Genomic DNA, 53,405 nt, shown 5'->3' with positions numbered 1-53,405 from the left:
TGTGTCTGTAACATTTGAACCCAAGGTTCCTATTTATAAAAGATCGCTATCCCTCCGCCATATTAAAGACGAAAGGCTCATCAGCAATGATGAGCCTTTTTTCGTTATAGAATCAGCTTTTTTGATTACTGCGTAATTACACGAGAATTTTAATGTTTTCAGTTTGTGTTAATTCATTCTATACATAGTTTATGTATTCATTTAACGCTATATGCCGCATTCCTAAATGTAATTCAGTGTAATCGCTGAGGCATACATGCTGACTTTATTTATTGCGAAATAGTTACTCGAAGTATTGAGGTGCTTTTCTATATAAACCATTATTTACTGGCTAGATTGTGCTTAACCGAATGAGCTGATTTTATATACAGGTATAAATAGATTTTGCTTAAGTAAAATCAAACAACTCATTAGGTAAGCCTAAAGTCGTAATGTAGATTTATTTCGAAAAGTATAATTGATTGATAATATTACAAATAAATATTATCGCTTGTTTTTATGAACAGCATTAACGCGCAACCTCGGTTTATTTTGGAATGTTGAGAGTATTTTATCACTTTACATCAAAGACATAGGGAACGTAGGATGATATAAATCAATAACTTGAATAGCGGACTTTATCGGGCGAGCCGTTCAATAAGCTGTTAGGTGAATCTTATAATTCTGCTGATATTGGATAATTATGATTGAAGAATTTTTAGAGCGCATAGAAGAAGTTGGCTATAGCGTTACAAGGCGCAATAAAAATCAAGTTTTCATAGGTTTAGATTGTTGTCCTCAATGGAGAATATTCCTAGAGGATATTGATGATGAAAAATTGCTACCAGTTTTCTACTATCGACAGACAAGAATAGAAGAAGTTACTGATTTACATGCAATTGTGCCAACAGTATTTACCGCTATTTCAAAATCTAGAGGCTTGAGTTCATTTCGATTTCTAGGTGAGCAAAATGATTTCAGTGGAATCGAAGACGAATTATACGGGATGTACTGGTTTCCAGCCCAGCCTTTAAATGAACGTATTAGGAAAAATAGCGAACAAGACTTTGAGTGTTTCTTCAATATCTTAATGGATCTCTATATGTTCCATATGTATCAAGGAAATATCTTGGGGGCCGTGAGCTATTGCCCTGAAGATTTCTCTTTTGACTCTCCAGAACTCAGTGTTTGGGTCGACAAAATAAGAGACTTAATAGGTGAGGATGAATCTTACGTAGCCAATATTCGTATGAATCCTAAATGGCTATTTTTTCGTAGTTTCTCTAGAGATTTTTCAGTTTTTAAAAGTACACATATTGCAGGGTTTCTTAAAGATATTGTTACTAAAAATGATACTGGAGATAAGATTGCTGGAGTTGGCTCAAACGTTCAAATTATAAATGATATACGCACAACTATTTCATTTAAGGATGAGGTATTTGCTAAAGATCTTATAGTGAAGTTGGGTGATGCTTCAGACTTAAAGGTTATATCGCAAGAAAATCAGCTTCTTTTTATTAGTGACCATCATGTGTTAATTAAGTACACCAACTGTGGCTTAGAATCTGTCGCAGAAGAAAAAGAGCTGATACGGCTACGTCAACAAAAAGAAATTTCTCTACTTTTTGGTGATCAAAAGTTTGAGTGGAATATTATAGATCGTAAAGCCAGTGGAGAGTTTGAGGACCTAATTCTTGAACTCTTAGATCGTGAACCATGGGTGTTTAATGTTAAGAAAGTTGCCCCCACGAATCAAGGAGATAATGGTCGAGATTTGATTTGCGAATACGATATGCTCCACCATGAAAATCGAGTTTATAAAGGAGATAAATCTAACAAACTCGGAAAAATGATTATTCAGTGTAAAACAAACTTAAGACACTCTAAAAAATCTTCAATAGGTATATCTGATGTAGACATGCCAAGTACGATATTTAATTATCGACCTGAAGGTTACATGTTGGTTGTCAATACCCAAATTACACGTGATTTAACAGAAATGTTAGAGCGTCAAAGAGATAGAAAAGAGCAAAATACAATACTTTGGTGGAATGCTTTTGATGTTGAAGATCGGTTACGCAAATATCCGGATATTTTAGCTCGTTACCGTCATATAGTAGATTATGCGCAACTCACCTAAAAAGCACTTTTAACGTAATAAAACAGTTGGTTACGCTTCACTTCGCTCCACATTATAGCCAACATTTTTTGTCCACTTAAGTGGGCGTTAGAGTTTTGAGGAGCAGATTTGAAATTCATTTCATTAATTGGCATTGCATTATCGTTCTCAATAGCGGCACAACCTAACCTGATTAGCGTTAATGAGTTTCAACTTGAATACGAAGTTGCTGGGCAGGGTAAGCATACCGTTTTATTGGAAGCTGGTGGTGGTGCAAGCATGTCTGATTGGGATACTGTTTTCAACCGAATAGCAGAGCATGCAACGGTCATTCGCTATTCTAGAGTTGGTAATGGCAAATCAACAGTTATTAAGCGTCATTTTACGTCGAATGATTATGCAGACTACGCTAGTGAACTTTTAGTTAATTTGAATATTAAACAGCCTGTCATTTTGGTCGCTCATTCATATGGTGGCAACATCGCAAGAGACTTTGCAACTGCTTATCCAAAACAAATAAAAGCGCTCTTATTGTTAGATCCGTCCTCTGAACATGATGTTGATATATTGCGGGCCATTGATTTAGAAAAAGCGAACCGAGAAATTGCTCAAATCAAGCTAGATGATATGGCTAATGGTATGTCAAACCAATATCTCGATTTTTGGAGTAAAAGACCGCTTCCTGATTATCCACAGATCAAAGATATACCCGTAACAGTTATTGCCTCGGTCAGGAAAACAAAGAATCCTGCTAACTTGTTTTTTACCGATGAAGGCAGAAAAATGTGGGGGGAACTGTGGCAAACTTGGGCTGGTGCATTTCCACAGGGGAAAACTGTTCTGACAGAAAAAAGTGGCCATTTTGTTCAGGTGGATGAACCTGAGCTAGTTGTAAATGAGCTTTTAGCCTTGATGCAAAAGCTGGACAAACACTAACAAGTAAAGGCAACTGATGCGCACCGTGCAGCTGCTTTAAGCATTATGTTTTTTGTAGTTTCAATTAAAAAGGAGTTTTTATGGGAGGTATAAGTATTTGGCAAATTTTGATTATTCCTGTTTTTATAATATGGATGTTACCTTGGATACTAGCTTTAGTTTCTAAGAAAGCAAAAGGTGCACAGAAAGTAATTTGGTTTCTAATGTCGTTTTTTATATCCTAGATAGGGTATTTTGTTTATTACTTTGTAGTAATCAAAGAACTCCCAGAAAACAACACATAACAAGAGACTATGGCTCAATAACTATCACTATGATTCAGCTTTAGCATTTCTGACTGAACATCATTTTTATGGCGACATTAGATAGACAATTTACTCATTCAATACCCCTGCCGCCCACGTATACAGGCGTCTTGGAAATAGGAAACACCTCCCCCTATTCGCCGCATTAAAGACGAAGGGCTCATCAGCAATGATGAGCCTTTTTTCATTTGGCGAAAGATAGGACTTTTAACCCATGGGTTCCTTTTTATGTAAGTAAGCTATCCCTCCGCCACATTTATCGAGAGAGCTCAGTTGTGAACATTGTTTTTTGGATTGAGCCATTTGAGTCCAGAAGTTTCTATCTATTAAAATTGAATCAACAAAAACCTTAAGATTAACTGAAATTGAAAAGTTGATTTGTAACAAAATCTGTTTTTACCATTATCTACCATTGGTTTGCTTTGGTTATCGCCTTATACTTTTGAGCTCAAATATTAAAACAACAATGTTGGAAGCAAGCGATATGACTATTGGGACTGCTCCGGTAAGTAAAACACATTCATTTATGACTGTGTCCCTTATTGAATTATGGGAACGCTTTGGCTATTACGGCATGCAAGCGCTGATTGTGTACTTTATGGTGCAGCGACTTGGCTTTGATGACTCTCGCGCGAACTTAGTGTGGAGTGCCTGTGCGGCGCTCATTTATGTATCACCGGCGATTGGTGGCTGGGTTGGGGATAAGATCCTCGGCACTAAACGCACTATGCTGCTGGGCGCAGGAATTCTGTCTCTGGGTTATGCGCTGATGGCCGTACCCACTGAAAATACTTGGTTTATGTTTTCAGCACTCGGTGTGATTGTAGTCGGTAACGGCCTGTTCAAACCAAATGCCGGTAACTTAGTTCGTAAGATTTACGAAGGTGATGATTCTAAAATCGACAGTGCATTTACCATCTATTATATGGCGGTAAACGTCGGTTCGACCTTCTCTATGTTATTAACACCTTGGATTAAAGATTACGTTAATGCCGAGTATGGTAACGAATTTGGCTGGCATGCGGCCTTTGCCGTGTGTTGTGTCGGTATTTTGGTAGGTTTAGGCAATTATGCACTCATGCGTAAAAGTTTAGCCCACTTTGGTTCAGAGCCTGATACGCGCCCAGTAAACAAAAAAAGCCTTGCCATCGTATTGGCGCTAGCTGCATTGTCGGTTGTCGCTTCGGCCATTATTCTTGAATATGAAGCGGTTGCCCGTGTCTTCGTTTACGCCGCTGGTGTAGCGGTATTGGCAATCTTCTTTCACTTGATCCGCACCAGCGAAACCAGTGAACGAGCAGGACTGATTGCAGCGCTGATCCTCACAGTGCAAACCGTGTTCTTCTTTATTTTCTATCAGCAAATGTCGACTTCATTAGCGTTGTTTGCCCTGCGTAATGTGGACTGGGATTTCCAATTCTTTGGTACTCATTTATGGACTTGGTCGCCAGCCCAGTTCCAAGCATTAAACCCATTATGGATCATGGTTTTAAGCCCTGTACTTGCGTGGAGTTATTCGTGGGCGGGTCGCAATAATAAAGACTTCTCTATCGCGGCGAAATTTGCCCTCGGTTTTGCAGTAGTGGCTATCGGCTTCTTTATCTATGGCTTTGCCGATCAATTTGCCATCAATGGTAAAACCTCTTCATGGATCATGATCTGGGGCTATGCCTCATATTCTTTAGGTGAATTGCTGGTGAGTGGCCTTGGTCTTGCGATGATTGCCCGCTACGTGCCAGCACGTATGGGCGGCTTTATGATGGGAGCCTATTTCGTCGCCTCAGGTATTTCTCAGTATCTGGGCGGTGTGGTCGCTAACTTCGCCAGTGTGCCGAAAGATTTAGTTGATCCACTGCAAACCTTACCTGTGTATACCAGCCTATTTAATAAACTGGGTATCGCAGCCGTGGTTTGTACCTTTATCGCCCTTGCCGTATTACCGCTGATGCGTCGCCTGACGGAGACTCACAACTCACATAACACAGTTATTGATGATGTTGGTGACAAAGCAGCTGCATCGCTACGTGATGTAAAAGCCGAGCAGTAATGCCGAGCTGACAAAGCTTTATTGAATAAAAATCAACTGCCGATAATCCATGCTCATCGGCAGTTTTTTTATGACTTAACTCATCTTAAAAAACCTACCGTCATTAAATCAGCCTCTTTCCCCTGTAAATTGTCATAAAAGGCTATCGTTACTTAACCTAAAAGCCATTATGTTAATGACCTAAAGGTTGGCGGCGATGTTAGCCGGCCAATAATATTAAGCTCAATGTTATGCTGTCCGAACTCAACATTAGTACATATCCTGAGTTCAGGTGACTTACTCTCAAGGAGTCGATAGTAATGAAAAAAATCTACTTAGTTTTATTAACCTTGGTTTCGATGTCATCGGTTGCAGATGATGGCGGCTTAGCTGACCAAATGAAAGCGCTTGATACCGCGGTGTTTGACTCATTTAATCATTGTGAAAACCCTGAAGAACTGCAGAAACATGCGAGCTACTTTGCCACTGATGTCGAGTTTTATCATGATAATGGCGGAGTAACCTGGGATCGTGACACCATGATCGCCAATACGAAAAATAATGCCTGTGGCCATTACACTCGAAAGCTGGTTGAGGGCTCTTTTAACGTCCACCCGATTAAATATTTTGGGGCGATTACCGAAGGGGAACATATCTTTTGTCACAATAAAACCAACCAATGCGAAGGTAAAGCTGACTTTGTCATGGTTTGGCGTAAAGTAGACGACAAATGGCAAATAACTCGAGTATTAAGTTACGGTCACCGTGAAAATAAATAAAAGGATATTAATAATGTACAAACAGATTTCAATTATTACACTCAGCATGATGCTGTTAATGGGCTGCTCTGGCACTGTACCGACCTTAGGCATCAATAATAGCCAATTGACCCCCTGCCCTAATTCGCCAAACTGCGTTAATAGCCAACAAACCTCCGCAGATGAAGAGCATGCTATTGCACCGCTGTATTTCAGCGGAACCCAGCTGCAAGCACAAGTGCGCCTGTTACACATACTCAAGACTGCAGAGCGTGCCAATATCGTTGTGGTTGAGGACGATTATATTCGCGTAGAGTTTACCTCGCAGATAATGCGCTTTGTCGATGATGTGGAGTTTTACTTCCCATCAACCGCAGCGGATAAAATAACCATACATGTTAGATCAGCTTCGCGTATTGGCAGTTCTGATTTTGGGGTGAATCGTGAGCGAATAGAAAAAATCAGAGGTGAATTTAATGCCTTTAAACCACAATAGAAATCACCAAAATCATTTATAGAGGTATTGATACAGCCAGCAATGACTTAGCTTATAGCAGTATTATTTGAACGACAATAACTCGATACACGCGAGCATTTATCTGCTCATTAACGAAAACTATCTGTAAATGTACCTTTTAAATGTCCGTTTTTCGTTTGCAGCGTCAGTCTTATGGCTAATAATAGAGGCTATTAACATTGGTCTATTCAACTAGGTCCATCAAGGGTAACGTCATCAGAGTCTGGAGTAAGAATGAATAATAAAATTATCGGAATTGTGCTTGTCATTGCGGGTATTTTTTTAGCTTTGTGGGGCTACAATATTTATGATTCAGCGAGCTCTCAATTTACTAGGGCATTAAGTGGTGATACACCGATAGAAGCATGGGCAGGAATGGCAGGGGGTATCATTTGCGTGTTAATTGGTATCACAAAGTTAAAGTAAAGCCATTTTACCCGCGTTACTGATTTATGGTTTATCACGGTGTGATGCTCATCAGTCAGGTAAATAATAAAAAGCGTCTATTGACGCTTTTTATTATTAATAGGGCAAGATAACAACACTCTGTTATGTAAACCCTCAGGGTAATCAGCTTATTGGGCTGGATTAACCCCAGGGGTAACTTCATCGACACTAAAGTCTGTTTTGGCCGATTGAATGGCATTAATCGCTTCAGATGTCAGTGTATTATTGCCTGTCAGTAAGTCGTTTAAATTACCTGACTCTGCATTAACTAGCCCCAACTCGCGCAGCATGGCATCGACAACAGGCGCATTGGCACGATAATTTAATGCCGCGGTTGTCACTTGCTCAGCAATACCACCTTGCGATGGGTTACTCTCACCATTACCAAACTGATTACCCGTACCATAGCCTTGTAAAATCTTAATGCCTTCAATGTTTTCCAGTGGTTTAACCGCTTGTGCGACAATGTCAGGTAAGGCTTTTAATATCGCTAATGATCTTTGTAAGGCAATTTGTTCGTTGCTCAGTACGTTTTCAGCTTCGTACTGCGCCCGCTTACCAGCCGCTTCTACTGCATAGATTTTCTCATCGGCTGAGGCTTTGAGCATCTTAGCGTCTGCACTGGCACGCGCTTCAATTAAAATGGCACTCGCTCTATCTTCCGCGGCAATTTTTTCTGATTCCGCTCTAACAGTAACACCCACTGCGTCGCGCTCAGCTTCTTTGCGGGCGTCAATAACTTCGATGTCTTTACGACGATTAGCTTCAGCAGTTTGGCGCGCAGTTATCACTGCTTCTTCTTTTTCAACCTTAGTTTTTTCCGCTTCTGCGGCGCGAGCACGGGCAGCAGACTCTTCTTCTGACTTAGCGGCTACGGCAATGCGTTTGTCTTGTTCTGATACTTCGATATCGCGTTGCTGCTGAATGCGTGATTGTTCAATAGACTTATATTTTTCAATTTCACGGGTTTCGATGTCTTTGGTTTTTTCAATTTCAGCGGTTTCAATTGCGCGCTCTTTAGCAATTTCGGCTTCACGCTCTTCGCGGGCTTTGTTTTCTTTTTGTTTAATGATTTCAGCTTTTTGATCGGCACGTTTAAATTCAAGTGACTGTTGCTGCGCGAGGCGTGCTTCTTCTTCCGACTTTTCAATCTCTAACGATTCTTTTTCTGCTTCAAGATTACGCTGTTCAATTTTAATGCGGTTTTCTTGTTGAATATCGTTGGTTTCTTTACGTTTTTCTTCAATAATTTTAGCTAGACGTGCCCGACCTTCGGCATCAAAAGCATTATTTTCATTAAAGAATTGCAAGTCAGTTTGATCAAAGCCCGTCAGCGAAACAGATTCGAGTTCTAAACCGTTTTTCTCAAGATCGTTGGCGACATTATTCTGCACTCGCTGAACAAAGTCAGCGCGCTGCTCGTGCATTTCGGTCATGGTCATTTCGGCTGCCACGGTACGTAATACGTCGACAAACTTTGATTCCATTAATTTTTTCAGTTCTTCAACACGATTAGTACGAGTGCCTAGAGTTTGTGCCGCCATAGAAATCCCTTCGGCATTCGGCGCAACTCGTAAATAAAAGTCGGCTTTTACATCCACACGCATTCTGTCTTTGGTGATCAAGGCATCTTTCTGGTTTTTTTCGACTTCAATACGCAAGGTATTCATGTTGACCGAAATCGTTTCGTGCAGCACTGGCAGCACAATTGCGCCACCATCTTTAATGATTTTCTCACCGCCAAAGCCTGTTCGCACAAATGCCATTTCTTTGCTGGCGCGTTTATACAGTTTGGCAAAAATAAGCCCTATTACAATCAAACCTAATATAACTAGGCCTGCAATTAATAAGATAAAGCTGCTTCCAGAATCAAAGCTTGTTAAGGTTTCCATTTAATGTCCTTTTAAATACAACAGAGTAATTCGATCATGTCAGCACAATGCAATGGCATGACCGTTTGAGAATATAGAGTGATTATTATTAAGTTAACTAAATTTGTGTAGCCGTCCACACCTTGCCTTTGCGAGCTAACAGTACAACTTCCGTGCCTCGGACAAATTCAATGCCTAGGCGTTCTGGCTCAACTAATACATAGTGTTTTTGTTGAAATTCGTCACGTGCCACCGCCTCTGTAGGCATGCCTTTAACTGCACGCCCCTGAGTAATGGTTGCGACGCAACCGACAAGAGAGTCAACAGAAATAGCCGAGGTTTCATTTTTAGGAAGAATATTAGCAACAGCATTGCCAAGGAAGTGACTAGAAATAAGCGTAATAATAAACGCGATAGGCACAGTGATAAGTTGCGGCAGTAGTCCTGCTGAGATTTGTAAGCTAGTAAAGTTAATCACATAGCCTGCAATCGCAAAACTACTTAATATCAACACCAGCCAAATAAGCAGCGGTAAACGATCAAGGCACAACCAGCCCAATAAACCTGTCATGCCGGTGATAGACGTTTCAGCCTCCATATCGACATCAGTATCGATATCGACTGATAACGAGTTATCTAACGCGCTAAAAATGCTTAAACCAGCAATCATTGCGATAAGCTCAAATGTGCCCAACATGATCACTATTACCAGTGCAATTGAAAAAGGCACATTTCCATGAGCGCTCAAAAATGCCAGCATTGTTCCTCCATTAACGATGTGAATTCCATTTATTCGTAAATTATCACGTTATTTTGCAATAGGATATCAGGCAATAACGCTTTTCAACATAAAACTAAAATCAACCAACATTATTGTCTCACATCATAATAAATTAATTGCACCCACAAGGGTAAATAGATAATTATTGATCAGTACAATATCGCCCTAGGGTAACTATTCGCTCAATTAGATCATCGCGCATTTCTCCTAAGTTGAGATTAAATATGCTATTCACCAGCTGAGCATATACCATTAGGCAGTGATATTATCTTTCCCTAATAATCCAAATTGCCAATTCTAACTATCTACTATTAATTGCCAATAATCATGATTGGCACAGGAGTGTCGGTGTTAACAGATCCATTATTTTGGTTAGTGGCTATTCCAGCAGTATTAATCACAGGTATATCAAAATCAGGTTTTGCTGGTGGTGCTGGCGGGTTAACTGTGCCGTTATTAGCATTAGCAATTAGCCCCGCAACCGCTGCGGCAGTGATGCTACCCTTGCTCGTTTATATGGACTTTTTAAGTGTACGCTCGTGGTGGGGGAAACAAAATACAGCACAACTGTGGATTTTATTGCCTGCTGCTATCGTCGGTATTGTGGTGGCTTATCTATTATTTGATCAACTTAATGAACAATACTTACGCGGTATACTTGGCGTGATTTCATTAGGGTTTGGCATCTACGGCCTCACATTAGGTGAATGGTCACAACGAAAACCATCCGCGCTAATGGGTAGAATGTGCGGCACCATTGCAGGCTTTACCAGCTTTGTTGCCCATGCGGGAGGACCACCATTAAATGCCTATCTGATCCCACTGCGTTTAGCTAAAACAGAATACTTGGGAACTGCCGTAGTGTTTTTTGCGGTGATAAATTTAGTTAAGTTAATTCCCTATAGTATGTTGGGGCAAATTAACCTGAGCAATTTATTAATCTCGGCATCATTAGCGCCTATCGCTTGGATTGGCGTAAAATTGGGACTACGCATCCAGGATAAATTTGACGAAAAACAGTTTAAAAAAATTATTCTTAGCTTAATGATCATCGTTGGTTTGCGATTACTATGGACGGCATTTAACCCGTGATAGTAAAGGTCACCATTAGGCTAATAAAGTCATCATATGGATCTGATAGTATGAATTTAATGGGGCTGATTTACTGATATTATTGCCATTAACCTACTTGATACCATCAGACACGTTTAACAATAAAACAAGGTAAGATATGAGTACTGATAACCGCTACTTTTATGAACCAAGCAAAGGCCATGGTCTGCCACATAATCCACTCAATGCCATTATAGGCCCGCGACCAATAGGGTGGATTTCTTCTCGTAATGCTCAGGGCCAACGCAACCTTGCACCTTATAGCTTCTTTAACTGTTTTAACTATGATCCGCCAATTATCGGTTTTGCCAGTGTCGGTTGGAAAGACAGCGTGGCTAATATCGTTGAAACTGGCGAATTTGTGTGGAACCTCACTACCCGTAACCTAGCAGTGCAAATGAATCAAACATCTGCCGCACTTCCTCATGGTACTGATGAATTTGAATTTGCCGGATTAACGCCAATAGCAGGTAATATTGTTAAGGCCGATCTTATTGCACAAAGTCCTGTTAGCTTCGAATGTAAACTGTCGCAATGCATCCAACTAACGGCAGCAAATGGTGACAAAATTGATAGCTGGTTAGTGCTCGGAGAGGTTGTGGCAGTGCACATTGACAAGCACTTACTCAGCGCTGAAGGTATCTACCAAACCGCATTAGCAGATCCGGTATTTAGAGCCGGCGGCCCATCGGCTTATTATGGTATTGCTGAAGAATTACGCTTTGATTTGCACCGTCCAACGGTGTAATTGCCGCAGAGTCTCATCAACCAGGTTGTCATTGGCAGCCTAGCTGATGGCGACACAGCCAATAAAATCGTCAATGCCGTCAATAAAGCATCACTGCCTTAACCCAAGGCCAAAGCAGTGATTAAAGCCAAGTACGGTTCAAAAAGCTACAGTCTTTCTCGCTATATGTTTATTTTCAATATGATGGTTTACATCTTGAGCTAAATCCATAGTGGACGTTAGTTCAAGATATTTTAGTCTTCTATGCCGATGCGAATATTGTCGCTTAAGGTTTCAAGTTGAGAGACTAACAACGCGATGGTTACATTCTCAGGTAATCTTAACGTCATCTTGGCACTATATACCGTTTTGCCTAAACTGGTTACTTGCACACGGTAGCATTCTTGGTGATCAACACTGACATCAAGATCCGCTAAAATTTCATTAATATCATGAGTTAACCCTGAACGGTCACTGCAATCTAAAGTGAGCTTACACTCTTGAGAAAAATGTATCGATTCACTTTCAAATTCAGCATAGACAAAGGTTAGTTGGCTAAACTTCTGCTCTAATGTTTGTTTTAATAGCATTTCTTTATCTGCATCTATCATCACCCGCATCATTGCAACAAATTGCCCATCGAGTTTAATGACTTTACTGGTCTCCCAACTTGCGCCAATTTCACGGCTTACCTGAGCAAGTGATTGCAAAAGATTGGGCTGTAAAGTCCCTAAGACCGTCGTAATAAACTTATGCTGCATATAACCTCCGATGATAAATAAACCAAAATAATGTTGGCCTATTTGATGTAGTTTTAGTTAACACCTCACCACAGACTAACTAGCAGTAGAAATTTAGTCTGTGGTCTGGGGCACAAATCACACGTTTGATACAAAATAGGTCATAGATACTGACTTTAGCGCATTTATCCTATTCGTTAATTCGAGTAGAGGTTAACGATTAATTTGCAGTAAATATTGTTTTTGCAAGCCGCTACAAACTTAATCAGTTAGTGTTGCTTACGTCACAAATTAGCCTGCTGCAGTAACGACTTCATTAGGTGATTTGACAACAGTTTAGCCTTATATTTGAGGCCCATCACAGCAATAGCAACGACTTGAATAATATCACACCAGTTGAAGGTGTTTTCTGTATCTAATTGAATTTAAATAATTTATTACTCACATATTAATATACTTAACACACTTGTCGTACGAGGCAATACTAAGCTATTGTTTTTAAATAATAATATCTATCTTACTACTAACATGATGGCTCCCTTGTCACTTATTGCTACCCGCTGAAGCTTTCTCTAAAATGCGCGCCTTGCCCAATCGGGGTACAAATTAATCTTTAGCGACGTTATTTGGTCGTTATATTTTTCCATTAAGGAAACATCATGGTTACAAAATTAGCGAATCCTGCACCATTAGGATTAATGGGCTTTGGCATGACCACCATACTGCTCAACATTCATAATGCAGGCTATTTCCCCATTGACTCGATGATCCTCGCAATGGGGATCTTTTACGGAGGCATTGGCCAAGTGATTGTCGGCATAATGTGTTTTATGCGGGGCGATACCTTTGGTACTACGGCATTTACCTCGTATGGCTTATTTTGGTTAACCTTAGTGGGGATTATTTTAATGCCTAATATGGGGGCAGCGGCCAGTCCAGCACACTTTATGGGCTGGTATTTAACCCTGTGGGGCACATTTACAGCCTTTATGTTTGTGGGTTCGTTACGCTACCCTCGAGCAAAACAAGTAATATTTGGCTCATTAACCATATTGTTTTTCTTACTGGCTGCGCGCGATTTTACTGATAATGCATTGCTTGGCACTATTGCCGGATTTGAAGGTATTTTCTGTGGTGCAAGCGCTATTTACTTTGCGATGGCGCAAGTGTTGAATGCCGAATACGGGCGTACTATTTTGCCCGTTGGTGAGTTAACGCACACCCCAAAAGTAAGGTTAAATTCGATAAAAGTATAAAAAATACAACACCTAATCTAACAGGCCGATACTAAGTCTCGGCCTGTTAGATTAGCTTTAATTGACCAAACGACACCCACATACGGTATTACTAGGCTGAAACAATACCACTGCATAGTCTTTTGCCTCATCACGTTCTAGCACCTGAATAGTTAATGAATGCATACCGTTCTTATTTAAATTAATGCCACTAACATACGATAGATACTCATAATGCTCTGGTTTATAAACATTTTTACTGCCTAAATACTCTTGTTTAGTGGTCACTGAAATATCATATATTTGCCTTTGAGTATCAATTCGGTTCACTTTTCCTGTCATCGCTAACGTTCCAGCTGAATTACCGGACAAATCGAAATAACGATAGTTAATTTGCGCCAAGCCATCTTTAGAGACCAAATCAACTAATAAGTAATGATTATGGTCTGCCTCGCCAGCTTGATGATTAAACAGTTCGGAACTGCAACTCAGCATAAAGTTTGGCGCCTTAGATGTGAGCGAGTAAATAGTCCCAATACAAGCCAGTAAACACAGCAAAATAACACTGTTGATGAGCCATAACCCTTTTCTTGCCATTATGCTAACGCCTCCAAGATTGATGCGAAGAGGCGATCTGGACTGGTGACGAATCACAAATACTCACCTGTTTGAGCCACTCTGGATTGATAAAACTCTTGGGTTGGCGCAAATCGCTAATTTTGATATTACGAATAATCGACTGGCCAAAATAGTCGCCTCTGAAGGTAATGTTCAGCACCTGCTTATCGTGAGATAAAGATAGAAAGACTTTATTCCATACTGTCTCATGACAATGTAATAGACTCTGAGTGAGCAGCTGCCCTTGAGCAATCAACAACTCATTATTGGTGTTTGAGGGCGAATATAAAATCATTTCAACTTCCTGACCAGAATCCAAGGTTACCGTGTCGATACTCAGCGGCATAGTCGGACTGATTGAGGGCCCAAGCCGATTAAACCACCATAGACTAAGCAGCAATACACTAAAAAGGCTTATGACAACCAGCAATACTGGTAAAGATTTGATGGTAAAACGTCTTCGTTGGTAACGGGTTTCTTTGCGGGCACGGTGATGTCTGAGCAAATAACCTTGGCCTTTTACTGTCTCAATAAGTGTTTCATGTTGCGGCCCAAGAAATGAGCGCAATGTAAAAATAGCTCTGGCAACAGACGCTGAACTAAGATGTGAACCGTCTTTATGGCCAGACTCTAATATAGGTTTAGCAACGACTTTGCCTTGATACTCGACTAATAATCTCAGTACATGTAACTCTGCTCTGGGAAGAGACCACACCAGACCACTTTCCTGATTGATCAGCTCACCTTTATCGCTATCAAACCTGCAATGGCCCAATTGCATACCAACTGCCTCAATACTTCACATAATGGCTAAAGTGTATGCAGAAAATCTTATAAAATCTGTGATCCTGCTATCTTCACGCTTTAATTCCTTATTCTTTGTAATTAATAGTGGTCAAGATTGATGTAATTGCGATATTTGTCACATCATTTCATACAGTTAATTTCAATAAATACTCAGATAAATGTACGTAAATCCTATAAATGATCAGACTTCTGTCACAAAAGACGGCTTTTTTTTGTGGCTAGTTAGTCTTCAAAGTTCAAGTTTATTCACTCAATTGAACATTATTTTAAAAGCCGTTTTATCTGGCATAAATCACACCTTTAATCGCCCCATTGCTTATCGTTAGGTCATCAAGTTGCTGTCGATATTCCGACCAGCAAAAATATGACAACAAGCCTAAGCCATATGAAGTCATAGCGCTTAAACACAACAATAATGATGATATAAGGGTGATCAAAATGAGCATAAATCGACGTCAAGCATTAACAAAAATAATTGGATTAAGCACCGCCGCAGCCGGGGCAACCCTCTTAGGTACATCAGCATTTGCTGCTACAGATGCAGATGGAAACTACCGTTTAGCGTTAGGAGAAAAACTCAAATATGCACCGTTAGATGCCATGGCTACTGCCAAGCTAGCCTATGAAACTGGCGGCGGTTGTATGCACCAAGTCTTTCACGCCATTGTGACTATGCTCGCGGTATCTGCCAGTATTGATGCTGACAAGTTTGCGACTATCCCAACAGCATTAGCCGGCTACGGTTGGGCTGGCGTGGTAGGCCAAGGTACTCTTTGCGGTAACTTAAATGCAGCAGGCATGCTGATCAACATTCTTGATGATATTAATGGCCAAAACAACGCGATTATTGGGGCTTCATTCCGTTACTATGAAACCAACGATTTGCCTTTATCTTCAGCTGAGTTCATTGCAGGGATAGGCTCTACAGCCGAAAAATCATTAGAAGTGGGGGCAACATCTATTGCTAACAGCCCATTGTGCCATTCATCCATTAGTAATTGGTCTGCGGCATCAGGAAAGCCTTTCGCATTAAAAGGTGAACGCTGTAAACGCCTATCTGCCACTATGGCTTATTACATTGTCGATCTATTGAATCGAGCTCATGGCGGCGAGGATATTTCGGTATTAGCAGAAGCGAAACCATCGGCGACAACCCAAGCATGTCAATCATGCCATGGTGTCACCGAAACGATGGGCTCTGCTGCCAGTGTGAAAAGCGACATGGAATGCACGACCTGCCATACCGGACATTACAATTAAGGAGCGCATGATGAATGTCAAATATCTTAGCGCCATATTAGCCAGTTCATTGCTAATCTTTGGCTGTAATAGTGACAATGATGACGATGTAGCGGTTATTGATCCACCTGTGGTGGTTGTACCGCCAGTGGTGACACCGCCAGTAGTTGTTGTACCACCAGTTCTTGATGGCATTAGTATTGATGATGCAAGCAGCGTAGTTGTAACCCTGGATACATTTAATGCTACCACTGGCTCGCTATTATTCACGGTCGCCAATAATGAAGGCGAAGCCCTCATTGATGTAGCCAATTACGATATCGTCTATTTTGGCTTTCCTGATCCAGCATCGCTATCGATAAAACCTAAGGCTTGGAAACGTTGGCATGTCACTCAAAGCTATCAATGCGATGGTGCAGGGAGTGATAGTTGTAGCGGAACATTAGAAGCAACCGATACTGCTGGTAAATATACTTTTAATGTCAGTGACCTCGACTTACAAAGTAAAGCATCGGCCAATGCCGCAATGATTTATAAGGTTGCGATTCAAATTAAGGGCTCGCTGGCCAGTAATGCAATTGAATTGATAAGTGCAGATTAAGTCATCGTCATTTAGCCTCCCCCTAGCTAATGGCGAGAATTGCACCCTTGCAATTAGCTTCAGGCTATTTTGCCGCAGCACTTCACTGCGGCTCTTTTTATCATAAAAGAGTACGACTGAGACATGCGGAGTTTCGAGCCGAGTCATATTAATGTCAGACACAAAAAAAGGGGTTCAGCACTGCTGAAACCCTTTTTACTCATCACTGAGCGACTATATTTAACGAAGTTGCTGCATTAAGTAAGCGTAAACCATTGAGCTTAACTGAGCGGCTTGGGTATTGTCGGCCGCGCCAGCATGGCCGCCTTCAATATTTTCGTAGTACAACACATCTATGCCCATATCTTCCATTTTTGCGACCATTTTACGCGCATGTCCAGGATGAACCCGATCGTCGCGTGTTGAGGTGGTAAAAAACACTTTAGGGTATTTAACCCCTTGTTTTAAATTATGATATGGAGAATAGGTTTTAATGTATGCCCACTCTTCAGGAATATCAGGATTACCGTATTCGCCCATCCAACTAGCACCGGCCAGTAATTTGTTATAACGCTTCATGTCTAATAACGGCACTTGGCACACGACTGCGTTATATAGCTCAGGACGACGGGTAAAGGCAGCTCCCATTAACAAACCACCATTACTGCCACCTTGAATACCAAGATGTTTGCTTGAAGTAATCTTGCGAGCAATTAAGTCTTCGGCAATGGCTTCAAAATCTTCATACGCTTTATGACGATTTTGCTTCAATGCTGCTTGGTGCCAAGCAGGACCATATTCACCACCACCACGAATGTTAGCCAGTACATAAACACCGCCCTGCTCTAACCAGTTTTTACCAATAGTGGCCGAATAGGCTGGCAAACGCGACACTTCAAAACCGCCATAACCGTAAAGTAATGTAGGGTTACTGCTATCGAGTTTGATGTCTTTAGCCATCACCACAAAATAAGGTACATTAGTGCCGTCTTTTGACTTAACAAAGTACTGCTGGGTGACAAATTTATCAGCGTCAAATTGTTGCGGCATGGCTTTAATTTTATCGGCTTTTAAGCTCGCGCCATTTAAGCGATATAAACTAGCGGGTTCTAAAAAGCTGGTGTAATTAACAAAAAAGTCATCACTATCGCGTTCTACATCAAACACACTTAAGGTGCCATTGGCTTCAAATGGCACCGGCTTGCTTTGCCACTCACCTTTATCGTTTTGCATGTATCGGACGAGTTTACTTTTTACATCATCCAGCCAAGTCACAAAAATAGCATTCTGACTAAATGCTACTTGTGAAATTGAAGCGTGCGTAGTTGGCGATACCAGTTCACTAAACTCAGGTTTTTGCGCAATGAGCTTATCAACTGGCGTATAAACAATGGCACCTTGTTTGAACGTACCCTTTGAGGTGACTAAATCGCTTTTTAGCTCAATATATAGCTGACCTTTAAAGTAACCTTTCAAATCGGCATCTTCAGGAATAGGCAGCGACACTAACTGACTATCTTGATAGACATAATGTTTAGCGGTGTAGAAGGTTAAGCTTTCTGTGACGATATTGAGTGGGATTTTATCATCGAACATCACATAACCCGACACGGCTACTGACTTTTTATCCCCTCTAAAGACCAGTTTAGCGGCAGATAAAGGAGTGCCGCGCTTCCACAATTTAACCACACTTGGGTAGCCAGAGTCGGTCATGCTTTGCGCATCGCCAAAATCAGTACCAACAAACACAGTGTCTTTATCAATCCAGCTTAGCATCGACTTTGCTTCGGCCAACAAAAATGGCTTTTGAGCACTATCGACAAAGGCTTTCGTTGTTAAATCAAATTCGCGCACTTCAGCAGCGTCAGCACCACCACGAGATAATGAAACAAAACAGCGCTCGTTCTGTGGATATTGGCATTCAATACCTTTGAAAACCCAATTAACTTCCTCAGCTTTACCCAGGGCATCGATATCGAGCACGGTTTCCCACTTAGGTTCGGCTTTAGCATATTCTGCTAACGTAGTTCGCCGATAAATGCCACGCTCGTGGGTTTCATCTTTCCAAAAGTTATACAAATAATCGCCAATACGAGTTGCATAAGGAATGCGGGCTTTATCGTTTAAAATATCTAAGCTGTTGGCAACTAATTTATCAAAACCTGGATAAGCCTTAATATGGGTAGCAGATAAGCTATTTTGTTGCTTAACCCATTCCATTGGCTTAGCGCCTTCAACATCTTCTAACCAAATATATTTATCTTCTTCTGCATGAACAGGTATTGCCATAGTTATCGCACTCGCTATACATAAGGGTATGATTCGCTTAAGCATTAAAATTTCCTTTTTGTTATGTGCTCGTCGTTTTTTACCAACTGATCAATACTGTAATCCATGTAATACTCAATTAGCTAATTTCTGGCCACTCAGCGTCAGTTCAACGTGTTGTAGCGATATAACATAATGAAAGACATCATTATTAGCATCATTAATATCAGCAAATTACAGTAATAAAACCTCAAGATTTAGGCATTAACAAGTCCAAACCTTACAATATTTGCCTATATTGGAATTGAATAGATCCATTAGTGCAAGGATCTACTGCCAATTTAGCTAATGAAACAGGTATAATAATCTGCTAATCACAGAGAAACGAAGACCGATATCATGGCCAAAACTGCAGCAGCATTACATATATTAGTGAAACACCAAACCCAAGCTGAAGACATCATCAAGCAGCTCAATAAAGGCGCCAAGTTTGATGTGCTAGCAAAAAAACATTCTAGCTGCCCATCAGCCAAAAATGGTGGCAACTTAGGTGAGTTCAAAAAAGGTCAAATGGTGCCCCCGTTTGATAAAGTCTGTTTTAATGGCGAGCTAATAACACCGCACCTAGTCAAAACAAAGTTTGGTTGGCATGTGGTAAAAGTGCTATACAGAACATAATGTTAGCTGTGATAAGTATTCGCGTCACTCAACATGAGTGGGCTGAAAAACGGTCAATAAACAATGAGCTTGATATTCAGGCTCACTGCTAACACCATACTTATAACATTGCTTTCAAACCGATATGTAGCATTTACTTTCGCAGTTTGATCGACAGTTCGCCATCACGAATCTGAATATTATCCACACCATCGGCAAAGGTATTCCAAAAACCACGGTCGCCAAACTCACTCACTAAATTGACGTTTTTCATGTTACCCAACCATGCATTGGGAATAGGCACACCCATTAAGCTCACGCCAACTAAAGCAACTACTGGGCGACCATTGGTATCTAAATGAATGTCCAACCCAGTATTAACCCGTAAGATTTCTCCAGCCATCAGTGGAAAGTCCTTAGGAATTGAAATCAGCAAGGTTGCACTGGCCAAATTGTCTGAAAAATCTATCGCAACCCGCTGCGCAAAATCAGGATTACGGCCAATCATTGAATTTACTTCTTTTTCGCTAAAAGTCACCTGGCGGTCGGCATCAAATTCGCGATATGCCTGCGGGGTTAGCTCTGCGTTGTTATGACCACGATTACTTGGTTCGCGTGAATTAGGTGATTGGCTCACTTGGCGACTAGGTTCAACTTGCCAACCAAGCTGGGTCAGTTTTTGATCCAGCTTTTGCTCTTCTTGGGCATTTAACGTTACAGGCGTTAATGGCGACGGAAAAATATAAGTGCGAATAATAAAAAACGTTAATCCAATTGTGACCAGCATAGTCACTAAAATAATTAACAGTAGTTTGATGCCAGATGCGCCATATTGTCGCTGGCGGGGTACAGATAAATGCATAAGTGAAGTTAGCATTGACCCGCCTTTTTTACTTTATATTTGTCGAACATAGTAATGATATCTCTGGTTAGGGCCGTTGAACTTTCAAAATGAAGTTGGCAGCCGCTTGTGGCAATTTTATACAAATGGAGCTTTTGACATCTAGTATATCTACATGAGTAAGCAATAAAACAGTAGCAAGGAACCACAAACACAGTACTAAGGTTGAACTGAACATTACAACCAGTAGCCGCGTATAGAAATAGCATTACACTTCAAATAGCATGGTTTATCAATCTTAGTATTGCTCAAGAAACCGAGTTACAAATTAGGTCAATTGTAATAAAGTTGTCAATTGTAAGATTAAACATTAACCACGATATTTGAGTATATAAAGGATTATTATGCAGTTACTCTCAAGCAACACTCTCGCCCCATTCATTATCAGCGCCAGCCTGTTACTAACAGCCTGTGGCGGTGGCGGCTCATCAAGCGGCGATAACAATAGCAATACTGGCTCAACTTCACCTCAATGGGTTGCTGGTCAATTTGCTAACTACTCGACATTAGCCAATCAGTGCAGTGTCCCCTTGACACAAAAATTGTGGTTGCGGTCGTGGAGCGATGACACTTACCTTTGGTATGACGAAATTATTGATCGCGATCCGGCACCATATAGCGTTGCCGAATATTTTGAACTACTTAAAACCGACGAATTGTCAGACACGGGCAACCTCAAAGATAACTTCCACTTTTCTATGCCGACAGCAGAATGGGAATTACTCAATGGATCTGGGGCCTCTGTGGGTTATGGCATGACGCTTAATTTACGTAATGCATCTGCAGGTGTGTCACGACAAGTGACTGTGGCCTTCAACGAGCCAAACACGCCGGCAAGCAATGCAGGTATTAGCCGTGGGGCCATTATTGTATCGGTGGACGGTGTTAGCGTAGCAAATGCCAATGATAGCGACAGTATCGATACTTTAAATGCAGGTTTATTTCCCGATGCCACTGGTAAACAAACGGTGTTTACCGTGCGAGATTTAAATGCCCAAACCGACCGCACAGTGACATTATCGGCAGGCACAATCGTATCAACGCCAGTGCAAAATACTAAAACCATTCAAACGACTAATGGCAAAGTGGGTTATCTACAATTTAACTCTCACATCGCGACGGCCGAAAAAGGCTTATACGATGCCATGACGTTACTGAGCAACGCACAAGTAGACGACTTAGTATTGGATATTCGCTATAACGGCGGTGGATTATTAGCACTTGCCAGCCAACTGGGCTACATGATTGCGGGTGATAACGCCACAACTAACCGGATGTTTGAACAAACTAGCTTTAACAACAAGTACCCCAACATTAACCCAGTAACGCGTGAAGCACTCTCGCCGATGCCGTTTATTTCAGAATCAATCGGCTTTAACACTTCATTACTGCGCAGTGGATTATCGCTGCCCACGCTAAACCTTAAGCGAGTATTTGTATTAACAACCCCTGGCACCTGTTCTGCCAGCGAAGCCTTAATGAATGCCCTTCGCGGCATTAATATTGAGGTAATTCAATTGGGTGATACAACCTGCGGTAAGCCTTATGGCTTTTACCCAACCAGTAACTGTGCCACAACCTACTTTACCATTCAGTTTAAAGGGGTTAATGACAAAGGCTTTGGTGAATATTCTGACGGATTTATACCATCAGCCAATCCTACCCTAGACAGTGAAGTGCCAGGTTGTGTTCTAGAAGATGATCTTGGACATGCTTTGGGTGATACCAACGAGAGACTTCTCAGTGCAGCGTTGTTTTATCGCAATAATAACCGCTGCCCAGCGACGGCTTCAGCTTTAGCGCGCGCACCAGCACGAGAACCCTTTGTCGATCCAGGCTTTATGTTGCAAGACACGCGCAACCAAAATGTACTGAAAAACAACCGTATTCTCACGCCATTGGCTTTGGAGCAATAATGCAAAAGCAATTCATTGGTATTCTGGCAGTATTGGCAGTGAGCGGCTGTGGGGCGACAGCAAAAGAGGCGCCATTGCCGTTACAAGCGGCAATGCTGATAAACCCTAGCAGCCAAACCCACGCTGAATTACAACAAGCGATAGCAAGCTTACTGGACGCCAGCAATGTATTAATCGCCGATAAGGCTTTTACTCAATACAGCCAAGAAGTGATTGAGCGTGCTCAGCATAAAGACGCTAATGGCTTATTGATCATGGGGCGCAGCACTGAAATTCCGGACGCAGTGCAACTGTTAAAACAAGGCGATAATTGCCTATTACGTCATGTACAAACCGGCAAGACGGTGACATTATCGCAAGTACGTTGTCAGGTCGAGAAACCATAGCAGGTTGCTTATTGTACAAAGTTGATGGCTAATACCATTGATTAAAACTAACTAAAAAAGCCAGAACACATATGTAGATGTGTTCTGGCTTTTTTTTGGGGCTATCGACTCTAGCTAATAACATGCAGCCTATCGATCATGCCGCAGTTAACTCATCAAGCTGTAAAGCCAATACCCGCCTTTTATCATGATGGCTAAGCTAGCCCCCATCATAAATAGATAACTAAATATAAAAGTCACCGAACCACTTGAAGGACCGGTATCATCCAAGCGAATAATGGCGACACTCATATAAAATAAGATAAAAAAGTTTATCACTATGCTCAAGATAAAATAGTCACCCACCATAGGTAACACGCCACCAACAACACTGCTGATAAGCAACAACAAACTACTGAGATTATCCTTTGTGAAATATTTTTTCTCTATAATACGGACAAAAAACACGCCCAGCATAATCAAGAAGTAATACAGTGAACTGGTTAATGCTGAATAACCCCCTTGCGTGATATCAGTCAGCGCTATTGTATCGTCAACCTCGGTACTGCTTGAGTCGGGAAAAAAACCTGCAATCCAATGACCTATACCAAATATAATCAACCAAGCAAGCATAAATGAAACCAGCCCGCCGTAATCAATCGGATGACTGGCTTTACGATCCATTATCATTGCCAATAACAAACCGAGCAATGCCACGCCGACCAGTAAACTGAGTGCATACCAATATTGGTCTAAATAAAAGAAGGCAAAACTAGGAGAAATTACCAAAAAAGATTGATTAAACTCATTATCTTTGGTGGTTACGCCAGTATTTTTATAAAAGGCATAATATACAACAAGGGGTTGGAGCAGCACTAACACAGTGCAGAGAGTTTCAATATCCATATCAACGTCCGTAACAAATCCATATAAAAAGTAGTCTTAAATCAGCAAAGCAACACGCTAAAACGGGAACAGTATAAACACCGGAGTAGTAAACTCAATCATTTATCCAATGGTGTAACGTATAAACGACACTCAGTTCAATCTTGCTAAGAGACTAACCAAAGTCAAAACCTGCTGAATCATTTTGTCAGTACGATTGTGCAATCGCTATCTTGCCCTCTACAGACTAAATCATGATAAAATCACAACTTACTCAATTAACATTTACAAGGTAACGCAATGAATCCTATTATTGCCATCTTCAAAGAACACAATATCAGTGACGTACAAATTAATGAGCTGTTCCAGACGTTAACTGAAAACCCATTTGCAGCAATGGCAACTATTGGTCAATTAGGCATTCCTGCGGAAAAGCTACAACAGCTAATGGGCATGGTGATGCAAAACCCTGCTTTAATCAAAGAAGCAGTTGTAGAACTTGGCTTAGATTTTTCTAAAGTTGAAGCGGCAAAAGCACAGCTACAACCATAAGCGCTAAGCTATTACAAAACGCATAAACAACCACGGCCAGCACCTTAAGATGCTGGCCGTTTTTTGCTTTAGTGGTCAATGCAATACTGAGCGAACACAAGCCTATTGAGCCATAATATAAACCCACGCAGAAAACATCAGCATTAAACAACCTGACTTTTATCTCTTGATATCAAATAACTCACGCCTACGTTGAAACCACAATACCTCCGCTTGCACTAAATCATAATCAATTGATTTAAAATAAGAATATTATCAGAAGAATTTTTAAAAAAATTCTAACTATAGTCATAACTCATGCTTATAGTCGTTTGGGCATCAAAGGCTTAAAGGTCGAATTGACCTTAAGGTTATGTGAACTATTTATATAAAGGAATAGAATATGAAATGTTATCAAAGGAATATTAACACCCTCTTAAGTGCAGCGCTGTTGTGCGTATCAGGGATAAATAGTGCCCGAGCAGAGGCAAACGAAACAACTATTAATAAAACCGTAGCGAGTATCAATTCATTTAATTGTAGCGCCGACTCGAGCTGGTTTACCCACCCAAGTTTACCCACCGAGGTTAAACAAAGTAATGGCCCCGGCGACAGTTCATTTTGTGATTTTTATCAATTCTCTTGGCAATCTTTTGCATACTTAATGGCTAGCTCAAAAACCAATCCTCAGGTACTTAACTTTCAGGATTCGACTCAGTTCAACGAACTAGAAGTTAATGCCGATGGCAGCCCAGCCAACTCTTGCGATGATAAACATGATTCGCATGTGTTATTTATCCGCACAGCCAAGCCCCAAGAAAACGGCACTACATTTACCATTCCAGAGCGTATCGGCCAAGCTGGGGGCGGTGCCACTATTTACGACCAAAATAACAATGTGGTGTATTACGACGTTCAGTTCAGTAAAAATATGTGTGATGTGAAAAAAATTCAGCAACAACAAAACTTTCCTGGCGGAACCACTGAGCTAAAAACCGCATGGAAAGTATTAGGTGCCAACGATGATCCAAGTCAATTTATCACAATGGATGCCAACATTACCCCGGATCTAAAAAGTACTAGCACGACTAAGTTGGGGATGATCGGTTTTCACCTTGCCGTTGCTACCCCAAATCATCCTGAGTTTATTTGGGCTACGTTTGAGCATAAAATAAACGCACCAGACTGCACTTCGCCAGAAACTAATACCGCTTGGTCCTTTGCCAGTAAAGCCTGTACTGCTGACTTAAAAGACCAAAACGCTTTAGGTATAGTCCAGTGTCGTTTTAATAATCCGGCACCCAGTCAGTCCCTCACAGGCTCGGCTTCAGAGATCTGTCGCGAATATGCTTACGGCTCAGCCAAAGGGGATCTCAAATACGATGAAAATACTCAAAGCATTCAAACGCTAAATGCCAATGTTCAGCCCTATCTAACTGATAATTTTAAAGTATTATCGAACTACTTTAATGTGGGTGCATTATGGGTAAGTAACACAAGCAAGGGATCAGAGATTAGTAATCAGCGAGGTTCGTTACGCTTGGCCAATACGGTGGCAGAAACTGAATATCAATCTGTCGATCTTAATGCTGATTTTGTATCGAATTGTTTTGGTTGCCACAATTACACAGGTACCAGCAACAGTGGTAGCAATACAACATCGAATAGTTTAAGCCATATTTTTGATGATATTGCTATCGGTTCGAATCAGTGTTTGGATATACAGGCAGCAAATACGATTAATAGTCAGCCACAAGCTAAAACAGAATGCCCTAAGACTTGTACTAATTCATCCTCAAAGCTGAAATGGAACGGTCAATGGACAAACCAAAGTGCCAGTACAGGTGAACAATTACCTCAAACCGTTTGTGGTTGCTGCGGGGCATAATGCTATAAAACATAGCTGCAATTGATGATGCTGATAGGGTTAATAATCACTATGACTCAGCAATACAACAATTGCGGTAAAACTTACTTTGGCATTTTTACAAAACGCATAAACAAAAACGGCCAGTATCTTAAGATGCTGGCCGTGATTAAATTATCTGATCACAGCCGCTATTAATTGCCTTCAAAGCCAGCTAACCAAGTTTTGAGTAATTGGTTGAGCTCGGGCAGTTCAGAATCTGAAAGGTTTGCTACTAACTGATGTTGAATACGCACATGCTGTTCTATTGCCTCATCAATAACTGCAAGGCCTTTTTTAGTCAAAGCTACGGATACGCTACGCCTGTCTTCAGTGCTGTGTACACGTGCAATTAAATCTTTAGATTCTAGTTTATCTAAGCGATTTGTCATCGCGCCAGAGGTTAACATCATAGATGACAAAAGCACTGAAGGGGTTAAGGTATAAGGCAGGCCTGCACGTCGTAATGTAGCCAGTACATCAAATTCCCCCATGGTCAGGCCAAACAATTTATGACAAGTAGATATTTCAGCTTCAATGTGTTTTTGTAAACGCAAAAAACGCCCAAGTATTGCCATTGGTGCAGTATCTAAATGCGGCTTCTGTTCACCCCACTGCGCCACAACTCTATCGATATCCTCCATTTAACACCCTTAATCTTAACGATTGATCACTTATAAAATACTTAACATAAAGATACTTCATAAAAAGATACTTTACAAAGATAACTTAGCAGTCCAGAATCAACACTTATCTTTATATGAAGATATTTAATACTAAGGTAGTTTATGAATATTTTACTCGCCATGATCCCAGCCTTTTTTTGGGGTACCACTTATGCGATGACCCAGCTCACTTTACCTGACTGGCCAGCGTTATTACTCGGTGCTCTGCGTGCATTGCCTGCTGGACTCATTTTATTGGCAATCAAACCGACTAAGCCCCAACAAGCCGACTGGTCTATTTTGATAAAACTCGGTGCGATTAATATTGCGGTGTTTTTCAGTTTGATATTTATTATGGCACTAACACTTCCGTCGGCCATCTCTGGTATAGGGATGATTTCAGTGCCCGTTTTCGCGATGCTATTTCATTGGGTAAGCAGTAAAAAACGCCCTAATCTGCCGCAAGCCTTTTGTGGCGCGATCTTAATTGCTCTAGCGTGGATGCTATTTGACCCCAGCACTATTAGTTTAAATCCTATTGGGTTAATGGCGATGCTGGCGGCTATTAGCTGTATTATTATCGGCAGCACGATCACTAAAGCACTGGGATCACGCATTCATTGGTGGACCATACTCACCTGGCAGCTCATTATCGGCGGAGCATTATTATTGGTTGCCGCAGGCATTCAGGCACTATTTTCACCTGAACAATACCTCAATGTGATCAAGCAATTTAGTCTGACTAATGGCTTCGGCATTAGCTGGATAATATTACTCAACACTGTACTCGGTTACAGTATGTATGTGTGGTTATTGCAACGTATGTCGGTTGTCGACTTCACTTTTGGCGGCATAGCCAACCCAATAGCAGGTATTGCCTGTGGTTTTGTGTTAATGGGTGAATCATACACACCACATCAATATTTATTGATGTGTGGCATGATTTTAGCCTCTATTGCGCCAACCTTGATTCAGTTGCTACGCCAAAAAATTACCGCATCAAATGCAAATAAACAATTGATTATTGAGCAGAGTAATAGCGAATTAAATCATCTGAGTAAAACAAAAATGCCCAAAAGCTAGTGTAAAAAAGCAAGTCAATACATGGCTTAGACAGTGGCTTCTGGGCGCAGCTATTAAAGGATACAAACGCTACATTAGTGGATGTATCCTCAATAGCCGATAACGAGTACTTTACTAAATAACAGGGACTTTATAAGGCATATCACCTAAGTAGTCTTTCTTACCCACTTCAACACCGTTGTGGCGCAATATTGCGTAGGCCGTAGTCACATGAAAATAGAGATTAGGAATGGCATGTTCAATAGCAAATTCATAGCCTGTTAGATATTTACCTGCCCAGCGAGGTTGTGACACATGGATAGTGGCAGCGTGAGCGAAGTCAGCTTCGCTAAAACCATTAATATACTCAATGACTGAAGCAATGCGTTGACGCAACTCCTCAAGTGTCGTTTCAGTATCATCATGCTTAGGCATAGTCTCTAAATTACCGGTTAATCTGGCAACACCAACTTTAGCCGTGTCACAGGCTATCTGAATCTGGCGAGTAAGATTAAATTGATCTGCCGCTAAGCGAGAGTTCAGCAATACTGCCATATCGACCTTTTTAAAGGCGGCAAATACCTCGGCCTTATCAAGAATATTATTTAAGTTATTCAGCATTTTGCTGAATTGCACTACAGTCAAATCGTACAGCATGGCAAAGTCCTCAATTGAGAGCTGCAAACTTAGCAGCGCTTAGATAATTAGTGATAACCGATGAGATTACAACCCAGTCGAAGATATTTAGGCCTCATTAGCCTCATTTAACGCTAACCAGAGACTTTTATGAGCAAAACTCTAACGATACAAACTCAATAAAGCATTTAGCAAATCATCACGGCCATCATATTGTTGATATATATCAGGTCATATTTTATCAAGATGTCGCTTACTGGCCTCAAATATGACAGTAAAGAGGCTGATATAATTGATATCTCGATCGATTTACACACTACCTTTTGCGCGATTAAAGCAAGGCTCTTAACTGGTTGAGTGCATCAACAGAGAAGCCTTGGTCATAAAAGTAAATCACTTTACCTTGGCCATCTAATAGCACCACTCGCGCATTGTTTGGTTTTTCATTACCGGTAAATGCTTGTACTTTTTCACCATCTTTATAGACAGTAACAACGCCTTTCCAAAGTGGCTTAGGGATGCCTGCACGCATACCACTGTCTATAAAGGTGCTGAACATTCTAGGAAACAATCCCTGTATGGTTGGCACTTCAAATACCGATACTTGCGTTTCGGTCATGTCTAAGCCAATTAACCAGCGATCAATATCAAACTGTGAATCTTGTTTATAACCGATCAGTAATAGCGCAGTTTCACCTTTTAAATCATCAGGCAAGGCCATAGATTGCCCTTCAAGATTTTGGCCTGACACCGATGGAAAAGTTTGCCCAGTAATGGCCTGATTTGGATAACTCGTGCTGCAAGCGCTGAGCAGTAATAAGCTTGCAATAATCATTAAATAACGCATTTTAAGTCCTTTTGGATAAGTATTAGATCCTGTTATACGTAACAATCTAAAAAAAGATTAGTGCTTTTACACACAATCATTTGGGCTAAAAAGTTAATAGATAACTCAGTGCTAGCTATTTTCTATAGCCCATTCTTCTATCGCTTCTTTTGCAGCCCGAAAGGCTTCAATTCCCGCTGGCATGCCGCAATAGACTGTTGAATGCAGTAATACCTCCTGAATTTCAGCAATGGAACACCCATTACGTAATGCCCCTCTAACATGACCTTTTAATTCAGTTGGAGCTTTTAAAGCCGCCAGTGTGGCAATAGTGATAAGACTGCGAGTTTGCTTAGAAATAGCATCACGAACCCAGACTTCTCCCCAACAATTTGCGGTCACTAAGTCTTGCAGTGGCTTGGTAAAATCAGTGACATTGCTGAGCGCTTTATCGACATAAGCATCCCCCATCACCTTGCGACGTACCTCAAGTCCTTTTTGGTATTGCTCATCATTCATCAGTAGCCCCCTCTATTGTTGCGTTGGTCAATTCATTAAAAATAATCCCGTCTATATACACGTTAAACTTAATCTTAAATAACACCACGTTTTTGTTGTAGCAAGTTGATACATTGCCCAAGTCGATATCAATTCATTTTTCCCTGAGTAGGTAAACATATCGACTATGTTTTATCGACCGTTCAGAAAGCCCAATCAAATAACTGGCTAAAACACTGTGATTGTAGGTATTATGTTACTGATTTAAAAGCATGATTCTAAAGTATGAATTTTATTAACTGAATGACCATCAAGGAAAGAATCGCCATGGAAAGAGGCATTATACCAATCCTTATTGAAGTGTGATCTATTTTAGGCGGCGTCAAAGTGCCAAGTACAATTCAAATGACTGCTGGTGTAGCAAGCTACATTTAAGGCATTTGAGGTAGTAATTGGTGTTATGACACCGCCCCGAAGGGCGAATTTATTAGGGCACTCTTCTTTGTTAGTCATTTTTGACGTGGAGCAACCATGCCTTCAAATGACTGTCTCGAATAGCACACTAATAATTTTCGCTAAAAGAGCAAACTTCAATGCGGATTGGTATCGGTTCGTTGGAATACCGAAAAAGGCTTTGGTTTTATCAAGCCAGAAACCGGTGATAATCAAGATGTCTTTATTCACATTTCAACCTTAAAACACATGACCAGAAAGCCCATTGTTGGCGATGAGATCCTATTTCATCGTGAGAACCAGCCCGACGGTAAAGTCAAAACCGTAAAAGCCAGTATAGAAGGCGTCGCAGTGGCGTCCAACAGCATTCGTCCAGCGTCTCACACCAGTCAACATCATCGAAAAAGCCCATCTCATCATGACGACAACTACCGCTCAAGCCCAGTACTTGGCCGCGTAATCATGCTTATTATCCTGCTTGGGGTTGGTATTTTCGGTTATAAACAATATCAAAAAATGACCGCTACGCCAGTGCTGACCAATGAAGATGTTGAGCAGATGCTGTGGACACCAACCGTATCAAAACCAAGTTCAATCAATCTACAACCACAGTTCAGATGCGAAGCTGGTAAAACCCACTGCAGCCAAATGCGATCATGTGCTGAAGCAACCTTTTATATCCGTAACTGCCCAGGTACACAAATGGACGGAAATAACGATGGAGTTCCATGTGAAAGGCAGTTCTGTAATTAAACATGAGGTGATGCAGTCATAGAAAGCAGGTTCTGGCTAACAGCCACTTATTCTAAGTTCTAAGTTCTAGGTAAGAGTCTTTAGATTTGAGGTCTAAAGTCTAAGGTCTAAGGCTTGAGATTCTAGCTAGCCTTTAGCTATGAAGAACAGCTGGCTATCGCTGTTTTGTTGCCTGCTTGCGATACTGGCTTGGGGTAATGTTTTTGCAGCGCTTAAAGCTGTGGCTAAAATTAGCCCCATCACTAAAACCAAGTCGCTCAGCAATTTCATCAAGTTGCATCGGCTTTAGCAGCAGTTCCTCAGCGATGCCAAAACGCACATCATCACGTACTTGGCGCCAACTGGTTTGTTCTAGTTTGAGTTGACGATGTAAAGTGCGAGTCGTACGGGCTAAATGCTGGGCGATGTCTTCCATTGATGCTGTTAAGCCTAAGTGCACTAAGGTGTCTTTGACCAACTTGGCGACAGGTTTCCAGTTTTGTTTTTGTTGCAGTAACTGGCTGCATTGCGCTTCACATAATCTGGCGGTGGCTTCATTGGCTTTTACCAAGGGCAAATCCAATAGCGGGGCTAGTCCAGAAAAGCCATTATAATTGGCATTAAATTGGATCTCAGCTCCGAGTTTTTGCTTTATATCTTCTAGGCACAAGCCTACAGGCTGAGGCGACATAAACTGCAATTTTATCGGTAAGCCGTTACGTTCAAATACTTCTCGTTGGATCATCGCCGCGCCCAACATGTCTCTGACTAATACGAGCTCACCTAACTTACCTGCAATGTCGCACGAGAACCTTAAGGATAAATCGTCGCTAAGCTCAGTTAATGTTATCTGAGAAAAAACATAGGTTAAATCTAGATACCGCAAGCCAAATTCAATCGCCTTTCTCGCAGTACTGCTGGCCAACAGGGCATACCCCATAATGCCATAACTGGTCAGGTGATAACGGCAGCCTAATTCCATTCCTACTTTAACTGGGCATTCAGTAGTAAGCATTAGGTTATTTAACACCTGTAACTCTTGCTTCTCTTCAATCAGCCGCTCATGGTCAGCTAATTGAGCACTGGTTAAACCCGACCCTTGCAGTAAAACATTCTCATCAATACCCAGCTCAATGCCATGGGCAACGATAATCTGCACACTGGTAATACTGCGAAATGTCATAAGTGATGGCCGTAATGTCTTAAAATCACAAATATACGTCTATTTAGACGCTAGATCAATCAAGCCCAATTTCCTATGCTGGACAGATAACATCATTGGTTAACAATCTTTGAATGATCGTGTAGCGAAATGGCTATTCAAAGTCATAATTAAAAATAACAATCATTGAGGTCCGCATGACCCAAGTTAAACGAAACCCTGCGGTGGTGATCATTGGTGCAGGTATGACGGGCATTTTAATGGCCATCAAACTGCGTCAAGCTGGTATTACTGACATTGTAGTGCTAGAGAAAAAAGGCTCTGTGGGCGGAACGTGGCGCGAAAATACCTATCCAGGTGCGGCCTGTGATGTACCCGCTCACATGTATACCTATTCATTTGAACCCAATCCCAATTGGAGCCGATTTTTCGCCCATGGACCAGAGATTAAACAATATTTTGAGCATGTGGCAGATAAGTATGAGGTTAAACGAGACATACGCTTTAACGAAGCGGTTACCGATGCACACTATGACAATGGCAAATGGACAGTAAAAACCAGCCAACAGCAAACCTATATCGCCGATTTTATTGTGTGTGCCACAGGCATTTTGCACCATCCGCAATTTCCAGACATTCCTGGATTAGCTGATTTTAAAGGCACCACATTTCATACCGCCCAATGGAACCACGACGTCGATATATCTGCCTCAACTCGGGTTGGGGTAATCGGTACTGGGTCAACCGCGGCACAAGCCATTCCTGAATTGATTAATACTGGTGCTAAGGTCTCGGTTTTTCAGCGCACACCACAATGGTTAATGCACTTACCCGATTTTACCTTTTCAAAAACCAGCCGCAAACTGATGGCTCGCTTTCCCATCATTACCAAAATCCACCGCAATACTGGTAAGTTTTTTCTAGAACATTTTTTTACCAAAGCGGTAACTGGACACTTTATCCAAAAACATGTGTTAAATTTTTTGTGTAAAGCCAACTTAAGATTAAGCATTCAAGACAAAACTTTACGCGAAAAGCTGCGACCTCATTATCAAGTAGGCTGCAAACGGGTCATTATCAACACCACTTTTTATAAAGCCATTCAAAAACCCAATGCTGAGTTAATAACAGAGGCCATTGAGCGCATAACTGCAACAGGCATTATCACTAAAGACGGTACACACCATGACCTCGATGTATTGGTACTGTCGACAGGGTTTAATGCATTTAATTTTATGCGCCCAATGAATCTAATTGGCCGCAACAATTTGCACATTGATAAGGCGTGGGCTCATAAAATTAAAGCATATCGGTCAATGTTACTCAGCGATTACCCTAACTTCTTTTTAATGCTCGGCCCCAACACACCTATTGGTAACTTTTCGGTTATCGCCATGAGCGAGGTTCAAACTGACTACGTGATTAAATTGATCGATAAATGGCGTGAGCATCAATTTGATGAGTTTGAAGCCAAACAACAAGCCATTGACGATTTTAATGCCTACGTAAAAGAAGGGTTAAAGGGCACTAGCTGGGTTGGAGGATGCCAAAGCTGGTATTTAGATGCCGATGGCGACCCCATTTTATGGCCCTACACTTGGCAGCGCTGGGTTGATGAAATGAAACAGCCGCAGATGGAACACCTTAATACCCGTTCATTTTAGTTGGCTTAGCCACCTTTTCACTTGTACTGATTCACTCGCACTAAAAATAACCAGGTTTTATCATGAATAACAACACGATATTTATTACCGGCGCGGCTTCTGGGATTGGCTTAGCCGCTGCTCGGCACTTTCATAAAAAGGGCTATTGGGTCGGTATGGCCGACATCAATTTAGCGCAATTAACACAAGCCACCGAAATATGGGATAGAACTCGAATACGCTTGTTTCAGCTGGATGTCACTGATGTGTCACAAGTACAACACGCTATGGCTAAATTTTGTGCGGAACATAATCATTGCTTGGCTGTATTACTTAACAATGCCGGCATATTGGAAATTGGTCCATTTGAAGACATCTCTATAGAACATCATCAGCGTACATTAAGTGTCAATGTCATCGGGGTCATGAATCTGTGTCATGCTGCATGGCCATATCTAAAAAATACTGGCACGAGTACTATTATCAATATGTCATCAGCCAGTAGCGATTATGGCGTACCAGAATTAGCCAGCTATTCGGCGAGTAAGTTTGCCGTAAAAACGCTTACCGAGGCGCTGGAACTTGAGTGGCAAAAGTACGGCATAAGAGTATGTGATGTCATGCCGCCTTTTGTGGCAACCAATATGCTTAAGGCACAGAAACACACCGCCAAAGTCATGCAACGACTCGGTGTGAACATTACTGCTGAACACGTAGTCGCTGTGATTGATAAACAAGTGAAACACCCTAAAACCCATAGAACGGTCAGTGTTTTTTATGGCCTATTGCATCGATTAAGTAACGTATCACCTACGTTTATCAATCGCTTGGTGATGAAGTGGTTAAGTCGATAAACATGTGGTTCTAATCAGTTCACAATAATAAAAAGGCCATAGAAATGGATAACCTTAATCAACCAACATCATCACTAAACGAACCGCTACCAGGCAAACCACTGCAAGCATCCCAGCTTGAAGCTAAACAATTAATGGTCGCCAAGTGGTTATCATTAGCGCCGTTATACAAATTGCCAGTAACATTATTCAGGTATGTATTTCTAGCGATGGATCGAGTACTTGGGCTGACTAAAATTGAAATGGATAAGATTGTCGAGTTAGTCATTCCAGTGAGCACGAATCATCGCGGCGATGCCACAGACACAGCTGATAACCTGCACATCAATAACACCATCAAGCTACGCATTTACTATCCTAGTGCCAACAAGTCTCAAAAAACCTTAGTGTACTTTCATGGTGGCGGCGGCGTTATTGGCAGTATTAACACCCACGATCACTTTTGCCGCTATCTGGCTAAACACGGCAAGATGAACATCATATCTGTTGGCTATCGACTGGCCCCAGAACATAAATTTCCAATCCCGATTTGTGATGCCATCGAGGCGTGGAACTATATCAATGACAATCATCAACAACTGAATATCAATCCACAATATATCGGTGTGGGTGGTGATAGCGCAGGCGGATATCTGGCTTGTATTATCGGCTTAAATTCATTGCAAACGTCACTACCAGTACAGGCCAAAGTAACTCCTGCATTTCAGTTTTTGATCTACCCAATGGTCGACTTGCAAGGTTTGACCGAGTCTTATCGCCGTTTCAATAAGCAGTTAATACTCACCCGCGATTTAATGGATTATTTCAGGCTGCATTATTTGAATTCTCTCGACGAAGTCACCCTGCCATTAGTGAGCCCACTACAGGCAAAAGACATCAGCGAATCGCCAAAAAGCTACATATTAACCCTAGGTTACGATCCATTAAGAGACGACGGCATTGCATATGCCCAGCGCCTAAAAGCGGCAGGCATCAATACACAACACCAGCATTATGACGATTGCATGCATGGCTTTATTTCAATCACAAAACTCAGTGCGCGCGCTAAACAAGCGACTCATGATATCGCGATGGCCTTAAACAGCTTTAATGATTGAACGTTACAGGTAACAGATAGCTGAACCGCCTCTAGAAGCCACCAACAGATGATAAAGTTTACTCAGACGCCATGTATTACAGGCTAACAAGCCAACTTATGCTAAAATGCGCCGATCAGCTTTATGAATGTGCATCTCATTTATTTGACTGAGCGTAGTGAAGCCTACCGTGATTAACTAATGAGGATACACCAATGAGTAAGTTAAATGCCGAAGAGCGCAAAGCTCGAGATAACGATCGTTTTTCAAAACGAGTGGATGAACGCAGAGTAAAAGGCGAAGATGTCGTTGCGTATGCACTTGCCAATGAAAAAGCGTTTAAGTTTCTAACCAAAGATGAGAAACACAGCCTTAAACAAAGACAAGCGGCACTAGTAGAAGAAGTCAGCATTAAAAAACAGCAACAAACCGAGCTTAAAAACCAGCAAGAATTAGACAAGGTTCAAGCAGAATTTACTGATACCGCACAGTAATCCCTCATCAACAGCCATTGTTACTGATGATGGCTGGCCATATTCAAATACCTATTTTTATACACTTAAGCCAATATAAATAGGTACTTAAAACTGGTGAAAATTCACTGGCATGCGGCAAAATTAAATGAGAACACTCACATTTTAAAAGCCCATGTATAAAAGTTTTACTCTCAACCGCTTATTTATTGTCTAAAAATCTGCATTCCGGCTCACCAGCAATAGCGAATGACCGCTAAAAACCTTAGCTACTCAATCTCACGTTTCGTACACACAAACAAGGCGTTGCCTGAAGCTAAATCCCACGGGATGATTTTGTCGTAATCGTGTTCAAATATTTGCACATCGAAGTACGGGCTTAACAAGGCTTCGAGTTCAGTAAAACTGGTGGCGACCATCGCATGGGAATCTTGCCATTGCTGAGTCTTATCAGCATCAGTTTTGGCAATGCTGACATTAAGCGACTGCATTTCACCCTCCCCCTGATAATGCCAGCCAGATTCAAACACAAACTGGCTGCCCGCAAACTCGGCGCTGTGGCGCACTGACGCCTTGTTATTGATTTTATGTTTATCAACTGTGTTGAAACAAAACAGGCCACCAGTATTTAATGCTTTATACACACTCGCAATGCAGGCTTTAAGCGCCTCGGTACCTGGAGAGTAATGAATCGAGTACAAGAAACAGGTGATCAAATCGAGTTTTTGGTCAACATAAAACTCAGTCATATTTTGCAAACTAAACTGCGCTTCAGGACAACGACGCATAGCAATATCGAGCATAGGTTGATTGATATCCAGACCACTGCTTTGAAACCCTAAATCGATGAAATGCCTCACGTGCGGCCCAGTGCCACAGGCTAAATCTAAATGTTGTTTACCGCTGTTACCCAAAAACTGATGCAAGCGCACTATGCTATTGCTTTGCTGCTGATAGTTAATGTCACAGCACATTAAATCGTAATAACCGGACAAATCGGTATAAAGGGCATTGGTAGACATATAAAGGGATCGGCGACATAGGCAAATTTAGGGTGGCGCATCATATATCAAATCGCACGATTGAGAAATAAGGAATCGCTGAACCTAGAAGCAAGCTTATACACAGTCACTTTGTTCGACTGGATTAAATACATACTTTGTAAGGATGGTTTAACAACACCTAGGTTGTTAAAATGTTTAATTTTATACGGAAGTTTTGAATTATATGGAGATAGATGATCATAAATAAAAGTGTACACCTTAAACAGTTTGATAATGACGAGCTTCTTTTTGATGAAAATGAAACCGTCATTATTCTAAAGTTTATATTTATGAATCAACATGAATTGATCGATGAATTGATTATTACCGATGCTGTGCGTGGTTTTGCTCAAGGATTGTTACTGGAAGCTGTAGACTCCTCATATGCAATGGGGTTTCTTGATGCTTTATTTGGGTCATTGATGAATCCTACCGCTGGAGTCAAAAAAGTGATTATTAAGTTTGGAAGAAAGTCACTCAAACATTGGTTTAGCCATGCATCAACTAACGACTTAATGCGTATTCAAATTTACGACATAGTACGTAATCAGCTATCAATTAGTTTTTTGAGCGTATTAAAAATGCATGCTAACGGCGTCGCGAAGACGGATACTCCCCACTTTGGAATACTGGCTCTTCATAGTAATAATAAGATTGTATGGGGTTAAAAATGAAGGCTAAAACTTTATTCATTGGTATTGTGACACTTACTGTAGTTTATGCCATTGGTGCTAGTTACACATTATCGAACAGGAAGATTGAAGATGTCATTCTGTGTGGTGCCGGTGAAGATGGTCTGTATATTCCTCATGCAGTTTGTCATACTTTTTTAATGAATTTTAGACTAATGAATTCTGACATCAAAGAGTTGGAATCGAGAGGAGGCATCGCAACCCTATTTGGGATTAGGAATGAAGATAAAAAGTACCTCTACTTAGACAGTTTTATTGAAAATGGGGCTTCGGTGAACGCACCGAGTACGATTAGTCGTCTACCACCACTTCATGCAGCGTTATTGCTTAATGATAGTAAGCTAGTCAATTTTTTGATCCTTCGCGGCGCAGACCCTAAACAAAAAAATACCCAGTTCGACATGAATGCATATGACTTTGTTATTCATTTACAAGCGAAGAAGCCTTCGATAGATCGAAGTGACATTTTGAAAGCTCTCTCTCACTAAAGCAACAACTTATAACCAGTGCACATACGAGTGAGCTCGGAATCAAAATTAAAAAATGACTATAAATACGATGAACTTAGTACACTCTACCAATACCCAAAAGCCTCGATACCATTAAATATCAAAGCTTTTTCATATTTAAATTTTAGGTTATTAATCCTAAATCAGCTTAGTCGTTCAAGCTAGCCATATATGTAATCATGTTAGGACAAGATACTTTACTACGACGTTTAGCTTGATAAAAAGAGCGCTAAAACAATAGAGTTATCACCGATGCAGGCTAGATAAAAGTAGACTCAGCCCCACTTAATCTCTCAATTAATCACTGATAACTATTACGTTAAATGGCTAACGTACCCACAGCATGAGCTCATTCGCACCTATCACCGCAGCTTGTCTTTTAATTAGGACTCCTGCTGAGTCAAAGAGTAATAGCTCATTAGGTCTCGCTCGGTATTTAGCGATGAACGCCTCTCCCTCAGGAGTAGCTTCTCTGGCAAGCAGAAAAAACACGTTATCACCAAGATGAGAGCGAGCTTCATTCATCTGTTCAGTCTGGGTGGTACTCGACACAAGGTTAGGATTATAAACAAAGACTACCGCAGGCTTACCCGTACCGATTTGCTCGTGAGTACCTTTAAATCCCTTGGGCATCAGCATGAGCAAGAGTCCAAGCAGCAAAGCTATGGATGCAATGACACTTATCGCAACCCAAGGTATTTTACGAGCTGCGTGTAAATTATGTTTATCCATAACGATAAGTCCTTCTTTTAAAGTTAAAATACATCACTAAGTAACAAGTGTAATCAACCAACCTGAGGCCTAGATTAAAAATGGCTGCGATAATCAGCAGATTATTTAAATGGCTATAACGTTTACCCTGACGGATCTCTTCTTAATGGTAAAGGTATCTATTATTCGATGTGTCTATTAATCACTTCGCTCAATTTTATCGCTAGTCTTTATCTAACACTTTTTCGATGTACCTATCTAATTGCATTGAATTAATGCCACTTTATCTGTTGAGGTTTTGCTAAAGAGCACTCAAAATATCAATCGGTCCGAGTTCAGGTTAGTGACTTTTTTTGATACAAACGTACGTAATCAATTAGCATTTGTTTCGGCCAGATATCGTCAGCAACCCCTTTAATACCTCCCCATCCACCGCCTACGGCAATATTAAGAATGACATGAAACGGTTTATCAAACGGCCATGATTGCCAGCCTTGGTGATCATTGATATACGAAAAATATAGAGTGTCATCGATAAACACATCTATGCGCTCTGGGCTCCATTCCATCGCATACAGATGAAAGTTATGGGTAACATCCGGCTCATAAAGCGCGCCTTTGCGTTGCTTAAAGTTTTTCCAGAAGAAGGCTTTATTGTGCATAGTAGAATGTATGCGCCCCTCATCAAAACCAACGTGTTCCAAAATGTCTATCTCGCCAGAATTCGGCCAGCTATTACACAGTTTTTGCTCATCGGTAGAATCTTCACAGGGTTCGGCATAAGCATCAAAATCACTTGGCATCATCCAAATCGCTGGCCAAGTGCCTAAGCCGTCAGGCAGTTTAGCCCTCACTTCCACTCGCCCATAAAGTAAATCGCCTTTACCGGCTGAAGTAATGCGCGCCGACGAGTATTCATCACCTTGAAAGAAATCACGTCGCGCTTCAATGATCAAATTTCCGCCTTGTTGACGCACGTTTTCGCTGCGATCAGTATAGCGTTGCAGTTCTTCATTAACGCGTTTGGGTGCCCACAGCTCATAGTTCCACTTATTCTCATCGACTCGGCCATCCTGATTAAACTCATCTTGCCAAAGCAGTTGCCAGTCTTTATCTACCTGATAAGGTTTACGAACCACAATGGCACTAATGCTGGCGTTGCCGGTTGCGGCTTTGAAATCAATATTCAATTGACCATCTGCAAGCTCAACATTTGGCACACTGATGTCATAGGAGGTCATATTACGCCCGTCGCGATCGTTAACGACATCAATAACAGGAATACGCTGCTGGCCCTCAATCCACACCGAGAACTGTCTTTTGCCTTCCTGAGTCCATTGGTCTTCGGCAAAGCGTAACGTCACACTATAAGTACCATTCGCTAGTGGCTGCTGGTAAGCAATAGTTTCACCCTGGCGAGAAGACAAATACAAGTTTGGATCTTGAGTGCCAAGTATCGTCCCCTTGGCGATAACAACATGACTCGCATCGCCACTGGCCATTTTTATAGCGTCAGCCTGATATTGAATCCCGTCTGAAGAAAGATAGGCATCGCCGCCACTATTAATAGCCCAGACTATTTGGTCCGAAGGATTAGCTTGATGATGTTGAGTTTGAGCTTCAGGTATTTTGAACGTGTGGTGGCTGCAGGCAGCTAACAGAAGAGAGGTGCTGGCGACCAGCAGCATTTTGCGATATTCCATTATGTTATTCCATAAATACGTCGGCGAATACCGATGATAAACGCAACACCTTATGTAAACAATATGTAACCGGCTGCACTTGAACGGAGAGCATAAGCAAAATATCCGAGCCGAATTACAGGTCATTAATGAGAAAACATTAAATGGAGCAATTAAATATTTAGGAGCAAAACAGAATAAATGAGGATGGCGCAATACCGTTTACGCTTGCCGATTACACTCTGTCACATACGTCATGCTCTAACACCAGTAAATTATTTCTGCGCTTCCTTTTGTATTTTAAATAAGGAAATGAGCTGTGTATTAAGCATAGTAATTTGATGATCTAACACTTTTCGCTGCAATTCAGCTTCTTCTGAATTGTCACCAATCAACTCTCGACGTTGCGCTTGTAACTCTTTAATATCTTCTTTTAACTGATCAATTTTCTTTTCTATTTCAGTGCGCGTATCGACTTGCTTTGTCTGCGGAGATGTTGCACCACGTGCATTATTACGCATTGTAGAACTTAATTCAGAAGACAGCTTTTTTTGCGCCTCATTTGAAATAGACACCTTATCTGTCGCTTCAACTTGAGTGTTCAATGTCCCCTGTGGTGCAATAGTAGACCGTAATCTAACTGACACTTTTTGCAGGTTATCTGTCACCGAAGTCGTTGAGTTTACGCCTAAAATATTCAATGGTTGCTCCTTGCATAGCAGGCTAATATTTATATCGACTTTGATGCTAAAACCTTTAGAAAACAGGGACAAAGACGGATTTAGTTAACGGTAACCATACTGATTAATCAATTGATTTTATTCGCTTTAGCTAAATCAACAGGGGGTATAAATACACAAACAACCGTTATCGACATCGAATAACTCACATTACCCATATCAAGCTCTTATAAGGTTTGCGGCCAAAAAATGACTTTCCCCTAGGCTCACCCCCACAAAAACCTAACGTCTACAGACATTATGAAATACACTATGCATCGCGCAAAGCGTATAGATGACACCTCAACATGCTTGCCACAGTATGCAAGCACAGCTAAAGTTCATCATGTTATTGTTTTACCATGAGTGGTTCGATTGATTTCTAGCGTATTTTATCTGAAGGGTTAAATTTTTTATGGAAAAAGTGTTTGAAAGATTGATGTATGCATCGCGCTGGATCATGGCGCCTATTTATTTAGGATTAAGCTTAGTCTTACTCGCCTTAGGCATAAAGTTCTTTCAAGAGATCTTTCACATCATACCCATTATTTTCACCATCGCAGAAGTTGATTTGGTGCTGATCACCCTATCACTCATCGACATCACCTTAGTCGGGGGCCTGCTCATCATGGTGATGTTTTCAGGTTATGAAAACTTCGTATCACAGCTTGATGTGGGCGAAAACAGTGAAAAGCTCAGCTGGCTAGGCAAGATGGATTCAGGTTCACTTAAAAACAAAGTGGCCGCCTCTATTGTGGCGATTTCATCGATTCACCTACTCAAAGTATTTATGAATGCCGAAAACATCGAAAACGACAAAATCATGTGGTATTTGCTCATCCACATCACCTTTGTGTTATCGGCCTTCGCCATGGGATATCTGGATAAGATTACCCGCAAGTAATTACAGAATTTAAAATAAGCCCCTATAAAATGGGGGCTGGTTTTACTACCACTGCTTTAACAAGGTAAAAGGTGCTTCTGAAGATAGACGCGTAAGAATGAAGTAATCTACTGAATGGTAGCTCCCACCTTCGACGGTATTACTGGTGCTCAAAAGCATATCCTCAATACCGTCACCATTATAGTCACCTTTAGCTCTTATATTAAGCCTTTGCGATCCTCCAGAATTATCAACAAAAATTGCGCTAGTTTCATCGATGGCTTCCACCTTCACGATATGACTCATTTCATCCCAATTTGTGGCTACAACCAGACGACGCTCATCATCCTTCGAGATAATTAAAGCTAATTGCGGCGGAACACGTTTGGCAAAGTTTTTGTCCAAATTAACAACACCAAGGTAGCTTTGATGTGATGGTTTAAACAGGGATAATTCTTGCCATGACTTACATATTTTATAATCTATTATAACGGCCCCATAATCCGCAGACTGCGAAGCTTCATACCCTAAATCTATACTCGCAACTAAATCTGCGCAGGTATTAACCGTTAACTTCTTATGGTGATTATGTTTCAGCTCTGTTTCATAACCCCATATGTCTTTATGTAAAAGTTTGAAGTCATCAGCATTGTGTATTTCCCTTGTTTGTTCGAGGAAAAACTCACCTGCATTTAATGGTAATAATGGTGCGATATTTCCAGTTGCACTCACACACCCAATCCCAAATACAGCTACAGCTCCTACTACTAACATTACTTTTATTATCATTTTGCATTACTCAATAAATTACGCACATAAAAATTACGATCTGTACTAAGCTGATGTCGATTAGATTCCAATGCCGCTTTTTTGAAATCACCAGCCTTGATATGTGTATTAAAATTAACAAATTTACCACTCAACTTTGTCAATCCAAGATTAAAAATCATATCAAATAATGCTAGCTTAACATCGTCAGGGTAAGCCGAGAACGTAGAGTATCCATAGAGACCTTTTAACTCTTTTTCAAAATTTACAATATGAGAGTCCCTAATTACATCAATATCTGTATTAAGAAGTTCCAACTTAGTAAATTTTTTGTAATAAGCAGCATTAGGTAGTTTCTGTGCGCCCTGAACTCTAACCCATTGTGCTTTTATGAGGTTAAACTCATCTTCAATCTGCTGAGCGGTTGCGGGCACACGCGTACTACTAACAACAAAAGGTACCTTTTGAGCAGCCTGAACATCTGTCATCATATGCCCAACACCTACAGTGACTTTACCAACAGTATCTAAATACATATGCGGTACACGCCCCTCATATTTCTCTAGATTTTTCTTCAAAATCACTTTGAGTGAGCCTGAAATAGGTAGCACTGCAGTCGCCAAATGTGCACTTAATTTTTCGTTAAACTTACGATGAGAGCGGCCGTTTGCATCGATTTTTCCGTCAGGACGAACCATGCCAACAGATTTACTTTGAAATATCTTAATCGCTGCGACTGTTTTTGAATGCTCTGGACGAGAACCCAATCTACCGTCCTCAACCAGTTTTCTTGTGGGTGGTATAAGTCCTAATAAATTATTTAGTGCTCCCTGCACGGCTTTCACATCATTTGGTGTATTTACACCGCCCACCCCTACAGATTGAGTGATTATTAACTTAGCCATTGTTACTCCTTGTAAATGTCTAAACGTTTTAATTAGCACTGACTTATAAAATTTGTAACTTATTAGTGCATCTAAACAAAATCTAGAAAATCTGTAGAAAGAATATACTTGAAATAGTAAACAGGTTAAATCATCAGAAATGATAGCTTTAAAATTAAAAACAATTACTTATGATAGTTTTAGAATAGATTCATTATTCGTCAGGGAATCTTTGAGCGATTGTAGATATCCAAAGCTGAATAGAGCAATCATTTTATTGATCACCTCTCAAAGGCATAATATCAAATTAGCAGAGGTACCACTAAATCTGACTCAACTAAATTACATTCACTTTATTATTACAACTCAACAGCCTTTACTTCAGCCGTCATATCAAGATAGCGTTGGCACCTTGTCATGAGTTGCTGGCGATAATCTGCCACAAAAGCATGCTCATCTTCATCAAGCGTTGGCAGCATCGCAATCACATCATCTATCACTTGCTCTATTTTAGTTGCCATCTTTGTTAAATTACTGACTAATAAGGCTCGTGGTAAATTCAGTTCCTCGGCGAACGAGGCCAGTTGATAAGCATAAATCTTATTAGGGTCGAATTCATCATCGATAGCCATTGCCATTTCTTGCTCGAAATCTTTATACATTGCCACATTGACTAAGTCATACCACGGGGTCGGTACCATACCTGTGGGAGTCATGAAAAATGAGTAGTTTTTGCCATGGGCATCAGCATTACCGCTGAGTAAATTAAATAAAGCCCACTGCAGCATATTTTGTTTAGCCGCTGCAGGATTAGTGCACTGACTGGCGAGGCTAAACAAACGAGCAAAGCTTACGCCCTCTCGAATACCTTTCACATCACGACCTGCCCCAAAGTTACGTTCGTATTTTTTGTTAACACTGAAACCCAACGCTTGGCAGCTATCAATCATGTGCCGTCTCAAGACTTTTTGAGGCTCAGGCATATAACGACGATCAAAGCGTTCGACACAAAGGGATTTGTGTTGACCAAACTCGACAATATCGACATGAGCAACATCGTTACCAATAGCCTTAGCCAAGCGCATGGTAAGAAACTCGTTAATCACTAAATGACGGTATTGCGCAAACTTCAAAATATGTGTGGATGCAAGCGAACCGTCACCAAAGCCAAAAGTTTTGCCGTTATAAAACAGGTTTAGTTTGGACTGCACCCCTGCGACTGACAGCCTTGGTTTTCCATCCCACACTTCCATTGGCCATAGCTGAGGATCTTCAATTCGCTTAATCACTTCATCAGCACTTATCTCCCTTAAGGCTGTTGCCGGTAGCAATATTCCTTTTGGCGAAAAAGTGATGGCACCCGCGGTATCAAGGCCGATACCACGAATAAGGGCAAACGTATTACCACGAGATACCCCTAGCGATTCAATTAAGTATTCTAAGCCTTTATTTTCGGGTAATAGGTTTACTAAAAACATCGCAATTTGATGGCTGTTAGCGGTTCCATCTAAGGGGACCATCGGCGAAATGGGAAACCCCCTTTGTTGCCAATCATGGGTGTATTGAACAGTGAATGTCTCGGTCGCGGGGTCAAATGACAGCTCACCAATTATCTGATCGCCAAGATGCATATCCAAAGTCAGTTTTTCAGCTGTACTCATCATTAGTACCAGCCATTAGAGTCTGCATCACTGGGCTGCGCCGCCAAAATGCTAATCCCCAAGCCATTAAGAATTTTGAACACTGTCGAGATATAAACATCTTCGCCTTTCTCGACACGAATTAACGTCTTTTTGGTCACGCCACACAGCATCGCCGCCACATCTTGAGTCAGTGCCGCATTGTTTCTGGTTTCTTTAATGAGTAAACCCAAGGATTGTTGATTGAGTGCAGGTGTCATAACGTTAGTCCAAAGTGTACTTTGCTACACTTTAGCTCTGAATGCTTGATATTTCAACAGTAAAGTGTAACAACCTACACTTTACTGTAATCTCCCCTGTCAAGATCAACAAAAGTGTAGTTAAGTACACTTTTTAATTATCTAAGTCGCCAAACGAGTTATAAGTGTAAGTTGTTACACTATCGAATCGATTACGCCCTACGTTTAAAATTAACACTGGCTTTTTTATCAGCATCATAGATATTATGAGCTTGATTATTATCAAGTTATGAATGGATGCTGTTGGTAAATGATTCTTAAAACTAAAACACTACAAATGACCAAAACGCCGCAAACGATTGCGGGTCAAAAACAGGAACAGGATGTAGCTTTCTTCTTACGCCGTGCATTTAAAGATCATCCTGAAGTACTGGTTATTAACGACTTCAAATTTAGCTTTAATGATGAAACGGCTCAAATCGATCACTTGATCGTTTATACCTATGGCTTTGTGCTAATAGAATCAAAAAGCATTAAAGGTCACGTTAAAGTGAACAACCAAGGCGAATGGACACGCAGTTATAACAACCAATGGTCAGGTATGTCTTCGCCCATCAAGCAAGTTGAGCTGCAACAAGCCTTGTTGCAAGAAATGCTCAAGCATCACAAGAATGACATATTAGGTAAGTTACTGGGTATAAAGCAGCAAGGCTTCAATGGACGCTGCTGGCATTATTTATGTGCGGTATCCAGTAATGCTGTGATCGACCGAAAAACCATGCCCAAAGGGATTTCGGACAAACTGTATAAAACTGAATTTTTGGTCGATGAGCTCAAAAATATCATGAATCTTAAACACAAACTGATCCGCTTGGTCAGTGTCACCGACACTCGACCAGACTTTAGTCAACAAGAACTCAATTCAATCGGCCAATTTCTTATTCGCCAACATATCGATTCAAATACTCAGCAGGCTAATAATGCTCCGGTGGGATTAAAGCAAACCCAAGCGATACCGAACACACCAGAGCTTGAGCAAGGGCCTAAACCAGCATCAGCACCCACTCATCATTTAGTTCAATCTACTGTCGCAATACTTGCACCTGTAGCAGCATTCGCGCCTGAGCAACACCCCATAATAAGCTGCAAACATTGCGGTGAATCAACACAATACACCCCGATGTATGGCAAATTCGGTTACTACATCAACTGTAACCAATGCAGCAAAAATACATCGATGAAATTACCATGCCCACAATGCACGAGTAAAAATACCAAAGTCACTAAGCGCAAAGAAACCTACACATTGAATTGTGTGGATTGTGGGTTTGAAAAGCAGATTATTTAGATGGTAAAAAATTTACTTTGATTTCACTTGTATATAGTTAAATCATCTCAATAAATACAGAATTAATTAAGGAAGATAAAAAATGTTTGGAAGTGAGAAAAGTAATGCTACTGAAATAGGACAATTATGGCAACGTTTAGTACCTCTAGAAAAATCTAATGAGGTTCTAAGTTCAATAATTAGTGCACAAAAAGAAGAAATTGAATTATTAAAAGAAAAAACTATACAGCCTTCAGAAAGTCAAAAGAATGCTCAGCATGCCGCAAGATCAGCAGCACAACATAACGGTAAAATTCAGAGAACAAAGGAAGATGTAGAAAATCTACATCAAGAAATTCAGAGAACGAACATTGAGTTAGATTTACTATTAGAAAAGACTAAAAATACAGTTGCAAGTTTAGATGAAAAGATTGATTTTTATGATCAAAATTTTACTCAAGGTAAAAATCTGCTTAACGAAATTAATATCATGCACAATAAATTAGAAGAAAGAATTAATGCAACAATAGAGCTACTTGATCTGAACAACGATCTTGAAGAACGTATTGATTCGGCAGATAAACAACTAGAAGCATTAAACGAAATAGATTCAAGAGCTCAAGGAATATTGAAAAACATAACAACAAACCATGCCAAAATAAAAGAATTAAGGGATGAAATTATAGGCTATGACACCGAAAATGAGGATGGAGAATCTCAAAGAATCGATGGGATGAAAGATCAATTAGAATCAACTTATGTTGAGCTAAAAAATAATATTTCAGAGTTAAATGATCATTTACAAGCGATAGACACTGACTCTAAAATCAATTATCAATCACTACTAGAAGATACTAAAAATAAAACTGAAGAATGTATTAAAAAACATGAAAATCAATATTCTGAAGTTTATCAAAAAATCATTACTTTATTACCCGCAGCCTTAACAACGGGACTAAGTGCAGCTTATAATGAAAAGATAAATTCTGAAAGTTCAGAGCTGATCAGCCACAATAAAACCTTTTCAAATGCTATAAAATGGCTTGTAAGTATTTCTCTAATTCCATTTTCTGCAGATTTTTATCTGTTAGTTTTTTTAGAAAAAGATTTAGTTTCAGTAATTTCAGAAACGCCTAAATTAGTTTTATCAATATTGCCACTATATCTTCCTATTCTTTGGATGGCATATTCTTCAAATAAAAAAATGAAATTATCAAAAAGATTAATTGAAGAATATACCCACAAGGCTGTTCTAAGTAAGACATTCGAGGGTTTAGCTACTCAAATTGAAGAGCTGGGAGATAGTGAAACATCGAATGAATTGAGAGTTAAGCTACTTTTCAATCTGCTTCACGTTAATTCTGAAAACCCAGGAAAGTTAATTTCGGATTATCAAACAACTGATCATCCTCTAATGGACGCACTGGAAAAGAGCATAAAACTTGGTGATGCAATCGAAAAATTGAAAAACATACCTGGATTTACAAAACTTACAGCTAAGTTAGAAAGAGAATCACAAGAAATATTAAAGGATGCAAATAATAAAGCCTCTAAGGCCATGGCAGCTGTAACGGACTCTTTAGATAGAGGGGATAATGAAAAAACTGCATAATCACTTTATGCAAGCAATCTAAATTACATCTTTTACTTTCAATAACAAAAAAACCCGATACTGTTAGGTATCGGGGCTTTCTCTTTTCTTTTACAAGAAGTTTAGCTTTAAGCTTTTAGGCTTGAAACAACACTTGATCTAACGCAGGAAAAATCAGCTTAGAGCAAGGCTTTTTGTCACGAAGCGTAGTGTTTTTCTACGTGAGTGGCAAAGTAACGCCGCTATAACTGATTTTAACCAGTTAGATTACATCATGCCGCCCATTCCGCCCATACCACCCATTCCGCCCATATCTGGCGCAGAATCTTGTGGTACTTCAGCAATCATCGCTTCTGTTGTGATCATAAGACCAGCAATAGACGCGGCGAACTGTAGCGCGCTACGAGTCACTTTAGTTGGGTCTAGGATACCCATTTCTAACATGTCACCGTAGGTGTCGTTACCCGCGTTGTAACCGAAGTTACCTTCACCGTTTTTAACAGTGTTAGCAACAACTGATGCTTCTTGACCAGCGTTAGTTGCGATTTGACGTAAAGGCGCTTCCATAGCACGTAGTGCAATCACTACACCGTGTTTTTGGTCTTCGTTCAATACTTCAACATCTTTAATTTTGCTTGCTACGCGAACAAGGGCAACACCACCACCGGCGACCACACCTTCTTCAACCGCTGCGCGAGTTGCATGTAATGCATCTTCTACGCGCGCTTTTTTCTCTTTCATTTCAACTTCGGTTGCTGCGCCAACTTTGATGACTGCAACACCGCCAGCTAACTTAGCCATACGCTCTTGAAGCTTTTCTTTGTCGTAGTCTGAAGTTGACTCTTCAACTTGTTGTTTGATTTGCGAAACACGTGCAGAAATTTGCACTTGGTCGCCACTGCCGTCGATGATAGTAGTGTTATCTTTAGTGATGATGACGCGCTTAGCTGTACCTAAATCTTCTAGAGTCGCTTTTTCAAGTTCTAGACCGATTTCTTCAGCGATAACAGTACCGCCAGTTAAGATTGCAACGTCTTGTAGCATTGCTTTACGACGGTCGCCAAAACCAGGTGCTTTAACAGCAGCTACTTTAACGATGCCACGCATGTTGTTCACAACGAGTGTGGCTAATGCTTCGCCTTCAACGTCTTCTGCAACGATAAGCAATGGCTTACCTGTTTTCGCTAGACCTTCAAGGATTGGTAGCAATTCACGGATATTAGAGACTTTTTTGTCTACTAATAAAATGAATGGGCTGTCTAATTCAATGCTGCCAGTTTCTGGCTTATTGATGAAGTATGGTGATAGGTAACCACGGTCAAACTGCATACCTTCAACAACGTCTAATTCGTTTTCAAGCGCTTGGCCTTCTTCAACTGTGATAACGCCTTCTTTACCGACTTTTTCCATTGCGGTGGCAATGATGTCGCCGATTGACTCGTCAGAGTTAGCAGAAATGGTACCTACTTGAGCAATGGCTTTAGTGTCTGAACACTCTTGAGAAAGTAGTTTAAGTTCAGCAACGGCTGCGATAACCGCTTTGTCGATACCGCGCTTAAGGTCCATTGGGTTCATACCCGCTGCAACTGCTTTTAGGCCTTCAACAACAATAGCTTGTGCTAATACTGTTGCAGTAGTGGTACCGTCACCGGCAGCATCATTGGCTTTAGAAGCAACTTCTTTGACCATTTGTGCGCCCATGTTTTCGAACTTGTCTGTTAGTTCGATTTCTTTAGCCACTGACACACCATCTTTAGTGATCATTGGCGAACCAAAGCTTTTATCTAAAACAACGTTACGACCTTTAGGGCCTAAGGTTACTTTAACTGCGTTGGCTAGGATGTTAACGCCTGCAAGCATTTTTACGCGTGCGTCGTTACCAAATAAGACTTCTTTTGCTGCCATTTTTTGATGTTCCTTTAAATTTAATGATTAAGTGGAAAGTCGATTGATGCGTGAGGCTTAGCCTACTACTGCCATCAGGTCAGCTTCTGACAGGATTAAGACTTCTTCACCGTCAATTTTTTCTTTCTTAACGCCGTAACCTTCATTGAAGATCACTACGTCGCCCACTTTAACGTCAAGTGGAGTAACTGTGCCATTTTCTGAAATACGACCGTTGCCTACAGCAAGGATTTCACCGCGAGTTGATTTTTCTGCTGCGCTGCCTGTAAGCACGATGCCACCTGCAGATTTAGATTCAACTTCTAAACGTTTAACGATAACGCGGTCATGTAATGGACGAATATTCATCTATGAACTCTCCTAATGATTTGATGCCCAAAAAACGAGGCTATTGACTAACAAATAAGGGTTTTCCCCTTGATGCATGTGATATGGGGGTGGTTAGTCGCAGATCCAAGGGGAATTTTAAAAAAAACTCTACTTTTTTTAAGTCTGTTTTATTAAAGTAACGCTAATCCTGATAGAATTCGGCTCCGTTAAAATATCAAAGCTGAGAATTGATGAAAGACAGACACGGGTTGCTCACAGCGCCAATTGGTCGTGTGCTGCTTAACATGACCTTACCGAACCTGATTGGGATTATGACCATTCTTGGTGGCAGTCTGGTAGACATCTTTTTTATCAGTCAGTTAGGCACAGAATCGCTCGCGGCAGTCAGCTTTACCTTCCCGATAACCTTAGTCATTTCCAGTATTGGTATTGGCATTGGCGCCGGCGTGTCGACCAATTTAGGTCGCTTGATTGGTTCTGGGCATGCGCCCGAATCCAGAGTGTTTTTATATGACGCTTTGTGTATGACCTTTGTGATTATTTGGGGCTTATCGATTCTCGGTTGCATCTTTATAGAACCCGTTTTCAGTTTACTAGGCGCTAATAGCGCCAGCTTGCCGCTCATTAATGACTACATGTGGTACTGGTATTTAGGCGCTCCAGCGCTGGTGTTATTAATGGTGGGTAATCAAGCATTACGCGCCACGGGTGACACTCATTCTCCGGCTAAAATTATGATGTTAGCCGCGATTGTTAATTTGATCCTCGACCCGCTACTTATCTTCGGTATTGGGCCTTTTCCACGACTCGAAATCCAAGGCGCGGCGATTGCGACAACACTGTCTTGGGTGGTGGCCATGTCGCTGTCGGGCTACCTGATCATTGTTAAACGTAAACTGGTGCAGTTTGCAGACTTTGATGTTGGCCGGTTAATTTTACACTGGAAAGTCTTATCGCATATTGCCCGCCCGGCAGCATTAATGAATGTGATTAATCCGATTGCCAACGGCATTATTATGGCGATGTTGGCCCGAATTGATCATGCTGGTGTGGCCGCATTTGGTGCCGGTATTCGCCTAGAATCGGTATTGTTGATTGTGGTGATGGCACTTTCGTCGAGTTTAATGCCGTTTATTGCGCAAAACTTAGGTGCAGGACAACATGATCGCGCGAAAAAAGCCTTATTGATGTCATTGCGGTTTGCGTTTGTGTTTCAAACGTTATTGTTTATTCCGCTGTATTTTTATGCTGAGTCTATTGCCGGGCTATTTACTCATGACCCACTGGTTATCGAATGGCTGAGTTTTTATATTATGATATTGCCTGTCTCTTATGGGCCGCTTGCCATTGTGATTATGGTTGCCACTAGCTTAAATGCTTATCATAGACCCTTGAGCTCACTGGTAATTAACTTATGCCGCTTAATGTTATTGATGCTACCGCTGGCGGCGCTAGGCTCTTATATTGGGGGCGTGAAAGGGATTTTATTGGCACTCCCCATCGCCAATACGTTAATGGGTATAGCTTGTTATTATCTGGCGACTAAAATTAGCGAACCCGAAAAGATTAAGCATGCTGTGCCTTGCCCAGATAACGCTAATCACACCGCATCTGACGATGCTGCTACATCGGACGATCAAGTCGATGCAACCAAGCCAAGCACTCGCCTCAGTGAATATTAAACTGTGTTAATAATGGCCGCCGAACTTGCTTTTTAATCGCGCTAAGGTGATTAATAAGCTTATATTTGATCGCAATAAATCTGGTTTATGATGAAAAAGTCCATTTATGCCGCCATGCTCTCAGGCATTATTTGCCCTGGCAGTGGCCAACTCTGGTTAGGGAAAAAGCTACTCGGCTGGGGGTTTATCAGTGTCAGTTTGCTGTGCGTATTGGTGATTATGAACCAGATAATTAGCCGCGCCCAAGTGATTGCTGAGCAAATTTTGGCCGGTGAGATTGGCAATGATTTAAGCTCCATTTATGCTGCTGTCTCTGGGGCGGCACTCGACACTGCAGGTGCCAGCATGTCGGCCTTAACTTGGGTGTTTTTGGCCAACTGGGGCTTAAGCATTATTAGTGCATTTTGGTTAGGCGCGCAGCAAGACAAGCAGCTTCAGCTACAAAAATAAAAACCGTAATAAACATAAAAACAGCCGAGTAATGCATCTGCAT

52 protein-coding genes are annotated in these 53,405 nt (G+C 41.0%); 29 read left to right on the top strand and 23 right to left on the bottom strand.

What is annotated here, in order from left to right; all coding sequences use genetic code 11:
* The first annotated feature begins 682 nt into the window (after positions 1-682).
* The 6 genes from ACED29_RS03880 (at position 683) to ACED29_RS03855 (ending at position 7,066) form a co-directional block, all read left to right on the top strand.
* Entirely contained in the window at positions 683-2,119 is a 1,437-nt protein-coding gene (locus ACED29_RS03880; protein ID WP_371697089.1) for a hypothetical protein, read from the top strand.
* Positions 2,120-2,236: 117 nt separating this feature from the next.
* Positions 2,237-3,034: an alpha/beta fold hydrolase gene (locus ACED29_RS03875; RefSeq protein ID WP_371697136.1), complete on the top strand. Its 798-nt coding sequence runs from the start codon at positions 2,237-2,239 to the stop codon at positions 3,032-3,034.
* Positions 3,035-3,823: 789 nt separating this feature from the next.
* A complete protein-coding gene (locus ACED29_RS03870) occupies positions 3,824-5,386 on the top strand; it encodes a peptide MFS transporter (protein WP_371697088.1) in 1,563 nt (520 codons plus the stop codon).
* Between the two features lie 299 nt (positions 5,387-5,685).
* The gene (locus ACED29_RS03865; protein ID WP_371697087.1) at positions 5,686-6,144 is read left to right on the top strand and encodes a nuclear transport factor 2 family protein; all 459 of its coding nucleotides are present in this window, start codon (positions 5,686-5,688) and stop codon (positions 6,142-6,144) included.
* A 13-nt stretch (positions 6,145-6,157) separates the two neighbouring features.
* Complete coding sequence (locus tag ACED29_RS03860; RefSeq protein WP_371697086.1) at positions 6,158-6,619, top strand: DUF1499 domain-containing protein; 462 nt, start codon at positions 6,158-6,160, stop codon at positions 6,617-6,619.
* 255 nt (positions 6,620-6,874) lie between these two features.
* Positions 6,875-7,066 carry a DUF3185 family protein gene (locus tag ACED29_RS03855; protein ID WP_124015207.1) on the top strand — a complete coding sequence of 64 codons (192 nt, stop codon included), beginning with the start codon at positions 6,875-6,877 and terminating at the stop codon, positions 7,064-7,066.
* Positions 7,067-7,215: 149 nt separating this feature from the next.
* On the opposite strand, the gene ACED29_RS03850 is transcribed toward ACED29_RS03855, so the two are convergent.
* A complete protein-coding gene (locus tag ACED29_RS03850) occupies positions 7,216-8,979 on the bottom strand; it encodes a flotillin family protein (RefSeq protein WP_371697085.1) in 1,764 nt (587 codons plus the stop codon).
* Positions 8,980-9,076: 97 nt separating this feature from the next.
* Positions 9,077-9,718, bottom strand: coding sequence for a YqiJ family protein (locus tag ACED29_RS03845; RefSeq protein WP_371697084.1), 642 nt, complete (start codon positions 9,716-9,718; stop codon positions 9,077-9,079).
* A 369-nt stretch (positions 9,719-10,087) separates the two neighbouring features.
* On the opposite strand from ACED29_RS03845, the gene ACED29_RS03840 reads away from it, so the two are divergent.
* Entirely contained in the window at positions 10,088-10,831 is a 744-nt protein-coding gene (locus ACED29_RS03840) for a sulfite exporter TauE/SafE family protein (protein ID WP_371697083.1), read from the top strand.
* Between the two features lie 139 nt (positions 10,832-10,970).
* A complete protein-coding gene (locus ACED29_RS03835; protein WP_182696815.1) occupies positions 10,971-11,600 on the top strand; it encodes a flavin reductase family protein in 630 nt (209 codons plus the stop codon).
* A 233-nt stretch (positions 11,601-11,833) separates the two neighbouring features.
* Here the strand turns inward: ACED29_RS03835 and ACED29_RS03830 are convergent, their stop codons facing one another.
* Positions 11,834-12,340 carry a glycine cleavage system protein R gene (locus ACED29_RS03830; protein ID WP_371697082.1) on the bottom strand — a complete coding sequence of 169 codons (507 nt, stop codon included), beginning with the start codon at positions 12,338-12,340 and terminating at the stop codon, positions 11,834-11,836.
* A gap of 638 nt (positions 12,341-12,978) precedes the next feature.
* Between ACED29_RS03830 and ACED29_RS03825 the strand changes: the two genes are divergently transcribed.
* Complete coding sequence (locus tag ACED29_RS03825) at positions 12,979-13,575, top strand: acetate uptake transporter (protein WP_371697081.1); 597 nt, start codon at positions 12,979-12,981, stop codon at positions 13,573-13,575.
* Positions 13,576-13,632: 57 nt separating this feature from the next.
* Here the strand turns inward: ACED29_RS03825 and ACED29_RS03820 are convergent, their stop codons facing one another.
* Complete coding sequence (locus tag ACED29_RS03820; RefSeq protein WP_182696817.1) at positions 13,633-14,151, bottom strand: hypothetical protein; 519 nt, start codon at positions 14,149-14,151, stop codon at positions 13,633-13,635.
* Between the two features lie 4 nt (positions 14,152-14,155).
* Positions 14,156-14,953 carry a transcriptional regulator gene (locus ACED29_RS03815; RefSeq protein ID WP_371697080.1) on the bottom strand — a complete coding sequence of 266 codons (798 nt, stop codon included), beginning with the start codon at positions 14,951-14,953 and terminating at the stop codon, positions 14,156-14,158.
* 464 nt (positions 14,954-15,417) lie between these two features.
* Here ACED29_RS03815 and ACED29_RS03810 point away from each other — a divergent pair, with 464 nt between their 5' ends.
* Both ACED29_RS03810 and ACED29_RS03805 read left to right on the top strand, forming a co-directional pair.
* Positions 15,418-16,239, top strand: a complete 822-nt coding sequence (locus ACED29_RS03810; protein ID WP_124015216.1) for a cytochrome C — start codon at positions 15,418-15,420, stop codon at positions 16,237-16,239.
* A gap of 7 nt (positions 16,240-16,246) precedes the next feature.
* A complete protein-coding gene (locus ACED29_RS03805; protein WP_371697079.1) occupies positions 16,247-16,819 on the top strand; it encodes a hypothetical protein in 573 nt (190 codons plus the stop codon).
* Positions 16,820-17,038: 219 nt separating this feature from the next.
* Here ACED29_RS03805 and ACED29_RS03800 read toward each other — a convergent pair whose 3' ends face one another.
* Positions 17,039-19,132 (bottom strand): prolyl oligopeptidase family protein, encoded by a 2,094-nt coding sequence (locus ACED29_RS03800; protein ID WP_371697078.1) that lies wholly within the window; start codon positions 19,130-19,132, stop codon positions 17,039-17,041.
* Positions 19,133-19,465: 333 nt separating this feature from the next.
* On the opposite strand from ACED29_RS03800, the gene ACED29_RS03795 reads away from it, so the two are divergent.
* A complete protein-coding gene (locus ACED29_RS03795; RefSeq protein WP_182696821.1) occupies positions 19,466-19,744 on the top strand; it encodes a peptidylprolyl isomerase in 279 nt (92 codons plus the stop codon).
* A gap of 133 nt (positions 19,745-19,877) precedes the next feature.
* Here ACED29_RS03795 and ACED29_RS03790 read toward each other — a convergent pair whose 3' ends face one another.
* Entirely contained in the window at positions 19,878-20,600 is a 723-nt protein-coding gene (locus tag ACED29_RS03790) for an arginine N-succinyltransferase (protein ID WP_371697077.1), read from the bottom strand.
* 368 nt (positions 20,601-20,968) lie between these two features.
* Between ACED29_RS03790 and ACED29_RS03785 the strand changes: the two genes are divergently transcribed.
* Entirely contained in the window at positions 20,969-22,540 is a 1,572-nt protein-coding gene (locus tag ACED29_RS03785) for a S41 family peptidase (RefSeq protein WP_371697076.1), read from the top strand.
* The gene (locus tag ACED29_RS03780; RefSeq protein WP_371697075.1) at positions 22,540-22,926 is read left to right on the top strand and encodes a hypothetical protein; all 387 of its coding nucleotides are present in this window, start codon (positions 22,540-22,542) and stop codon (positions 22,924-22,926) included. Before ACED29_RS03785 ends, ACED29_RS03780 begins: the two co-directional genes overlap by 1 nt.
* 147 nt (positions 22,927-23,073) lie before the next feature.
* On the opposite strand, the gene ACED29_RS03775 is transcribed toward ACED29_RS03780, so the two are convergent.
* Positions 23,074-23,811: a hypothetical protein gene (locus tag ACED29_RS03775; RefSeq protein ID WP_371697074.1), complete on the bottom strand. Its 738-nt coding sequence runs from the start codon at positions 23,809-23,811 to the stop codon at positions 23,074-23,076.
* 279 nt (positions 23,812-24,090) lie between these two features.
* On the opposite strand from ACED29_RS03775, the gene ACED29_RS03770 reads away from it, so the two are divergent.
* Complete coding sequence (locus ACED29_RS03770) at positions 24,091-24,342, top strand: DUF2999 family protein (RefSeq protein WP_124015225.1); 252 nt, start codon at positions 24,091-24,093, stop codon at positions 24,340-24,342.
* Between the two features lie 382 nt (positions 24,343-24,724).
* The gene (locus tag ACED29_RS03765) at positions 24,725-26,209 is read left to right on the top strand and encodes a mannan-binding protein (protein WP_371697073.1); all 1,485 of its coding nucleotides are present in this window, start codon (positions 24,725-24,727) and stop codon (positions 26,207-26,209) included.
* A 173-nt stretch (positions 26,210-26,382) separates the two neighbouring features.
* Here the strand turns inward: ACED29_RS03765 and ACED29_RS03760 are convergent, their stop codons facing one another.
* Entirely contained in the window at positions 26,383-26,871 is a 489-nt protein-coding gene (locus ACED29_RS03760; protein WP_371697072.1) for a MarR family winged helix-turn-helix transcriptional regulator, read from the bottom strand.
* Positions 26,872-27,015: 144 nt separating this feature from the next.
* Here ACED29_RS03760 and ACED29_RS03755 point away from each other — a divergent pair, with 144 nt between their 5' ends.
* Positions 27,016-27,975: a DMT family transporter gene (locus ACED29_RS03755; protein ID WP_371697071.1), complete on the top strand. Its 960-nt coding sequence runs from the start codon at positions 27,016-27,018 to the stop codon at positions 27,973-27,975.
* Positions 27,976-28,089: 114 nt separating this feature from the next.
* Here the strand turns inward: ACED29_RS03755 and ACED29_RS03750 are convergent, their stop codons facing one another.
* The 3 genes from ACED29_RS03750 to ACED29_RS03740 all read right to left on the bottom strand — a co-directional run bounded on the left by ACED29_RS03750 (position 28,090) and on the right by ACED29_RS03740 (position 29,935).
* Positions 28,090-28,611: a DUF1993 family protein gene (locus ACED29_RS03750; RefSeq protein WP_124015227.1), complete on the bottom strand. Its 522-nt coding sequence runs from the start codon at positions 28,609-28,611 to the stop codon at positions 28,090-28,092.
* 310 nt (positions 28,612-28,921) lie between these two features.
* Positions 28,922-29,437, bottom strand: coding sequence for a hypothetical protein (locus tag ACED29_RS03745; protein ID WP_371697070.1), 516 nt, complete (start codon positions 29,435-29,437; stop codon positions 28,922-28,924).
* Between the two features lie 111 nt (positions 29,438-29,548).
* A complete protein-coding gene (locus ACED29_RS03740; RefSeq protein WP_182696828.1) occupies positions 29,549-29,935 on the bottom strand; it encodes a carboxymuconolactone decarboxylase family protein in 387 nt (128 codons plus the stop codon).
* A 579-nt stretch (positions 29,936-30,514) separates the two neighbouring features.
* Here ACED29_RS03740 and ACED29_RS03735 point away from each other — a divergent pair.
* Positions 30,515-31,120: an excalibur calcium-binding domain-containing protein gene (locus ACED29_RS03735; RefSeq protein WP_371697069.1), complete on the top strand. Its 606-nt coding sequence runs from the start codon at positions 30,515-30,517 to the stop codon at positions 31,118-31,120.
* A 154-nt stretch (positions 31,121-31,274) separates the two neighbouring features.
* Here the strand turns inward: ACED29_RS03735 and ACED29_RS03730 are convergent, their stop codons facing one another.
* Entirely contained in the window at positions 31,275-32,282 is a 1,008-nt protein-coding gene (locus ACED29_RS03730) for an AraC family transcriptional regulator ligand-binding domain-containing protein (protein WP_371697068.1), read from the bottom strand.
* Positions 32,283-32,458: 176 nt separating this feature from the next.
* Here ACED29_RS03730 and ACED29_RS03725 point away from each other — a divergent pair, with 176 nt between their 5' ends.
* The 4 genes from ACED29_RS03725 (at position 32,459) to ACED29_RS03710 (ending at position 36,328) form a co-directional block, all read left to right on the top strand.
* On the top strand, positions 32,459-33,925 hold the full coding sequence (locus tag ACED29_RS03725) for a flavin-containing monooxygenase (protein WP_371697067.1): 1,467 nt from the start codon (positions 32,459-32,461) through the stop codon (positions 33,923-33,925).
* 62 nt (positions 33,926-33,987) lie between these two features.
* Positions 33,988-34,758 (top strand): SDR family oxidoreductase, encoded by a 771-nt coding sequence (locus ACED29_RS03720; RefSeq protein ID WP_371697066.1) that lies wholly within the window; start codon positions 33,988-33,990, stop codon positions 34,756-34,758.
* Positions 34,759-34,802: 44 nt separating this feature from the next.
* Positions 34,803-35,855 (top strand): alpha/beta hydrolase, encoded by a 1,053-nt coding sequence (locus tag ACED29_RS03715; RefSeq protein ID WP_273057829.1) that lies wholly within the window; start codon positions 34,803-34,805, stop codon positions 35,853-35,855.
* Positions 35,856-36,049: 194 nt separating this feature from the next.
* Positions 36,050-36,328: a DNA polymerase III subunit epsilon gene (locus tag ACED29_RS03710; protein WP_124015235.1), complete on the top strand. Its 279-nt coding sequence runs from the start codon at positions 36,050-36,052 to the stop codon at positions 36,326-36,328.
* A gap of 248 nt (positions 36,329-36,576) precedes the next feature.
* Here the strand turns inward: ACED29_RS03710 and ACED29_RS03705 are convergent, their stop codons facing one another.
* Positions 36,577-37,329 carry a class I SAM-dependent methyltransferase gene (locus ACED29_RS03705; RefSeq protein WP_371697065.1) on the bottom strand — a complete coding sequence of 251 codons (753 nt, stop codon included), beginning with the start codon at positions 37,327-37,329 and terminating at the stop codon, positions 36,577-36,579.
* Positions 37,330-37,544: 215 nt separating this feature from the next.
* On the opposite strand from ACED29_RS03705, the gene ACED29_RS03700 reads away from it, so the two are divergent.
* Both ACED29_RS03700 and ACED29_RS03695 read left to right on the top strand, forming a co-directional pair.
* Positions 37,545-38,018 (top strand): hypothetical protein, encoded by a 474-nt coding sequence (locus ACED29_RS03700; protein ID WP_371697064.1) that lies wholly within the window; start codon positions 37,545-37,547, stop codon positions 38,016-38,018.
* A gap of 2 nt (positions 38,019-38,020) precedes the next feature.
* Complete coding sequence (locus ACED29_RS03695) at positions 38,021-38,530, top strand: hypothetical protein (protein ID WP_102037642.1); 510 nt, start codon at positions 38,021-38,023, stop codon at positions 38,528-38,530.
* Between the two features lie 348 nt (positions 38,531-38,878).
* On the opposite strand, the gene ACED29_RS03690 is transcribed toward ACED29_RS03695, so the two are convergent.
* The 3 genes from ACED29_RS03690 to ACED29_RS03680 form a co-directional block, all read right to left on the bottom strand.
* Positions 38,879-39,190 carry a hypothetical protein gene (locus tag ACED29_RS03690; RefSeq protein WP_235781721.1) on the bottom strand — a complete coding sequence of 104 codons (312 nt, stop codon included), beginning with the start codon at positions 39,188-39,190 and terminating at the stop codon, positions 38,879-38,881.
* A gap of 407 nt (positions 39,191-39,597) precedes the next feature.
* A complete protein-coding gene (locus ACED29_RS03685) occupies positions 39,598-40,965 on the bottom strand; it encodes a malectin domain-containing carbohydrate-binding protein (RefSeq protein ID WP_371697063.1) in 1,368 nt (455 codons plus the stop codon).
* 254 nt (positions 40,966-41,219) lie between these two features.
* Entirely contained in the window at positions 41,220-41,645 is a 426-nt protein-coding gene (locus ACED29_RS03680; protein ID WP_182741723.1) for a hypothetical protein, read from the bottom strand.
* 433 nt (positions 41,646-42,078) lie between these two features.
* On the opposite strand from ACED29_RS03680, the gene ACED29_RS03675 reads away from it, so the two are divergent.
* Positions 42,079-42,567 carry a TIGR00645 family protein gene (locus ACED29_RS03675; protein ID WP_124015240.1) on the top strand — a complete coding sequence of 163 codons (489 nt, stop codon included), beginning with the start codon at positions 42,079-42,081 and terminating at the stop codon, positions 42,565-42,567.
* A 45-nt stretch (positions 42,568-42,612) separates the two neighbouring features.
* On the opposite strand, the gene ACED29_RS03670 is transcribed toward ACED29_RS03675, so the two are convergent.
* The 4 genes from ACED29_RS03670 to ACED29_RS03655 form a co-directional block, all read right to left on the bottom strand.
* A complete protein-coding gene (locus ACED29_RS03670; RefSeq protein WP_371697062.1) occupies positions 42,613-43,335 on the bottom strand; it encodes a hypothetical protein in 723 nt (240 codons plus the stop codon).
* Positions 43,332-44,219, bottom strand: coding sequence for a hypothetical protein (locus ACED29_RS03665; RefSeq protein ID WP_371697061.1), 888 nt, complete (start codon positions 44,217-44,219; stop codon positions 43,332-43,334). Before ACED29_RS03665 ends, ACED29_RS03670 begins: the two co-directional genes overlap by 4 nt.
* A 338-nt stretch (positions 44,220-44,557) precedes the next feature.
* Complete coding sequence (locus ACED29_RS03660) at positions 44,558-45,859, bottom strand: HipA domain-containing protein (RefSeq protein WP_371697135.1); 1,302 nt, start codon at positions 45,857-45,859, stop codon at positions 44,558-44,560.
* A gap of 2 nt (positions 45,860-45,861) precedes the next feature.
* Positions 45,862-46,098: a helix-turn-helix transcriptional regulator gene (locus ACED29_RS03655; RefSeq protein ID WP_371697060.1), complete on the bottom strand. Its 237-nt coding sequence runs from the start codon at positions 46,096-46,098 to the stop codon at positions 45,862-45,864.
* Between the two features lie 289 nt (positions 46,099-46,387).
* Between ACED29_RS03655 and ACED29_RS03650 the strand changes: the two genes are divergently transcribed.
* Positions 46,388-47,425: a nuclease-related domain-containing protein gene (locus tag ACED29_RS03650; protein WP_371697059.1), complete on the top strand. Its 1,038-nt coding sequence runs from the start codon at positions 46,388-46,390 to the stop codon at positions 47,423-47,425.
* Positions 47,426-47,507: 82 nt separating this feature from the next.
* The gene (locus ACED29_RS03645; RefSeq protein ID WP_371697058.1) at positions 47,508-49,016 is read left to right on the top strand and encodes a hypothetical protein; all 1,509 of its coding nucleotides are present in this window, start codon (positions 47,508-47,510) and stop codon (positions 49,014-49,016) included.
* A 246-nt stretch (positions 49,017-49,262) separates the two neighbouring features.
* Here the strand turns inward: ACED29_RS03645 and groL are convergent, their stop codons facing one another.
* Both groL and ACED29_RS03635 read right to left on the bottom strand, forming a co-directional pair.
* Positions 49,263-50,900: a chaperonin GroEL gene (groL, locus tag ACED29_RS03640; protein WP_124015244.1), complete on the bottom strand. Its 1,638-nt coding sequence runs from the start codon at positions 50,898-50,900 to the stop codon at positions 49,263-49,265.
* Between the two features lie 57 nt (positions 50,901-50,957).
* A complete protein-coding gene (locus tag ACED29_RS03635) occupies positions 50,958-51,248 on the bottom strand; it encodes a co-chaperone GroES (protein ID WP_124015245.1) in 291 nt (96 codons plus the stop codon).
* Positions 51,249-51,460: 212 nt separating this feature from the next.
* Between ACED29_RS03635 and ACED29_RS03630 the strand changes: the two genes are divergently transcribed.
* The gene (locus ACED29_RS03630) at positions 51,461-52,912 is read left to right on the top strand and encodes an MATE family efflux transporter (RefSeq protein ID WP_371697057.1); all 1,452 of its coding nucleotides are present in this window, start codon (positions 51,461-51,463) and stop codon (positions 52,910-52,912) included.
* Positions 52,913-53,002: 90 nt separating this feature from the next.
* Complete coding sequence (locus ACED29_RS03625) at positions 53,003-53,362, top strand: hypothetical protein (protein WP_124015247.1); 360 nt, start codon at positions 53,003-53,005, stop codon at positions 53,360-53,362.
* The last annotated feature ends 43 nt before the right edge of the window (positions 53,363-53,405 follow it).

It is taken from the genome of Shewanella sp. 5S214 (assembly GCF_041439795.1).
GTDB lineage: Bacteria > Pseudomonadota > Gammaproteobacteria > Enterobacterales > Shewanellaceae > Shewanella > Shewanella vesiculosa.
Note: the sequence above shows the minus strand (reverse complement) of the source record. Positions and strands in the feature narration are given on the sequence as shown.

Bases quoted from the DNA above. Each gene is read 5' to 3' on its own strand.
- ACED29_RS03880 (WP_371697089.1), top strand. From the start codon at position 683: ATGATTGAAGAATTTTTAGAGCGCATAGAAGAAGTTGGCTATAGCGTT.
- ACED29_RS03870 (WP_371697088.1), top strand. From the start codon at position 3,824: ATGACTATTGGGACTGCTCCGGTAAGTAAAACACATTCATTTATGACT.
- ACED29_RS03865 (WP_371697087.1), top strand. From the start codon at position 5,686: ATGAAAAAAATCTACTTAGTTTTATTAACCTTGGTTTCGATGTCATCG.
- ACED29_RS03860 (WP_371697086.1), top strand. From the start codon at position 6,158: ATGTACAAACAGATTTCAATTATTACACTCAGCATGATGCTGTTAATG.
- ACED29_RS03855 (WP_124015207.1), top strand. From the start codon at position 6,875: ATGAATAATAAAATTATCGGAATTGTGCTTGTCATTGCGGGTATTTTT.
- ACED29_RS03850 (WP_371697085.1), bottom strand. From the start codon at position 8,979: ATGGAAACCTTAACAAGCTTTGATTCTGGAAGCAGCTTTATCTTATTA.
- ACED29_RS03845 (WP_371697084.1), bottom strand. From the start codon at position 9,718: ATGCTGGCATTTTTGAGCGCTCATGGAAATGTGCCTTTTTCAATTGCA.
- ACED29_RS03835 (WP_182696815.1), top strand. From the start codon at position 10,971: ATGAGTACTGATAACCGCTACTTTTATGAACCAAGCAAAGGCCATGGT.
- ACED29_RS03830 (WP_371697082.1), bottom strand. From the start codon at position 12,340: ATGCAGCATAAGTTTATTACGACGGTCTTAGGGACTTTACAGCCCAAT.
- ACED29_RS03825 (WP_371697081.1), top strand. From the start codon at position 12,979: ATGGTTACAAAATTAGCGAATCCTGCACCATTAGGATTAATGGGCTTT.
- ACED29_RS03820 (WP_182696817.1), bottom strand. From the start codon at position 14,151: ATGGCAAGAAAAGGGTTATGGCTCATCAACAGTGTTATTTTGCTGTGT.
- ACED29_RS03815 (WP_371697080.1), bottom strand. From the start codon at position 14,953: ATGCAATTGGGCCATTGCAGGTTTGATAGCGATAAAGGTGAGCTGATC.
- ACED29_RS03810 (WP_124015216.1), top strand. From the start codon at position 15,418: ATGAGCATAAATCGACGTCAAGCATTAACAAAAATAATTGGATTAAGC.
- ACED29_RS03805 (WP_371697079.1), top strand. From the start codon at position 16,247: ATGATGAATGTCAAATATCTTAGCGCCATATTAGCCAGTTCATTGCTA.
- ACED29_RS03800 (WP_371697078.1), bottom strand. From the start codon at position 19,132: ATGCTTAAGCGAATCATACCCTTATGTATAGCGAGTGCGATAACTATG.
- ACED29_RS03795 (WP_182696821.1), top strand. From the start codon at position 19,466: ATGGCCAAAACTGCAGCAGCATTACATATATTAGTGAAACACCAAACC.
- ACED29_RS03790 (WP_371697077.1), bottom strand. From the start codon at position 20,600: ATGCTAACTTCACTTATGCATTTATCTGTACCCCGCCAGCGACAATAT.
- ACED29_RS03785 (WP_371697076.1), top strand. From the start codon at position 20,969: ATGCAGTTACTCTCAAGCAACACTCTCGCCCCATTCATTATCAGCGCC.
- ACED29_RS03780 (WP_371697075.1), top strand. From the start codon at position 22,540: ATGCAAAAGCAATTCATTGGTATTCTGGCAGTATTGGCAGTGAGCGGC.
- ACED29_RS03775 (WP_371697074.1), bottom strand. From the start codon at position 23,811: ATGGATATTGAAACTCTCTGCACTGTGTTAGTGCTGCTCCAACCCCTT.
- ACED29_RS03770 (WP_124015225.1), top strand. From the start codon at position 24,091: ATGAATCCTATTATTGCCATCTTCAAAGAACACAATATCAGTGACGTA.
- ACED29_RS03765 (WP_371697073.1), top strand. From the start codon at position 24,725: ATGAAATGTTATCAAAGGAATATTAACACCCTCTTAAGTGCAGCGCTG.
- ACED29_RS03760 (WP_371697072.1), bottom strand. From the start codon at position 26,871: ATGGAGGATATCGATAGAGTTGTGGCGCAGTGGGGTGAACAGAAGCCG.
- ACED29_RS03755 (WP_371697071.1), top strand. From the start codon at position 27,016: ATGAATATTTTACTCGCCATGATCCCAGCCTTTTTTTGGGGTACCACT.
- ACED29_RS03750 (WP_124015227.1), bottom strand. From the start codon at position 28,611: ATGCTGTACGATTTGACTGTAGTGCAATTCAGCAAAATGCTGAATAAC.
- ACED29_RS03745 (WP_371697070.1), bottom strand. From the start codon at position 29,437: ATGCGTTATTTAATGATTATTGCAAGCTTATTACTGCTCAGCGCTTGC.
- ACED29_RS03740 (WP_182696828.1), bottom strand. From the start codon at position 29,935: ATGAATGATGAGCAATACCAAAAAGGACTTGAGGTACGTCGCAAGGTG.
- ACED29_RS03730 (WP_371697068.1), bottom strand. From the start codon at position 32,282: ATGACATTTCGCAGTATTACCAGTGTGCAGATTATCGTTGCCCATGGC.
- ACED29_RS03725 (WP_371697067.1), top strand. From the start codon at position 32,459: ATGACCCAAGTTAAACGAAACCCTGCGGTGGTGATCATTGGTGCAGGT.
- ACED29_RS03720 (WP_371697066.1), top strand. From the start codon at position 33,988: ATGAATAACAACACGATATTTATTACCGGCGCGGCTTCTGGGATTGGC.
- ACED29_RS03715 (WP_273057829.1), top strand. From the start codon at position 34,803: ATGGATAACCTTAATCAACCAACATCATCACTAAACGAACCGCTACCA.
- ACED29_RS03710 (WP_124015235.1), top strand. From the start codon at position 36,050: ATGAGTAAGTTAAATGCCGAAGAGCGCAAAGCTCGAGATAACGATCGT.
- ACED29_RS03705 (WP_371697065.1), bottom strand. From the start codon at position 37,329: ATGTCTACCAATGCCCTTTATACCGATTTGTCCGGTTATTACGATTTA.
- ACED29_RS03700 (WP_371697064.1), top strand. From the start codon at position 37,545: ATGATCATAAATAAAAGTGTACACCTTAAACAGTTTGATAATGACGAG.
- ACED29_RS03695 (WP_102037642.1), top strand. From the start codon at position 38,021: ATGAAGGCTAAAACTTTATTCATTGGTATTGTGACACTTACTGTAGTT.
- ACED29_RS03690 (WP_235781721.1), bottom strand. From the start codon at position 39,190: ATGCTGATGCCCAAGGGATTTAAAGGTACTCACGAGCAAATCGGTACG.
- ACED29_RS03685 (WP_371697063.1), bottom strand. From the start codon at position 40,965: ATGGAATATCGCAAAATGCTGCTGGTCGCCAGCACCTCTCTTCTGTTA.
- ACED29_RS03675 (WP_124015240.1), top strand. From the start codon at position 42,079: ATGGAAAAAGTGTTTGAAAGATTGATGTATGCATCGCGCTGGATCATG.
- ACED29_RS03670 (WP_371697062.1), bottom strand. From the start codon at position 43,335: ATGATAATAAAAGTAATGTTAGTAGTAGGAGCTGTAGCTGTATTTGGG.
- ACED29_RS03665 (WP_371697061.1), bottom strand. From the start codon at position 44,219: ATGGCTAAGTTAATAATCACTCAATCTGTAGGGGTGGGCGGTGTAAAT.
- ACED29_RS03660 (WP_371697135.1), bottom strand. From the start codon at position 45,859: ATGAGTACAGCTGAAAAACTGACTTTGGATATGCATCTTGGCGATCAG.
- ACED29_RS03655 (WP_371697060.1), bottom strand. From the start codon at position 46,098: ATGACACCTGCACTCAATCAACAATCCTTGGGTTTACTCATTAAAGAA.
- ACED29_RS03650 (WP_371697059.1), top strand. From the start codon at position 46,388: ATGATTCTTAAAACTAAAACACTACAAATGACCAAAACGCCGCAAACG.
- ACED29_RS03645 (WP_371697058.1), top strand. From the start codon at position 47,508: ATGTTTGGAAGTGAGAAAAGTAATGCTACTGAAATAGGACAATTATGG.
- groL (WP_124015244.1), bottom strand. From the start codon at position 50,900: ATGGCAGCAAAAGAAGTCTTATTTGGTAACGACGCACGCGTAAAAATG.
- ACED29_RS03635 (WP_124015245.1), bottom strand. From the start codon at position 51,248: ATGAATATTCGTCCATTACATGACCGCGTTATCGTTAAACGTTTAGAA.
- ACED29_RS03630 (WP_371697057.1), top strand. From the start codon at position 51,461: ATGAAAGACAGACACGGGTTGCTCACAGCGCCAATTGGTCGTGTGCTG.
- ACED29_RS03625 (WP_124015247.1), top strand. From the start codon at position 53,003: ATGAAAAAGTCCATTTATGCCGCCATGCTCTCAGGCATTATTTGCCCT.